Annotated in this window: 53 protein-coding genes (2 of these 53 cut by a window edge); 31 read left to right on the forward strand and 22 right to left on the reverse strand. The window is 67.6% G+C overall.

The window, feature by feature from the left end:
• The 4 genes from ACIBH2_RS21145 to ACIBH2_RS21160 all read right to left on the reverse strand — a co-directional run.
• Positions 1-345, reverse strand: the 5' portion of a protein-coding gene (locus tag ACIBH2_RS21145; protein ID WP_397119826.1) for a UbiX family flavin prenyltransferase. Its footprint begins 288 nt before the window's first position; only the first 345 of its 633 coding nucleotides appear in the window; the start codon lies at positions 343-345; its stop codon lies off the left edge, out of view.
• A 19-nt stretch (positions 346-364) separates the two neighbouring features.
• Positions 365-1,723, reverse strand: a complete 1,359-nt coding sequence (locus ACIBH2_RS21150; protein ID WP_397119828.1) for a nucleobase:cation symporter-2 family protein — start codon at positions 1,721-1,723, stop codon at positions 365-367.
• A 6-nt stretch (positions 1,724-1,729) separates the two neighbouring features.
• Positions 1,730-3,106: a nucleobase:cation symporter-2 family protein gene (locus ACIBH2_RS21155; protein ID WP_397119830.1), complete on the reverse strand. Its 1,377-nt coding sequence runs from the start codon at positions 3,104-3,106 to the stop codon at positions 1,730-1,732.
• 68 nt (positions 3,107-3,174) lie between these two features.
• Positions 3,175-4,581, reverse strand: coding sequence for an amidohydrolase family protein (locus ACIBH2_RS21160; protein ID WP_397119833.1), 1,407 nt, complete (start codon positions 4,579-4,581; stop codon positions 3,175-3,177).
• A 436-nt stretch (positions 4,582-5,017) separates the two neighbouring features.
• Here ACIBH2_RS21160 and ACIBH2_RS21165 point away from each other — a divergent pair, with 436 nt between their 5' ends.
• The gene (locus ACIBH2_RS21165; protein ID WP_397119835.1) at positions 5,018-6,013 is read left to right on the forward strand and encodes an amidohydrolase family protein; all 996 of its coding nucleotides are present in this window, start codon (positions 5,018-5,020) and stop codon (positions 6,011-6,013) included.
• 3 nt (positions 6,014-6,016) lie between these two features.
• Here the strand turns inward: ACIBH2_RS21165 and ACIBH2_RS21170 are convergent, their stop codons facing one another.
• Positions 6,017-6,790, reverse strand: coding sequence for a GntR family transcriptional regulator (locus ACIBH2_RS21170; protein ID WP_397119837.1), 774 nt, complete (start codon positions 6,788-6,790; stop codon positions 6,017-6,019).
• Positions 6,791-7,077: 287 nt separating this feature from the next.
• Here ACIBH2_RS21170 and pucD point away from each other — a divergent pair, with 287 nt between their 5' ends.
• The 11 genes from pucD to ACIBH2_RS21225 all read left to right on the forward strand — a co-directional run bounded on the left by pucD (position 7,078) and on the right by ACIBH2_RS21225 (position 23,541).
• On the forward strand, positions 7,078-9,396 hold the full coding sequence (gene pucD / locus ACIBH2_RS21175; protein WP_397119839.1) for a xanthine dehydrogenase subunit D: 2,319 nt from the start codon (positions 7,078-7,080) through the stop codon (positions 9,394-9,396).
• A gap of 56 nt (positions 9,397-9,452) precedes the next feature.
• Positions 9,453-10,172 carry a bleomycin resistance protein gene (locus tag ACIBH2_RS21180; protein ID WP_397119841.1) on the forward strand — a complete coding sequence of 240 codons (720 nt, stop codon included), beginning with the start codon at positions 9,453-9,455 and terminating at the stop codon, positions 10,170-10,172.
• A 106-nt stretch (positions 10,173-10,278) separates the two neighbouring features.
• Positions 10,279-10,914 (forward strand): hypothetical protein, encoded by a 636-nt coding sequence (locus tag ACIBH2_RS21185; protein ID WP_397119843.1) that lies wholly within the window; start codon positions 10,279-10,281, stop codon positions 10,912-10,914.
• Positions 10,915-11,008: 94 nt separating this feature from the next.
• On the forward strand, positions 11,009-13,111 hold the full coding sequence (gene betT, locus ACIBH2_RS21190) for a choline BCCT transporter BetT (protein ID WP_397119845.1): 2,103 nt from the start codon (positions 11,009-11,011) through the stop codon (positions 13,109-13,111).
• Positions 13,108-14,622 carry an aldehyde dehydrogenase family protein gene (locus ACIBH2_RS21195; RefSeq protein WP_397119846.1) on the forward strand — a complete coding sequence of 505 codons (1,515 nt, stop codon included), beginning with the start codon at positions 13,108-13,110 and terminating at the stop codon, positions 14,620-14,622. Before betT ends, ACIBH2_RS21195 begins: the two co-directional genes overlap by 4 nt.
• Complete coding sequence (locus tag ACIBH2_RS21200; protein WP_397119848.1) at positions 14,619-16,181, forward strand: GMC family oxidoreductase; 1,563 nt, start codon at positions 14,619-14,621, stop codon at positions 16,179-16,181. The genes ACIBH2_RS21195 and ACIBH2_RS21200 overlap by 4 nt, the downstream gene beginning before the upstream one ends.
• Before the next feature lie 241 nt (positions 16,182-16,422).
• Positions 16,423-16,926 carry a nucleoside deaminase gene (locus ACIBH2_RS21205; protein WP_397119850.1) on the forward strand — a complete coding sequence of 168 codons (504 nt, stop codon included), beginning with the start codon at positions 16,423-16,425 and terminating at the stop codon, positions 16,924-16,926.
• Between the two features lie 510 nt (positions 16,927-17,436).
• Entirely contained in the window at positions 17,437-18,936 is a 1,500-nt protein-coding gene (locus ACIBH2_RS21210) for a xanthine dehydrogenase small subunit (RefSeq protein ID WP_397119852.1), read from the forward strand.
• Positions 18,933-21,362 carry a xanthine dehydrogenase molybdopterin binding subunit gene (xdhB, locus tag ACIBH2_RS21215; RefSeq protein ID WP_397119854.1) on the forward strand — a complete coding sequence of 810 codons (2,430 nt, stop codon included), beginning with the start codon at positions 18,933-18,935 and terminating at the stop codon, positions 21,360-21,362. Before ACIBH2_RS21210 ends, xdhB begins: the two co-directional genes overlap by 4 nt.
• 1 nt (position 21,363) lies before the next feature.
• On the forward strand, positions 21,364-22,212 hold the full coding sequence (xdhC, locus tag ACIBH2_RS21220) for a xanthine dehydrogenase accessory protein XdhC (protein ID WP_397119856.1): 849 nt from the start codon (positions 21,364-21,366) through the stop codon (positions 22,210-22,212).
• A 153-nt stretch (positions 22,213-22,365) separates the two neighbouring features.
• Positions 22,366-23,541 (forward strand): lipase family protein, encoded by a 1,176-nt coding sequence (locus tag ACIBH2_RS21225; protein ID WP_397119858.1) that lies wholly within the window; start codon positions 22,366-22,368, stop codon positions 23,539-23,541.
• Positions 23,542-23,544: 3 nt separating this feature from the next.
• Here ACIBH2_RS21225 and ACIBH2_RS21230 read toward each other — a convergent pair whose 3' ends face one another.
• Positions 23,545-24,225 (reverse strand): response regulator, encoded by a 681-nt coding sequence (locus ACIBH2_RS21230; RefSeq protein WP_397119860.1) that lies wholly within the window; start codon positions 24,223-24,225, stop codon positions 23,545-23,547.
• Positions 24,226-24,412: 187 nt separating this feature from the next.
• Here ACIBH2_RS21230 and ACIBH2_RS21235 point away from each other — a divergent pair, with 187 nt between their 5' ends.
• The 6 genes from ACIBH2_RS21235 to ACIBH2_RS21260 are packed head-to-tail and all read left to right on the forward strand — an operon-like array spanning position 24,413 to position 30,156.
• Positions 24,413-25,324, forward strand: coding sequence for an ABC transporter ATP-binding protein (locus ACIBH2_RS21235; protein WP_397119862.1), 912 nt, complete (start codon positions 24,413-24,415; stop codon positions 25,322-25,324).
• Positions 25,321-26,127: an ABC transporter permease gene (locus tag ACIBH2_RS21240; RefSeq protein WP_397119864.1), complete on the forward strand. Its 807-nt coding sequence runs from the start codon at positions 25,321-25,323 to the stop codon at positions 26,125-26,127. Before ACIBH2_RS21235 ends, ACIBH2_RS21240 begins: the two co-directional genes overlap by 4 nt.
• A gap of 24 nt (positions 26,128-26,151) precedes the next feature.
• Positions 26,152-27,147 carry an LLM class F420-dependent oxidoreductase gene (locus ACIBH2_RS21245; RefSeq protein WP_397119866.1) on the forward strand — a complete coding sequence of 332 codons (996 nt, stop codon included), beginning with the start codon at positions 26,152-26,154 and terminating at the stop codon, positions 27,145-27,147.
• 12 nt (positions 27,148-27,159) lie between these two features.
• Positions 27,160-28,368: a sensor histidine kinase gene (locus tag ACIBH2_RS21250; RefSeq protein WP_397119869.1), complete on the forward strand. Its 1,209-nt coding sequence runs from the start codon at positions 27,160-27,162 to the stop codon at positions 28,366-28,368.
• A 4-nt stretch (positions 28,369-28,372) separates the two neighbouring features.
• The gene (locus ACIBH2_RS21255; protein WP_397119871.1) at positions 28,373-29,512 is read left to right on the forward strand and encodes a sensor histidine kinase; all 1,140 of its coding nucleotides are present in this window, start codon (positions 28,373-28,375) and stop codon (positions 29,510-29,512) included.
• Complete coding sequence (locus ACIBH2_RS21260) at positions 29,509-30,156, forward strand: response regulator (RefSeq protein ID WP_397119873.1); 648 nt, start codon at positions 29,509-29,511, stop codon at positions 30,154-30,156. The genes ACIBH2_RS21255 and ACIBH2_RS21260 overlap by 4 nt, the downstream gene beginning before the upstream one ends.
• A gap of 7 nt (positions 30,157-30,163) precedes the next feature.
• On the opposite strand, the gene ACIBH2_RS21265 is transcribed toward ACIBH2_RS21260, so the two are convergent.
• Positions 30,164-30,784: a TetR/AcrR family transcriptional regulator gene (locus ACIBH2_RS21265; RefSeq protein WP_397119875.1), complete on the reverse strand. Its 621-nt coding sequence runs from the start codon at positions 30,782-30,784 to the stop codon at positions 30,164-30,166.
• A 134-nt stretch (positions 30,785-30,918) separates the two neighbouring features.
• On the opposite strand from ACIBH2_RS21265, the gene ACIBH2_RS21270 reads away from it, so the two are divergent.
• The 4 genes from ACIBH2_RS21270 to ald all read left to right on the forward strand — a co-directional run bounded on the left by ACIBH2_RS21270 (position 30,919) and on the right by ald (position 34,909).
• Positions 30,919-31,899, forward strand: a complete 981-nt coding sequence (locus tag ACIBH2_RS21270; RefSeq protein WP_397119877.1) for a Rieske 2Fe-2S domain-containing protein — start codon at positions 30,919-30,921, stop codon at positions 31,897-31,899.
• An 18-nt stretch (positions 31,900-31,917) separates the two neighbouring features.
• The gene (locus tag ACIBH2_RS21275; protein ID WP_397119879.1) at positions 31,918-33,003 is read left to right on the forward strand and encodes a dihydrodipicolinate reductase; all 1,086 of its coding nucleotides are present in this window, start codon (positions 31,918-31,920) and stop codon (positions 33,001-33,003) included.
• 145 nt (positions 33,004-33,148) lie between these two features.
• Positions 33,149-33,667: a L,D-transpeptidase gene (locus tag ACIBH2_RS21280; protein WP_397119881.1), complete on the forward strand. Its 519-nt coding sequence runs from the start codon at positions 33,149-33,151 to the stop codon at positions 33,665-33,667.
• A gap of 135 nt (positions 33,668-33,802) precedes the next feature.
• A complete protein-coding gene (gene ald / locus ACIBH2_RS21285) occupies positions 33,803-34,909 on the forward strand; it encodes an alanine dehydrogenase (protein ID WP_397119883.1) in 1,107 nt (368 codons plus the stop codon).
• Positions 34,910-34,921: 12 nt separating this feature from the next.
• Here the strand turns inward: ald and ACIBH2_RS21290 are convergent, their stop codons facing one another.
• The 3 genes from ACIBH2_RS21290 to ACIBH2_RS21300 all read right to left on the reverse strand — a co-directional run bounded on the left by ACIBH2_RS21290 (position 34,922) and on the right by ACIBH2_RS21300 (position 38,364).
• Entirely contained in the window at positions 34,922-35,434 is a 513-nt protein-coding gene (locus ACIBH2_RS21290; protein WP_397120947.1) for an Lrp/AsnC family transcriptional regulator, read from the reverse strand.
• 27 nt (positions 35,435-35,461) lie between these two features.
• Complete coding sequence (locus tag ACIBH2_RS21295) at positions 35,462-36,199, reverse strand: helix-turn-helix domain-containing protein (RefSeq protein WP_397119885.1); 738 nt, start codon at positions 36,197-36,199, stop codon at positions 35,462-35,464.
• 785 nt (positions 36,200-36,984) lie between these two features.
• Complete coding sequence (locus ACIBH2_RS21300; protein ID WP_397119887.1) at positions 36,985-38,364, reverse strand: FAD-dependent oxidoreductase; 1,380 nt, start codon at positions 38,362-38,364, stop codon at positions 36,985-36,987.
• A gap of 89 nt (positions 38,365-38,453) precedes the next feature.
• Between ACIBH2_RS21300 and ACIBH2_RS21305 the strand changes: the two genes are divergently transcribed.
• Positions 38,454-39,323, forward strand: coding sequence for a lysophospholipid acyltransferase family protein (locus ACIBH2_RS21305; RefSeq protein WP_397119889.1), 870 nt, complete (start codon positions 38,454-38,456; stop codon positions 39,321-39,323).
• Here the strand turns inward: ACIBH2_RS21305 and ACIBH2_RS21310 are convergent.
• Positions 39,305-40,015 carry a class I SAM-dependent DNA methyltransferase gene (locus ACIBH2_RS21310; RefSeq protein ID WP_397119891.1) on the reverse strand — a complete coding sequence of 237 codons (711 nt, stop codon included), beginning with the start codon at positions 40,013-40,015 and terminating at the stop codon, positions 39,305-39,307. The genes ACIBH2_RS21305 and ACIBH2_RS21310 overlap by 19 nt on opposite strands.
• Positions 40,016-40,124: 109 nt before the next feature.
• On the opposite strand from ACIBH2_RS21310, the gene ACIBH2_RS21315 reads away from it, so the two are divergent.
• Positions 40,125-40,592, forward strand: coding sequence for a MarR family winged helix-turn-helix transcriptional regulator (locus ACIBH2_RS21315; protein WP_397119893.1), 468 nt, complete (start codon positions 40,125-40,127; stop codon positions 40,590-40,592).
• Complete coding sequence (locus ACIBH2_RS21320) at positions 40,589-40,966, forward strand: DUF5313 family protein (RefSeq protein WP_397119895.1); 378 nt, start codon at positions 40,589-40,591, stop codon at positions 40,964-40,966. The genes ACIBH2_RS21315 and ACIBH2_RS21320 overlap by 4 nt, the downstream gene beginning before the upstream one ends.
• Before the next feature lie 16 nt (positions 40,967-40,982).
• Here the strand turns inward: ACIBH2_RS21320 and ACIBH2_RS21325 are convergent, their stop codons facing one another.
• From ACIBH2_RS21325 to ACIBH2_RS21345, 5 genes are all read right to left on the reverse strand, one after another.
• Positions 40,983-41,765 (reverse strand): 3-oxoacyl-ACP reductase, encoded by a 783-nt coding sequence (locus ACIBH2_RS21325; RefSeq protein WP_397120949.1) that lies wholly within the window; start codon positions 41,763-41,765, stop codon positions 40,983-40,985.
• 15 nt (positions 41,766-41,780) lie between these two features.
• Complete coding sequence (locus tag ACIBH2_RS21330) at positions 41,781-43,139, reverse strand: aldehyde dehydrogenase family protein (protein WP_397119897.1); 1,359 nt, start codon at positions 43,137-43,139, stop codon at positions 41,781-41,783.
• Entirely contained in the window at positions 43,136-43,915 is a 780-nt protein-coding gene (locus ACIBH2_RS21335; protein ID WP_397119899.1) for a gamma-glutamyl-gamma-aminobutyrate hydrolase family protein, read from the reverse strand. The genes ACIBH2_RS21330 and ACIBH2_RS21335 overlap by 4 nt, the downstream gene beginning before the upstream one ends.
• Positions 43,866-45,239 (reverse strand): glutamine synthetase family protein, encoded by a 1,374-nt coding sequence (locus ACIBH2_RS21340; protein ID WP_397119901.1) that lies wholly within the window; start codon positions 45,237-45,239, stop codon positions 43,866-43,868. Before ACIBH2_RS21340 ends, ACIBH2_RS21335 begins: the two co-directional genes overlap by 50 nt.
• A 102-nt stretch (positions 45,240-45,341) precedes the next feature.
• Positions 45,342-45,584: a hypothetical protein gene (locus tag ACIBH2_RS21345; RefSeq protein ID WP_397119903.1), complete on the reverse strand. Its 243-nt coding sequence runs from the start codon at positions 45,582-45,584 to the stop codon at positions 45,342-45,344.
• Between the two features lie 111 nt (positions 45,585-45,695).
• On the opposite strand from ACIBH2_RS21345, the gene ACIBH2_RS21350 reads away from it, so the two are divergent.
• Complete coding sequence (locus ACIBH2_RS21350; RefSeq protein WP_397119905.1) at positions 45,696-46,304, forward strand: UdgX family uracil-DNA binding protein; 609 nt, start codon at positions 45,696-45,698, stop codon at positions 46,302-46,304.
• A gap of 188 nt (positions 46,305-46,492) precedes the next feature.
• Complete coding sequence (locus tag ACIBH2_RS21355) at positions 46,493-46,969, forward strand: NUDIX hydrolase (protein ID WP_397119907.1); 477 nt, start codon at positions 46,493-46,495, stop codon at positions 46,967-46,969.
• Positions 46,970-47,006: 37 nt separating this feature from the next.
• Here the strand turns inward: ACIBH2_RS21355 and ACIBH2_RS21360 are convergent, their stop codons facing one another.
• Together ACIBH2_RS21360 and ACIBH2_RS21365 are read right to left on the reverse strand one after the other, a co-directional pair.
• Positions 47,007-48,233: a cytochrome P450 gene (locus ACIBH2_RS21360; RefSeq protein ID WP_397119909.1), complete on the reverse strand. Its 1,227-nt coding sequence runs from the start codon at positions 48,231-48,233 to the stop codon at positions 47,007-47,009.
• A gap of 11 nt (positions 48,234-48,244) precedes the next feature.
• Positions 48,245-49,519: a cytochrome P450 gene (locus ACIBH2_RS21365; RefSeq protein ID WP_397119911.1), complete on the reverse strand. Its 1,275-nt coding sequence runs from the start codon at positions 49,517-49,519 to the stop codon at positions 48,245-48,247.
• Positions 49,520-50,011: 492 nt separating this feature from the next.
• Between ACIBH2_RS21365 and ACIBH2_RS21370 the strand changes: the two genes are divergently transcribed.
• Complete coding sequence (locus ACIBH2_RS21370) at positions 50,012-51,352, forward strand: MFS transporter (protein WP_397119913.1); 1,341 nt, start codon at positions 50,012-50,014, stop codon at positions 51,350-51,352.
• A gap of 60 nt (positions 51,353-51,412) precedes the next feature.
• Complete coding sequence (locus tag ACIBH2_RS21375; RefSeq protein ID WP_397119915.1) at positions 51,413-51,826, forward strand: nitroreductase family deazaflavin-dependent oxidoreductase; 414 nt, start codon at positions 51,413-51,415, stop codon at positions 51,824-51,826.
• A 381-nt stretch (positions 51,827-52,207) separates the two neighbouring features.
• Here ACIBH2_RS21375 and ACIBH2_RS21380 read toward each other — a convergent pair whose 3' ends face one another.
• Both ACIBH2_RS21380 and ACIBH2_RS21385 read right to left on the reverse strand, forming a co-directional pair.
• On the reverse strand, positions 52,208-53,005 hold the full coding sequence (locus ACIBH2_RS21380) for a hypothetical protein (RefSeq protein WP_397119917.1): 798 nt from the start codon (positions 53,003-53,005) through the stop codon (positions 52,208-52,210).
• A gap of 13 nt (positions 53,006-53,018) precedes the next feature.
• The gene (locus ACIBH2_RS21385) at positions 53,019-53,633 is read right to left on the reverse strand and encodes a TetR/AcrR family transcriptional regulator (protein ID WP_397119919.1); all 615 of its coding nucleotides are present in this window, start codon (positions 53,631-53,633) and stop codon (positions 53,019-53,021) included.
• Positions 53,634-53,710: 77 nt separating this feature from the next.
• On the opposite strand from ACIBH2_RS21385, the gene ACIBH2_RS21390 reads away from it, so the two are divergent.
• The gene (locus ACIBH2_RS21390) at positions 53,711-54,100 is read left to right on the forward strand and encodes a nuclear transport factor 2 family protein (RefSeq protein ID WP_397119921.1); all 390 of its coding nucleotides are present in this window, start codon (positions 53,711-53,713) and stop codon (positions 54,098-54,100) included.
• Between the two features lie 14 nt (positions 54,101-54,114).
• Positions 54,115-54,615, forward strand: coding sequence for an anthrone oxygenase family protein (locus ACIBH2_RS21395; RefSeq protein WP_397119923.1), 501 nt, complete (start codon positions 54,115-54,117; stop codon positions 54,613-54,615).
• A 71-nt stretch (positions 54,616-54,686) separates the two neighbouring features.
• Here ACIBH2_RS21395 and ACIBH2_RS21400 read toward each other — a convergent pair whose 3' ends face one another.
• Together ACIBH2_RS21400 and ACIBH2_RS21405 are read right to left on the reverse strand one after the other, a co-directional pair.
• The gene (locus ACIBH2_RS21400) at positions 54,687-55,556 is read right to left on the reverse strand and encodes a hypothetical protein (RefSeq protein ID WP_397119925.1); all 870 of its coding nucleotides are present in this window, start codon (positions 55,554-55,556) and stop codon (positions 54,687-54,689) included.
• Positions 55,557-55,666: 110 nt separating this feature from the next.
• Positions 55,667-57,203 carry the 3' portion of a M13 family metallopeptidase gene (locus ACIBH2_RS21405; protein ID WP_397119927.1) on the reverse strand. It continues 533 nt past the right edge of the window, so the window shows 1,537 of its 2,070 coding nt (coding positions 534-2,070); its start codon lies off the right edge, out of view — the gene reads right to left on this strand; it ends in the stop codon at positions 55,667-55,669.

Below are 57,203 nucleotides of genomic sequence, written 5' to 3' on the forward strand. Positions count from 1 at the left end.
GTCGTCGGAGTAGCCGTGCGCGATGGCGGCCAGGCTCTTCATCGAACACGGCACCACGACCATGCCCATGGTGAGGAACGACCCGGAGGCGATACTCGCCGCGATATCGCCGCGCTGGTGGTGCACGTCCGCGAGCGCGGCGAGGTCGTCAGGGCGCACCCCGGTCTCGAGTTCGAGGGTGCGATGTGCCGCGCGCGACACGATCAGGTGCGTCTCAACGATTTTCAGCCGATGCAGCGCGGTGAGCAGATGGATGGCGAGATGCGGTGCGCTGGCACCGGTGATGCCGACGACCAACCTGGGCCGTGCGGACGACCTCGCGTCGTCGATGAATTCGTATGGCATGACGGACTTTCTGACTGGATCAGGGCGCGGGGGCCGACGCGGTATCGGAGGCGGAGCGCCGCCGCGCGTGGAAGACGACATTGAGCACCAGCGCGAGTACGGTGCCGGTGGCCACGCCGCTCTTGAAGAACATCTCGGCGAACGCGGGCAGCTGGTGGTAGAAACGCGGCGCGTAGGCGGGCACCAAGCCCACACCCAGCGACAGCATGACGATCATCAGATTGCTGGACCGGCCCAGATCGACCCGCGCCAGAATCTGCATGCCCGCCACCGTCAATGCGCCGAAGGTGACGATCGCGGCCGCCCCGATGACGGGCTCGGGAATGGCGGCGGCGATCCGGCCGACCGGCTGCACCAGCCCGAGCACCAGCAGGATCACCCCGCCGATGGCCACCGGGAAGCGGCTGCGCACCCCGGTGAGCGCGATGAGCCCGATATTCTGCCCGAAGGTGGTGTAGACGAAGCCGTTGAAGACACCGCTCACCGCCGTCATCAGGCCGTCCACCCGTAGCAGCCGGGCAATCTCGGTGGGCCCCAGCGGCTTTCCCACCACCTCGCCGACGGCCAGGCCCTGGCCCGCACCCTCGACCATCAGCACGAAGACGATGACGAGGAACAGCAGGATCGAGGGGACGTGGAATTGCAAGGCCCCGAAGTGGAATGGACTCATCACCGTCACGATCGGACCGGACCCGATCTCGGTCAGGCTGCCGATGCCGGTCGCCCAGCCCACGATCGCGCCGACCACCAGCGCCGCGAGTATCGACAGCTGGCCCAACAGTCCGCGGAACAACCGCCGGAAGATCACCATCAACGCCATGGTCGCGGCGGCCAGCGCGATATGACTGAGCCGACCGTAATCCGCTGCGCTCGAATCGGATCCGGCGATGAGGCGTATCCCGACCGGAATCAGGGTGAGGCCGATCAGCGCGATGACAGTCCCCGTCACCACCGCGGGAAACAGCCGCAGCAGCATGCTGAAGTACGGTGCGACCACTATCCAGACCAGACCGGCGACCAGCAGCGAACCGTACACGGTTGCCAGGCCCTGACTTTGGCCGACCAACACCATCGGCACGATCCCGCTAGCCGCCGCGCCCACGACCAGCGGCATGCGAATACCGAACTTCCAGAACCCGAGAGCCTGCAGGAGCGTGCCGATACCGGCGAGGATGAGATCGATGCTGACCAGATTCGCCAGCTCCGTATCGGACAGTCCGATGGACGTGCCGACCACGATGGGCACCACGACCACACCGGCGTACATGACCAAGGTGTGCTGGAGGCCGAGCAGCAGCATGGCGAGGAAGGGTGGGCGCTCGTCCACATCGGCCGCACTGTTCGGCGGCGCGCTGCGATCGAATTCGTTGTCTACCATGATATTTCAGCTCGCAGGCCGCGGTTGCGCCGGATCGGCGGCGGGTGCTTCCGGCGCGGCGTCGCGTTCGACGCCATTGAGCAGCAGGTTGAGCAGGAAGGCCGCGATACCGCCCGCCGCGATCCCACTGGACAGCACGGTCTGCAGCGGCCCCGGCAGCTGCTCGTAGAAGTCGGGCGACCCGACCGGCATCAGCCCGAACCCGAACGCGATGGCCACGACCAGGTGATTGCGCGGATTGCCGAAATCGGCCGCCAACATCAATTTGATGCCGATCGCGCCCAACGTGCCGAACATGACCACGCTGATCCCGCCCAGTACCGGCCCCGGCAGCGAGGCGACCACGGCCCCGAGTTTGGGCATCAGGCCGATGATCACCAGGATCACGCCCGCGGTGGCCACCACGTACCGGCTCATCACCCGCGTGATACTGACGAGGCCGACATTGCCGCCGAAGGTGACGAAGGGAAAGCTGCTGAAGACACCGGCCAGCGCCGTGCCCGCACCGTCGGCGCGCAGGGCCCGGGCGATATCGCCGGACTCGACCTTGCGGCCCACCACCTGGCCGACGGCCACCGTATCGCCGGTCGACTCCACCATATTGACGATCTGCACGATGAGCATCGGCAGAATGGCGGAGAGCACGAAGGTCGGCGTGCCGAACGAAAACGGTTCCACCACACCGAAAATCGGGGCCGACTCGGTGGCGGAGAAGTCGGTCAGCCCGAGCGGCCACGCCACCACGGTCCCGACGACGAGTGCGATGAGAATGGCGAAGCGTCCGATGGCGGGCCGCATGAGGCGCTCCAACAGCACCACCAGCACGATGGTGCCGCCCGCCAGCAACAGCCGTTCGGGTGCGCCGTGATCGTCCGCCGAGGCGGAACCGGCGATCATGGTCGCCGTCTTGGGCAGTAGCGAGAAGCCGATGATCGCGATGGTCGTACCGGTCACGATGGGCGGGAAGTACCGGGTCAGCTGCGCGAACCACGGGGCGATCAGCCAGGTGATGAGCCCGACCACGATGGTCGCGCCGAAGACGGCGGGCAGCCCGGAATCCTTGCCCACGATGATGGCGGGGGTGATGCCGGTGAAGGTGGAGCCCATGACAATGGGCAGCCGCACACCGATATTGAAGAGGCCGAGCGTCTGGAGCAGGGTCGCCAGGCCGCTGACGAACACGTTCGCCGTGACCAAGGTCGTGATCTGCGCCGGGGACAACCCGATGCCCAGGCCGATGACCAGCGGCAGGGTGACCATGCCGGAGTAGGCCACGATCACATGCTGTAGACCGAGCGGAACCAGATGGCGCAGTGGCGGAACCGAATCGACGGCATCTCTGGGTGTCGCCGACCGGTTTCGGGGTCGGGTGAAGATTCTCATGGTGACTCCTGGGCCCACGGTGCGGTGGGTCGAGTGGTGAAGAAGGGCCGCGGCCCAGCGGAAACAGATCAGTGCGACCAGGGTTGGCGTAGCCCGTGCATGCCCGCGCGGGCGATGAGTAGTTCGGCGTGCCGCGCGGCCTGCGCCACCGCCGCGTCCTCGTCGATCAGCAGGCAGCGCCCGTCGCGATACACGATCTGCCCACCGACAATGGTGATTTCGACATCCGAGCCGCGCGCCGCGTAGACCAGTGAACTCACCGCGCGGTGCAGCGGCTGCACATGCGGCCGGTCCAGGTCGACGACGATGATGTCGGCCAGTCGCCCGGGTTCGAGCACACCGGCGCCGACACCGGCGTAGCGGGCGCCCTCGCGGGTCGCGAGTTCCAGCGCGTCCTCGGCCCGGCAGCTGGTCGGGTCCAGGGTGGCGAGCCGTTGGCTGAAGATCGACAGCTTCATGGCCTCGAACAGATCCTGGCGATGCCCGCAGCTCGGCCCGTCACTGCCCAAAGACACTGCCGCACCGGCCTTTCGGAGTTCGCGCAGCCGAATGGTGCCGGAGGCGAGGTAGGCGTTGGAGGCCGGATTGTGCGCTACCCCGGCCCCGGCCGCGCCGACCTGCGCGATCTCGTCGTCGTCGAGCCAGATGGCGTGGGCCAGGGTGGCGCGCTCGTCGAGCAACCCCTCCTTGGCCAGCCACTGCACCGGCCGCACCCCGTAGGCCTCGAGATAGCTCTCGGGATCCTTGCCGCCCTCACAGCAGTGGGTGTGCCAGCGGGTGTCGCACTCGGCCGCGAGTTCGACGCAGCCGCGCACCAGATCCTGATCGACATACGTGAGATTCAATGGGGCGGGCCATATCTCGACCTTCGAGCCGCGCGGACGGTGTCGCACGGCATCGCGCGTCATGGCGAGCTCGTCGGCGGCGCTGTAGCGGAACAGCCCCTCGGGTTGTCCGCGCCGGGCGGCGATCTCGGTGCGGGCGCCGATCATGCCGCGCGCGACGGCACCGCGCAGACCCGCCTCCTCGATGATGTCGGCCACCGCGAGCGTGGTGGCGAGATCACTTGGGGCGTAATGGTTGTCGATGATGGTGGTGACACCCGCCCGCAGTGCCTCGACCACGCCGAGGCGGGCGGCGGCGATGGCGTCGGCCCCGGTCATCGCGATCGAGTAGGGCCACATGAATTCGCACAGCCACGGCACGATCGACATGCCCTCGCCCAGTCCGCGCGCCAGGGCTTGGGCGAGATGATTGTGTCCGTCGACGAGTCCGGGCAGGACGGCCCGGCCGGTGCAGTCGATGACGGTGTCGGCTCGCCAGTGCGCGAGCTCGGCCTGCGTTCCGACCGCGACAATGCGGGAACCGGTGATCGCGACCGACCCGGGCCGGTGCACGGTGCGGGCGTCGTCGACCGTGACGACGGTGCCGCCGGTGAGGAGTAGATCGCAGTGTTGGGGGATTGGCTGTGCCATGGCCGCCGCTGCCTTCCCGGGCGGCCGAGCCGCCCCAAATCCGTTGGCGTAGCGGGAGTTTTCTCCCTGGCCAGGCCGAAGCCCGGCGAGTGCCGAACGGTTTAACCCAGAGAGCGGGAGGTCACCGGCAATGTGACCCAGCACACATGCCGTGGCCACGGGTACATGTAAACGGGCGGCCATCACGCTTGTCAACCCTCGATCGTGACGAGGTCTCACCTGCGACTCTGTCGACGCCATGCCTGACCTGTGGGTATCGGTATGCCAGGGGACTGGAAATTACATGCAATCCGTTGACACCCGGATCGAGCTGTGTTGAACTCGGTCCCATGGCGCCGGGCAGTCGGACCGGCCCGCCGCGGGAGGACTACCGCGGCCCGTAGGTGCGGTGATTCGCGGCCGGGGATCTGATCCCGACCTGATCAAGGAAAATCACATGATCATCGATACTCATGTCCACCCAACCAATCTCGTCGACGAGGCATGGCGGCACACCGGTGAGCCGTTCACCGGTGAACGCACTCTGGAAATGATGGACGGTCCCTTCTGGATCAATGGGAAACCGCGCCGGGTCGACGTCAGCTGCATCATGCCGCCGCCGGGCAATACCGCCTGGCGCGAGGGAAATCGCAGCGGCCGCGAGGGAATTCGCGACTACCAGGCCTATGTGACCTCACTGGTGCAGAAGTACCCGGACCGCTTCGTCGGGAACTTCATCTACAACCCGCGTTTCGGCCCGGAGAACGGGGCCGCCGAATTGGCGTTCCACGTGCAGGAATACGGCTACAAGATGATGAAGCTGCACGCCAATATGCACTCCTACCGCCCGGACCGGGCGCTGGACTGGCTGCGTCCCGCGCTGCGCGTCTGCGACGAGTTGGGTGTGACCGTGCTGATCCACACCGGTGACGGCCCGTACTCCATTCCCACGCAGTTCTATCCGATCATTCGGGAATTCCCCAATGTCAATTTCATTCTGGGGCACTTCGGCATTCAGACCGGCGGCGTCTACTGTTTCGAGGCGTTCTGGATGATCCAGGACTCGAACAATGTCATCGGCGAATCCGGCTGGCTGTTGCAGTCGCGCATCGTGGAGTTCGCCAAGGAGATGAAGAAGAGCAAGATGGTGTTCGGCACCGATTCCCCGCCGAACGAGCCGGGCATGTGGGCGCGGGAGCTGGAAGTGCTGTGCCACAAGCCGCCGCAGGGCCTGGACCTGTCCGAGGACGATCTCGAGGGCTACCTGGGCAACAATATGGCGAAACTGCTCGGCCTGGCCCCGACGCCGCCGCCGAAGGACGAGGCCGAAGCCCGGGCCTACCTGCGCGGTGATATTCCGCAGGCGTCGGCGACGAATTCGCACGCCGACCACTACAGCGGGTACACACCCTCGGCGTGGGCCGAGGAGGCCGCGCTCGATTCGGCGCGGTAGTCCTCAGCTCGGAAATTCCAGCGGCGCGCGATATTTCGCGCGCCGCTGGTCTTTCTTCGGCGCCTCGCTGCCGACCAACAGCGAGAAATCCCGGCGGCGCGGGCCGTCGCCGGTCATATCCGCCCGGGTGCTCGCCTGCGACAGCCGCACCCGCAGCCGTGAGATATGGCGCTGGGCAACGGTTTCGGCGTAGGCCGGGTCGCCCGCGGCCATCGCCTCGACGATCTGGACATGTTCATCGAGGGCGAATCGCGGCGCGTCGCCACTGCGCCACAGCGAATGCAGCGCGAGATGCGACCGCCCGGCTATGGGCTCCAAGGTCGCCGTGAGATGGGGATTCGCGGCGATTTCTCGGATCGTGCGATGGAATCGAATATCGAGCTCGACGTGCGCGGCATGGTCGGTGTCCTCGCCGAGGACGCGCTCGTGCTCGGCGAGAATCTCGCGCAGCGTGGTCAGGCCCGCCGCGTCCAGGCGTTCGGTGGCCAACCGCGCGGCGAGGCCCTCCAGCATTTCGCGCACCACATACAGTTCCCGCAGGTCGTCGATATCGACCTTGCTCACCTCCGCGCCGCGGTGCGAGACGTGATTGGCCAAGCCCTCGTAGATGAGCCGCTGCACCGCCTCGCGCACCGGGGTGCGACTGACCTCGAGCTGGCGGGCGAGCTCCGGCACGCTGAGCGCGGTGCCCGGGGGCAGATGATTGCTCAGAATCGCGGTCTTGAGCGCTTCGTAGGTGCGGTCGGTGAGAAGTTCGCCGGAAGAGATGCTCTTCACTCGGGGCGACTCTGGCATGGCGGCGCGCCTCCTTCAGCGTCAACGCCGCAATATTACATGCAATCTTCGTACAGACGCGGTCGCCCTGTGTAGACTCGGGCTCGGTTCCGGTCGGGGATGACCGACAGCCGCAGGGGGTGGCGGCGACCGGGTGGGAATGGACTGGCGACCTCGATGTGTCGTCGGCGTCGCGAAAACGCCGCAGTCCCAAGGAGTCAGCTCATGAGTAGAGCGCCCGCTACGTGCCGAGTCGGATCACTCGACAGTCGACCGATCCGGAGGTCGCGATGACAACCCTGGTGCGCGGCGCGCAGACGCGAGAGGGCAAAGGGGTCGGCAGCAGCGCGCTGCGCCCGGACGGCACCCTCAAGGTCACCGGCGAATTCGCCTACTCCTCGGATCTGTGGCTCGACGGCATGGTGTGGGCGACCACGGTGCGCAGTCCCCATGCGGCAGCGCGTATTCGGTCGATCGACACGAGTAATGCCCTGGCCCTCACCGGAGTTCACGCGGTCCTGACCCACGAGGACGTGCCCGGCGCGAAGACCTTCGGCATGAAGATCGCCGACCAGCCCGTCCTCGCCATCGACGAAGTCAGATACCAGGGGGAACCGGTCGCGCTGGTGGCGGCCGACGATCCCGAAACAGCCCGGCGTGCGGCCGATTTGGTGCTGATCGACTACGAGCCGCTGGATCCGGTCACCGATTCCGAACGCGCCCTCGACCCCGACACCCGGTGCCTGCACGAAGGCTCGAATCTGGTGCGGCACGTCAAGATTCGGCACGGCGATATGGAACAGGCCCGCGCGCGAGCCGAAGTCGTGGTCGTGGGCGACTACGAGGTGGGCATGCAGGATCCGGCGTTCCTCGGCCCCGAATCGGGCTTGGCAGTTCCCGCGCCCGATGGGGGAGTGGAGCTGTATGTCTCCTCGCAGTGGCTGCACAAGGATCTCGAGCAGCTCGCGCCGTGCCTGGCGCTGCCGCCGGACAAGGTGCGGCTGACCATGGCCGGGGTGGGCGGCGCGTTCGGCGGCCGCGAGGATCTCTCGGTGCACGTGCACGCCTGCATGCTGGCGCTGCGCCTCGGCAGGCCCGTGAAGATGATGTACAACCGCTACGAATCCTTCTTCGGGCACGTACATCGCCATCCCGCGAAAATGCGCTTCGAGCACGGGGCCACCCGCGACGGCCGACTCGTCTACGTCAAGGCTCGGCTGATCTTGGACGGCGGCGCCTACACCTCCACCTCACCCGTGGTGATCGCCAATGCCGCCTATTTCGTGGCCGGAGCCTACGAGGTCCAGCACGCCGAGATCGACGGCTACGCCGTGTACAGCAACAACCCGCCCTGCGGTGCCATGCGCGGATTCGGCGCGGTGCAATCGGCCTACGGCTGCGAATCCAATATGGACAAACTCGCGCGCGAACTCGGGATGGACCCCCTCGAACTGCGCATGAAGAACGCCATGACCACCGGGACTGTGCTGCCCACCGGACAGCCCGTGGACGGTCCCGCCCCCGTGCGGGAACTCCTCGAGGCGCTGCGCGCGCGGCCGCTGCCGACGACCGAGCACACCGGGGATCCGCGCACCCTGCCCGGCGGCGTCGGCAACACCACCCGCGGGGAAGGTATCCGCCGTGGCGTCGGATACGCGGTGGGCGTCAAGGCGATCGGCTACTCCGGCGGTGTCGACGACATCTCCACCGCGCGGGTGACGCTCTCCATCACCGCCGGTGAGCCGGTGGTGTCGATTCACACCGCGGCCGCGGAATGCGGGCAGGGCATCACGACCGTGCAATCGCAGATCGCCACCACCGAACTCGGTGTCACCCGGGTCGTCGTCTTGCCCGCCGACACCCAGGTCGGTGACGCCGGGTCCGCCTCGGCCTCGCGCATGACGTGGATGTCGAGCGGCGCGGTGCAGGGCGCATGCCGTCGCATCGCCAACGATGTGCTGCACCGGGCCGCGCGGGTGACCGGTCGCGACGCCGCCGCATTGGCCTTGCGCGACAACGCGATTGTCGACAGCGCCACCGGTGCGGTGGTGTCGTCGCTCGCCGAGGTGGTCGGCGCGGACACCGTGGAACACGTCTACGAGTACCACCACCGGCGCACCGAGGCGATCGATCCGGAACGCGGCCAGGGCAACGCGCACATCGCCTTCGCGTTCTGCGCGCACCGCGCCGTGGTCGATGTCGATGTCGAGCTCGGACTCGTGCGCGTGGTGGAACTCGCGGTCGCCCAGGACGTCGGCAAGGCGATGAATCCCCTCGCGGTGGAAGGTCAGATCGAGGGCGGCAGCGCCCAGGGCCTGGGCTTGGCGCTGATGGAGGAGATCCAGGTGGACGAGCGCGGACGGGTGCGCAATCCGTCCTTCACCGACTACCTCATTCCGACGATTCTCGATGTGCCGCCCATGCCGATCTCGCTGTTCGAGTTCCCGCATCCGGATTCGCCCTACGGCCTCAACGGCGTCGGCGAACCACCCACCCTCTCCTCGACCCCGGCTATTCTGAACGCATTGCGGGATGCCACCGGACTGGCTCTGCCCCGCTGTCCGGTGCGGCCCGACGATATCGCGTCGATGAGCGTGTCGGTGCACTGAATCGTCAGTCGCACAAGGGTTTTGGGGATTTCGCGGCGGGCATAGAATGGGTTGCTATGCAGGCTGAAACCGTGATCCCCATTCTTCCTTGCCGCGAATTGGATGACATTCTGCCCTTCTACTCCGCCCTCGGATTCGAGCAGACCTACCGTCAGGATCGACCCAACCCGTACGCGGCCCTGCGACGCGGCGGGATCGAGCTGCACTTCGGTGGCATCCCCGGCTTCGATCCCGCCGAATCGCTGGGCAGCGTGATCCTGGCGGTGCCCGACACCCGCGCGCTGTACGAGTCGTTCGCCGCCGGATTGCGCGCCGATTTCGGCAAGGTGCCGGTCTCCGGCATCCCGCGCATGACCCGCCCGCGTAAGAAGCAAGGGATGCAGACCGGATTCACCGTCGTCGATCCCGGCGGCAACTGGATCCGCATCACTCACAAGGGTGATCCGGGTGACGACCCGAAAGCCAAGGAGAGCCGACTGACCCGAGCCGTGAAAGCGGCGTCGCGCCAAGCGGATTCGCACGGCGACGTGAACGCCGGAATCCTCGTTCTGGAGAACGGGCTCACCCGGCACGCGGACGCGCCCGCCTCCGAGCGCCTGCCCGCCCTGGTCTATCTCGCCGAACTTCGCATCCGCACCGGCGACCGCGACCGCGCCGCCGCCCTGCTCGCCGAGGTCGCGGCCCTGGACCTCTCCGACGCCGACCGCGCGGCCGTCGCCGACGACCTGGCCGTCGCCGCGGAACTCGAAGCCGACCTGAGCCAGCCCGACAGCTGATCTCCCCGCGCCGTACAGCGGCCTGTTTGTGCTGCTTATGCGTATTTTCGCCCAGTTCGGGTACGTCGTCGGTGGACGAAGCTGCTTCGACGAATGGAGGCTTCCGATGAACACCGACAACGTATCGACGGACCGCGGTCCGGCGCTCAGGATCCCGCGCAGCCGGGGAGCGCTCGGTGGACTCGCGGTGTTCTTGTTGGGGATCTGGGGGGCACTGATTCCGTTTGTGGGGCCGTACTTCGATTTCGCCTTCACCCCGGACGACGCGTGGGTGTGGACGTCGGCCCGTGGCTGGCTCGAGGTACTGCCCGGTGTCGCCGCGATCATCGGCGGCCTGCTCATGGTGATGAGCCGCAATCGCCTCGTCGCCAGCTTCGGCGGCTGGCTGGCCGCGGCGGCCGGGCTCTGGTTCATCATCGGGCCGTTCCTGGCGGACACGCTGAGTATCGGCGCGGTCGGCGACCCCGTGGCGACCGGCGACCTGAAACGCGCGATCCTGCAACTGACCTTCTTCTACGGTCTCGGCGCGCTGATCCTGTTCTTCGCCGCGACCTCCCTGGGTCGGCTGTCGGTGCGCAGCGCCCGCGATATCGCCTTCGCACGCCGGGAGGTGGATGCCAGAACCGCACTTCCGGGCGGTGATCACACCGCCGTCGCCGATGCGCCCGGACCGGTGCAGACCGCTCCGCGGACCAGCGAAACACACCCGCGACTGCACAAGCCGGGGCTGGGCAGTGCGTGACACCCCGCCGATAAGCTGACAATTCGCTGGGGCACCTCCTGACACGAGTCGCGAGGTGCCCCGAACTTCGTCCGCTAGCGCTTAGGTTCTTTGGATGAGTGGTGTCAGCTTGCACCCCACGGCCGGACTCGGCTCCATCAACAAGCCGGTCTTCGGCATCGCCGCCGGAATCGTGCTCGCCTTCGCGGTCTGGGCACTCGCCTCGCCCGAGAGCGCCGAAACCGTCGTCGGCGAGGTCAAGACCTTCATTTCCACATGGTTCGGCTGGTGGTACTTCATCCTCGCGACGGGCATCGTCGGCGTGGTCGTGTTCATCGGCGCCAGCAGGTACGGCCGCTACCGGCTGGGACCCGAGGAATCGCGCCCGGAGTACAGCCTGTTCACCTGGACGGCAATGCTTTTCGCGGCGGGCATCGGCATCGATCTGATGTTCTTCTCCGTCGCCGAGCCGGTCTACAACTACCTGCACCCGCCCGTCGGCCCGGCCGCGACCAACGAGACGGCCCGGGAGGCGATCACCTGGACGATCTTCCACTACGGCATCACCGGGTGGGCGATGTACGCGTTGATGGGTGGCGCGCTGGGCTACTTCGCCTTCCGGCACAGCCTGCCGCTCACCATCCGGGCGGCGCTGTACCCCATCTTCGGCAAACGCGTGCACGGCCGGTGGGGCGACGCCATCGACGTCGCCGCGGTGCTCGGCACCATCTTCGGCATCGCCACCTCACTGGGCATCGGCATCGTGCAGCTCAATTACGGCCTGCACGAGATGTTCGGCGTGGCCGAGGGCAAGACCGCGCAGATCGGGCTCATCGTCTTGTCGGTGATCGTCGCGACCATCTCGGCGACCTCCGGTGTCGACAAGGGCATCCGGCGGCTGTCGGAGCTCAATGTCATCCTCGCGATCGTGCTGCTGGTCTACATCCTGGTGGCGGGCCGTTCGGCCTTCCTGCTCGACGGATTGACCCAGAACATCGGCGATTTCGCCTCCACCTACCTCGACCGGACCCTGGACACCTTCGCCTGGGACCGCAATCCGGAAACCGCCAACCAGCCGACCGCGTGGCTCGACATGTGGACGCTGTTCTTCTGGGCGTGGTGGGTGGCGTGGGCGCCGTTCGTCGGACTGTTCCTCGCCCGCATCTCGCGGGGCCGGACCTTGCGGCAGTTCGTCTTCGGGGTGCTGGTGGTGCCGTTCAGCTTCATCCTGTTGTGGATCTCGATCTTCGGCAACAGCGCGCTCGAACTCGCCCGCACCGACGCCGATTTCGCGGCGACGACGGCCGCGCGCGCCGAGGTCGGGTTCTACTCGCTGCTCGAGAAGTATCCCGGTGCGCCGCTGCTGCTCGGCATCGCGACCATCACCGGGCTGCTGTTCTATGTCACCAGTGCCGATTCGGGGTCGCTCGTCATGGGCAATTTCACCTCGCGACTCTCCGACCCGATGGCCGATTGCGCGCGCGGCACCCGCATCTTCTGGTCGCTCGCCATCGGCCTGCTCACCCTGTCGATGCTCTTCGCCGGTGCGGGCGGGTCCATCGCGACCCTGCAGAACGCCACCATCATCATGGGGCTGCCGTTCTCCTTCGTGCTCGCCCTCATCGGCATCTCCCTGCTGCGGGCGGTGCGCAACGAATCCTTCAAACTCGACAGCTACCGCACCGCGCTGCCGAAAGCCCTTGCGGTGGGGCGCGGCCCGACCGAGCACGGCAGTTGGCGGCGCAGGCTGCTCGCCACCATCAGCTACCCCGGGGCTACGGCGACGCGCAAATTCATCACGACCTCCGTCATTCCGGCGATGCGCGAGGTGGCCGCCGAATTCGAGCGCGCGGGCGTGACCGCGACCGTCGACGAGTCGGGTCGCAGTGAGGGGATGTCCGCCCCGCAGCTGCTCGTCGACCAGGCCAACGAGCCGCGATTCGCCTACAGCGTCTGGCCGGTATCGGCGCCGACGCCGACCTACGCGGTGCTCGCGCAGCGCTCCGACGACCGCTACTTCCGCTGCGAGGTGTACCTCGCGGAAGGTTCGCAGGGCTACTCACTCAACGGCTACACCCGAGAGCAAATAATCGGCGACATTCTGGACCAGTACGAACGCCACCTCGGCTACCTGCACCTGCGGCGCTCGGCGAGCGATCACCAGAAGCCGGAGCCCGACGTCACCGACAGCGATACCGAAGGGACACCGACCGCATGAGCGACACCCTGTACATCGACGGCCGCTGGCGTGCGGCCGCCTCCGGCGAGACTCGTGAAATCCGTTGTCCGGCGGACAATTCCGTGGTCGGGGTGGTGGCCGAGGCGGGTGCGGCCGACACCGAGGCCGCCATTGCCGCCGCCCGCACCGCCTTCGACAGCGGGCCGTGGCGGCGGACCTCCGCCGCGGAGCGCGGCGACCTGCTGCTGCGCGTCGCCGACACGATCGACGCCCGGCGCGACGAATTCGTGCGCGCCGAGACCCTCGACACCGGCAAACGGCCCTACGAATCGGATATCGACATGTCCGATATCGCGCACTGCTTCCGCTACTTCGGCAAGCTGGCCGCCGAGGACGCCGGGCGCGTGGTGGACGCGGGGTCACCGGATGTCGACTCCCGCATCGTCTACGAGCCCGTCGGGGTGTGCGGCCTCATCACGCCCTGGAACTATCCGCTGTTGCAGGCGGCGTGGAAGATCGCTCCCGCCCTTGCCGCTGGCAACACCTTCGTGCTCAAACCGTCGGAGCTGACACCGCATACGTCGATTCTCATGCTGTCGGTGCTGCACGATCTCGGCGTGCCGCCCGGCGTCGCCAATCTGGTGCTCGGCGCGGGCGCGACCGCCGGTGCGCCGCTGTCCGCGCATCCCGATGTCGACCTGGTCTCGTTCACCGGCGGCCTGGCCACCGGCAAGGTCATTGCCCGCGAGGCGGCCGCGACCGTCAAGAAGGTGGCGCTCGAACTCGGCGGCAAGAATCCGAACGTCGTCTTCGCCGATGCCTGCGACACCCCGGAGCGGTTGGCCGCGGCCGTCGACAACGCGCTCAACGCGGCCTTCCTGCACTCCGGTCAGGTCTGCTCGGCCGGGGCGCGGCTCATCGTCGAGGCGTCGGCGCACGACCGCTTCGTCGACGAACTGGTGCGGCGGGCCGAGCGGATTCGCCTCGGACTGCCCTTCGCCGAGGGCACCGAGACCGGTCCGCTCATCTCCGAGGCGCACCGAAACAAGGTGCACGCCTACGTGGAACAGGCCCGGGCCGAGGGGGCGGTCATCCGTACCGGCGGCGCGTTCGCCACCGGTGACCAGGGCTCCGGCTCACTCGACGACGGGTGGTTCTACCTGCCCACGGTGATCGACGGCGCGACCCGCGAGATGGCGTGCGTCCACGACGAGGCCTTCGGGCCGACCGTCACCGTCGAAACCTTCGAGACCGAGGACGAGGCCGTCGCGATCGGCAACGACACCGAATACGGGCTGGCCGGGGCGGTGTGGTCGGCAGACGCGGCCCGAGCGCGCCGCATCGCCGCCCGGCTGCGGCACGGCACCGTGTGGGTGAACGATTTCGGACCCTATCTGCCGCAGGCCGAATGGGGTGGCTTCGGGCACTCCGGTGTGGGTCGCGAACTCGGGCCCTCGGGTCTGCACGAGTACCGCGAGGCCAAACACGTCTACGAGAACCTCCGGCCGGGAGTCACCGGCTGGTTCGCCGACCGACGGGAGCAGGAGTGAATCGACCGGACGCACAGCGCTACGACTACGTGGTCGTCGGCGGCGGCTCGGGCGGCGCGGTCGTCGCCGCCCGGCTCTCGGAGAACCCGTCGGTGACGGTGTGCCTGCTCGAGGCGGGACCGTCCGATCTCGGTGACGACGCCATCCTGCGGCTGGACCGATGGATGGAACTGCTCGAATCGGGCTACGACTGGGATTACCCCATCGAGCCGCAGGAGAACGGCAATTCGTTCATGCGCCATGCCCGCGCGAAGGTGCTCGGCGGTTGCTCGTCGCACAACAGCTGTATCGCCTTCTGGGCGCCCCGCGAGGATCTCGACGCCTGGGAGCGCGACCACGGATGCGACGGCTGGGGCGCGGATTCGGTGTATCGCCTGTACGCGGCGATCGAGACGAACGACGCCGCGGGCGAGCACCACGGCCGCAGCGGACCCGTGACCATCATGACCGTGCCGCCCAACGATCCGTGCGGCGTGGCCCTGCTCGACGCTTGCGAGGCGGTGGGAATCCCACGCGCCGTATTCAATTCGGGGCGCACGGTCGTCAATGGCGCCAACTTCTTTCAGATCAACCGCCGTCCCGACGGCACCCGGGCGTCCTCGTCGGTCAGCTACCTGCACCCGAATCTGGACCGACCCAATCTGACCGTCCACACCGGGGCGTGGGCGAAGCGGATCGCCGTCGAGGGCGGCCGGGCCATCGGTGTCGACATCACCGACAATGCCTTCGGCCGCACCACCCGGATCACGGCCGAGCGCGAGGTCATCGTCGCCGCCGGTGCCATCGATTCGCCGAAGCTGCTCATGCTCTCGGGTATCGGCCCCGCGGATCACCTGCGCGAGAACGGGATCGACGTGCTCGTCGACTCGCCCGGCGTCGGCGCACACCTCCAGGATCACCCCGAGGGCGTCATCGGATTCGAGACGACCCGGCCGATGGTGCGCGAATCCACGCAGTGGTGGGAGGCCGGAATCTTCACCCCCACCGTCGACGGACTCGACCGGCCGGACCTGATGATGCACTACGGCAGCGTCCCCTTCGATATGCACACCGTGCGTCAGGGCTATCCGACCTGCGAGAACACCTTCTGCCTCACGCCCAATGTCACCCAGGCCCGCTCCCGGGGCACTGTTCGCCTGCGCTCCAGGGACTTCCGCGACAAGCCTCGGGTCGACCCGCGCTACTTCACCGACCCCGAGGGCCACGATCTGCGCGTCATGATCGCGGGTCTGCGCAAGGCTCGCGAAATCGCTTCGACCGCACCACTGTCCGACTGGGTGGCGCGCGAACTCTATCCCGGGCCCGATACCCGGTCCGACGCCGAGCTGGCCGACTACATCCGACGCACCCACAACACCGTCTACCACCCCGTGGGGACGGTCCGCATGGGTGCTCCCGACGATCCGATGAGCCCCCTCGATCCGCAGCTGCGGGTCAAGGGAATCGACGGCCTCCGGGTCGCCGACGCCTCGGTGTTCCCCGCCCACACCACGGTGAATCCCAACCTCACCGTGATGCTCGTCGGTGAACGCTGCGCCGAACTGATCGCTGCCGGGTAGCCCGGGGCCGCGCGTCGTTCTCGGTGTCATCGACTGGACTTCCGGCGGAAACCGCTTGTAGAAGTCTACGAAGTGCTGGTCTCAGCCCGGAGGGGTCTTCATGGCTTCCACCCCTAGCTGACAGCACGCGATTGGCTGTGTACTCCTCACACACGTTGCAACACAGCAAGGGATGAGTGCCGTGGGTGTCCCGCAAGGGCAGAGCATCCGGGGAGTTCCCACCGTACGAAGAGGAGTGACCGTGACCGCGCACACCGGAGAAGCGAGCATCCACGAGCTCGAACGCGCCTGGATGGACGAGGCGATCAAACTGGCCACCGACAGCGTGTCCAAGGGCGGCGGGCCGTTCGGCGCGCTGATCGCCAAGGACGGTGAGATCGTCGCGATCGGCCACAACCGGGTCACCTCGACCCTGGACCCGACGGCGCACGGCGAGGTGAGCGCCATGCGCGCCGCCTGCCAGCAGTTGGGCACCTTCTCGCTGGAGGGCTGCGTGCTCATCACCTCGTGCGAGCCGTGCCCGATGTGCCTGTCCTCGGCGCTGTGGGCGCGCGTCGATCGGATCGTCTACGCCGCCGACCGCAATGACGCCGCCGTCGCCGGATTCGACGACCGCAAGTTCTACGACCTGTTCGAGAAGAAGCCCGAATCGATGTGGCCGACGCGGATCGTGCGATTGGATCTGCCCAACCGCAACGCCCCCTTCGACGCGTGGCTGGCGAAGTCCGACCGGATCGACTACTGATATCGGCGGGGCCGCGCTGGACGTGGCCCCTCGTCGAGCAATATCGCGTTCACCGCGAGAAACACCGCGGACATATTCTTTTGTTCGATGACCCGAGAGATTCGACGCTTGGACATCGGTTTGTCGGAGAATCCTCCAAACTGTTCCCGACCGGCGCGGCCCGGCTTGACCGCGAGGTCCGCGACACCGTAATTTCGACCACATCGAGTAATTTCGAACACACCGACCCGTGAGGCGCTGGAAGGAGGCGAAGCCGGATGTCCACCATCTCCGATCTGCGTCGCCTCGCCCATCGCACCGTCTGGGTTCCGGGTCGGGTGGCGCACGGCTGCTGAACAGCCGCTTCCGGTGTGGCCCCCGTGCGGCCCCGGCACTTTTCGATCTCCGCCCGCGGCACGTCCTCGCGTGCTGATTCGCGCGCCGATTCCCGGGCCGCGCAGCGAAAGAGAAAGCTTCTGAAATGGCGACTAGAATTGTCATGTCGACCGCGCACCGAAATGAGGATGTGCCATGGTAGACGCGCGGATCACGGTGAATGGCAAGGCCACACCGATTTCCCCGGCCGCACCGCATACAACGGTTCTGGATTTCCTGCGTGAGCGCGGGTTCACCGGGAGCAAGGAAGGCTGCGCCGAGGGCGAATGCGGCGCCTGTTCGATCATGGTGGCGCGGCCGGGCGTGGAACAGCCCACCGACTGGGTGGCCATCAATGCCTGCCTGGTGCCCGTCGCCGCCCTCGACGGCCAGGAGATCGTCACGGCGGAGGGCCTCGGCACCCTCGACGCCACGGGCGCGCCCACCGAGCTGCACCCGGTGCAGCGGGAGATGGCGGTGCGCGGCGGCTCGCAATGCGGTTACTGCACACCCGGATTCATTTGCAGCATGGCCTCCGAGTACTACCGGCCCGGCCGCTGCGGGGGCGGGGAATCGGCTGCGGCTGCAGCGACCGAATCGACTGCCGCCGAAGCGCATTCGCACGACGGCGAGCACGGCCCCAATGGCTTCGACCTGCATTCGCTGAGCGGGAACCTGTGCCGCTGCACCGGATATCGCCCGATTCGCGATGCCGCGTTCGCGCTCGGCGCGCCCAGCACCGACGATCCGTTCGCGCAGCGCCGCGAACAGGCCGCGCCCGCGCCGGTGGCCACCGAGTACAGCCAGGACGGGCGGACCTTCCGTCGGCCGCAGGACCTCGCCGAAGCGGTGCGGCTGCTGCGCGAGCGACCCGACGCCGTGCTCGTCGCCGGTTCCACCGACTGGGGCGTCGAGGTGAACATCCGCGCCCGGCGCGCCGACTACGCCATCGCCATCGACCGTCTCCCCGAATTGCGGGAGCTGCGGGTGGAATCCGATCACATCGAGATCGGCGCGGCCATGTCGCTCACCGAGATCGAACGCCGCCTGGACGGCAGCGTGCCGCTGCTCGCGCAGCTGTTCCCGCAGTTCGCGTCGCGGCTCATACGCAACAACGCCACCCTCGGCGGAAATCTGGGCACCGGTTCCCCGATCGGTGACGCGCCGCCCGCGCTGCTCGCACTCGGCGCCTCGGTGGTGCTCGCCTCCGAAGACGGGGAGCGCGAGATCGACTTGGCCGATTACTTCACCGGATATCGGCAGAGCGTGCGCCGCGCCGATGAACTCATACGGGCAGTGCGCATCCCGCTGCCGCTCGCGCCGGTGACGGCCTTCCACAAGATCGCCAAGCGGCGGTTCGACGATATCTCCAGTGTCGCGGTCGCTTTCGCGCTCGACATCGAGGACGGGATCGTCCGCAAGGCTCGGATCGGCCTGGGCGGCGTGGCCGCCACCCCGATTCGCGCCCGCGACACCGAGGCGGCCCTCGACGGCCAGCCCTGGAACACGGCGACCGTCGAGGCCGCCGCCCGGGTGCTGCGCTCGGAGGGCACGCCGATGAGCGATCACCGCGCCAGCTCCGAGTACCGAGCCGCCATGCTCGGCCAGAGCCTGCTGAAGCTGTACGCGCAAACCACCGAGGCGGTGCTGTCATGAGCCATCTGTCCGAGATCCCGGAGCGCCCCGTGGTCGGCGTGCCGCTGCCGCACGAGAGCGCCTCGCTGCACGTCACCGGCACCGCGCTCTACACCGACGACCTGGTGTACCGCACCAAGGACTGCCTGCACGCCTACCCCGTGCAGGTCATGAAGGCGCACGGGCGGATCACCGCGCTGCGCACCGAACCCGCGTTGGCGGTACCCGGTGTGGTGCGGGTGCTCACCATCGCCGACGTGCCCGGCGTCAACGACGCCGGGATGAAGCACGACGAACCGCTCTTCCCCGAAGAGGTCATGTTCTACGGCCACGCGGTGGCCTGGGTGCTCGGCGAGACCCTGGAGGCGGCGCGGCTGGGCGCGGCGGCCGTCGAGGTGGAGCTCGACGAACTGCCCGCCATCGTCTCGGTGCGCGAGGCCATCGAGGCCGAAAGCTTCCACGGCGCGCGGCCCACCATGATTCGCGGCGATATCGAGGAGGGCTTCGCCAACTCGGCGCACGTCTTCACCGGCGAGTTCGAATTCAGCGGCCAGGAACACTTCTATCTGGAGACGCACTGCGCGCTGGCGCTGGTCGACGAGGCCGGGCAGGTGTTCATCCAGAGCAGCACCCAGCACCCCTCCGAAACCCAGGAGATCGTCGCGCACGTGCTCGGACTGCACAGCCACGAGGTGACCGTGCAGTGCCTGCGCATGGGCGGCGGCTTCGGCGGCAAGGAGATGCAGCCGCACGGCTTCGCGGCCATCGCCGCGCTCGGCGCGAAGCTGACGGGTCGCCCGGTTCGCCTGCGGCTCAACCGGACTCAGGACCTGACCATGTCGGGTAAGCGACACGGTTTCCACGCCGGATGGAAGATCGGCTTCGATGCCGAGGGCCGCATTCAGGCCCTGGACGCGACGCTGACCGCGGACGGCGGCTGGAGCCTGGACCTGTCCGAGCCGGTGCTGGCCCGCGCCCTGTGCCATATCGACAACACGTACTGGATCCCGCACGCGCATGTCGCCGGGCGCATCGCCAAGTCGAATACGGTCTCCAACACCGCTTTCCGCGGGTTCGGCGGTCCGCAGGGCATGTTGGTCATCGAGGACATCCTGGGCCGGTGCGCGCCGCTGCTGGGTATGGATCCGGCCGAATTGCGCGAGCGCAACTTCTACCAGCCGGGCCAGACCACCCCGTACGGTCAGCCGGTGGGCCAGACCGACCGGATCGGCAAGATCTGGCACGAGGTTCAGGACGGGGCCGACTGGGCGCAGCGGCAGCGCGAGATCGCGGCGTTCAATGCCGCGCACCCGAACACCAAGCGCGCCTTGGCGATCACCAATATCAAGTTCGGCATCTCGTTCAACCTCACCGCCTTCAACCAGGGCGGCTCGCTGGTGCTGATCTACAAGGACGGCTCGGTCCTGATCAACCACGGCGGCACCGAGATGGGCCAGGGCCTGCACACCAAGATGATGCAGGTGGCCGCGACCACGCTCGGCATCCCGCTGCACAAGGTGCGCTTGGCTCCGACGCGAACCGACAAGGTGCCCAACACCTCCGCCACCGCCGCCAGCTCCGGAGCCGACCTCAACGGCGGCGCGATCAAGAACGCCTGCGAGCAGCTGCGCGGGCGGCTCGAACAGGTCGCCGCGTCACAGCTCGGGGTGAACGCCTCGGATGTGCGCATTGTCGGGGGCGTGGCGCGGGCGCTGGGCAGTGACAAGGAGCTGGACTGGGACACGCTGGTGCGCACCGCGTACATGCAGCGAGTTCAGTTGTCCGCCTCCGGTTTCTACCGGACCGAGGGACTGCACTGGGACGCGAAGATCTTCCAGGGCTCGCCGTTCAAGTACTTCGCCTACGGCGCCGCCGCGACCGAGGTGGAGGTGGACGGCTTCACCGGCGCGTACCGCATCCGCCGCGTGGATATCGTGCACGATGTCGGCGACAGCCTCTCGCCGCTCATCGACATCGGACAGGTGGAAGGCGGATTCGTGCAGGGCGCGGGTTGGCTCACCCTCGAGGATCTGCGCTGGGACACCAGCGACGGTCCCGGGCGCGGACGGCTGCTGACCCAGGCGGCCAGCACCTACAAACTGCCCAGCTTCTCGGAGATGCCCGAGGAGTTCAATGTCCGGCTGTTGGAGAACGCCACCGAAGAGGGCGCGGTGTACGGGTCCAAGGCGGTCGGCGAACCGCCGCTCATGTTGGCGTTCTCGGTGCGCGAAGCGCTGCGGCAGGCCGCCGCGGCCTTCGGGCCCAGCGGTGTGAGCGTCGATCTGGCCTCGCCCGCGACCCCGGAGGCGGTGTACTGGGCCATTCAGGCCGCGCGCCAAGGCGATCCGTCTCGCAATGGGCACGCCAGCAATGGCGGGGCCGCCGTCGACGGACACGCCGGTAATGGCCGAATCCGCACCGACGCAAGCGCATTGAGCAGTGCCTGACATGACCTGGGTGGCCGCGGTCGCGCGGTTGCGAGCCCGCCGGGAGCCCGGCGTGCTGGTGACCGTCGCGACCGTGCGCGGCCACGCACCCCGCAAGGCCGGTGCCAAACTCGTTGTGGGGCAGAGCCAGACGTGGGGTTCGATCGGCGGCGGCAATATCGAGGCCGTCGCGATCGATCGGGCCCGCGAACTCATCGGCACCCCGGACGCGGAGACCGAACTGATGGATTTCGCCCTCAACGACAAGGTCACCAACCGCCACGGCGTGCAGTGCTGCGGCGGCACCGTCTCGGTCCTACTCGAACCGCTGCCGGTGGTGCCCGCCGTGGCCATCTTCGGCGTCGGCCACGTCGGCTGGGAGTTGGCCCGCATTCTGGCCCGCCACAACCTCGACCTGCATCTCATCGACACCCGACCCGAACAGCTCGCCGACGATCGCCTGAGCGTTCTCGCGGATTCGGTGGCGCAGGTCCACGTGCACCACACCCCGCTGCTGCCGGAGGAGGTGCTCGCGGAACTGCCACCCGGCACCCACATCCTGATCATGACCCACGACCACGCCGAGGACGCGGCCCTGTGCGACACCGCCTTGCGCACAACCGGTCTCGGCTCGATCGGCCTGATCGGCTCCTCCGCCAAATGGGCCCGCTTCCGGCACCGCCTGGCCACCGAGGGCGGCCACGACGCCGCCACCATCGACCGCATCAAGACCCCGATCGGGCTGTCCGAGATCACCGGGAAGGAACCGGCCACCATCGCGGTGAGCGTCGCGGCGGATCTGCTGCGCGCCTTCGAACAGGAGCGCCCGGCGCCCGTCGCCGACTCGGAGATCGCGCGAACGCGAGGCTGACCCGCCGGGAATCCTGCCGGGCCGACCGCCTGGGCTGCTGTACGTTTGCTGATCATGACATGGCGTACTCGTTCGTTCGCTGCTGCCCGGATTGGAAAGGTGCTCGGCGCAAAGGGTTTGCGTGGTACTCACGTGCTGGCGGCGGTGTGTGCCGTGGCGGCTGCGGTGTCGGTCGCTCCGGCGGCGCAGGCCGAGGATCTGTTGCCACCGAGTAGCGACTCCTTCTTCGGATATGACGCGAGCCTCGTCGACCTCGAGCCGGGAGCCGTTTTGAAGGAGCGGGCGGTCCAGGTGCCGATCGGGGCGGGCGTGGTCGGGGCGACGCAGCTGCTGTTTCGCACGACCGGGCAGACGGGCGCTCCGTTGCTCGGGGTGACCACCGTCATGCGGCCTGCCAATGCCGGTGAACTCACGAAAATCGTTGCGTTCCAGAACTTCTACGATGCGCTCGGCGCGCAGTGCAATCCGTCCTACACCCTGCGCGGCGGCGGCAATCCCGGGGACTACGGCCGGTACGTCGACCAAGCCGTGATCGGGCGGTACCTTGATGCCGGATACACCGTTGTCGCAACCGATTACGAGGGAATCGACCTGGCCTTCGGGGCGGGGCGGCAGTCCGGACAGGTCACGCTCGATGGTATTCGCGCCGCGCAGCGGCGCTTCGGGGCCGATCCGGGGCGCAGCCCGGTGGTCATGGTCGGGTACTCGGGCGGGTCCATCGCGACCGAATTCGCCACCGAGGCCGCCGCCAACGGGTATGCGCCGGAACTGAATATCGTGGGCGTCGCGGAGGGCGGCTTCCCGGTCGACTACCGCCATTCGATCGAGTACGTGAACGGCACCCAGATCTGGTCCCGGGTGATCCCGCTGATTCTCGGCGGGCTCGCGCGCGGCTACGGCATCGACCTGGATCCCTACCTCTCCGAACGCGGCAAACAGGTGATGGCGGATGTGCAGGGCCGCTGCCTGACCGACGAGCAGTTCACCGGCACCATCGAGGAGCTGCTGCGGCCGGAATACCAGGCCTACACCGAGGTTCCGGAGCTCGCGCGCATGCTGACCGACACCCGCATGCGCGTGGTCGGGAACCCGACCGCGCCCATGTACGCGATGATCGGCAATTCGGACGGCCGCGGTGACGGCGTCATGGTCGCCGCCGACGAACGCGCGCTGCTGCGCGACTACTGCGCCGAGGGCGTGCCCGTGCAGTTCCGCGAGGTGGCCAGCGACCACGTCACCACCGGTCTGGCCTTCATGGCGGCGGTCGCGCCGTTCGTCGACGAGCGGTTCAACGGTGCTCCGGCCGTGAACGACTGCGCGGCGATCTGAGGCTCAGCGCGGGCTCACCAGACGGGTCTCGTAGGCGTAGATGGCGGCCTGGGTGCGGTCGCGCAGCTGGAGTTTGTCGAGGAACCGACCGACATGGGTCTTGACGGTCTGCTCGGAAATCACCATCTCCCTGGCGATTTCGGCATTGGACAGGCCGCGCGCGATATGGACGAGCACCTCCGTCTCGCGCGCGGTCAGGTCCGCCGGTTTCGCACCCGACCGAGTGGGTTGGCCCTGGCGCGCGAACTCCGCGAGCAGCCTGCGCGTCACCGACGGTGCGAGCAGGGCGTCCCCGGCGGCGACCACCCGCACCGCGTCGCCCAACGACCGAGCGGAGGACTCCTTCAGCAGGAAGCCCGACGCACCGGCGCGCAGCGCGGCATAGACGTAGGAGTCCAGATCGAAGGTGGTCAGGACGATCACCTTGGTCGGTCCGGCCGCGGTGATGGCGCGAGTGGCCTCGATACCGTCGCAGACCGGCATACGCACATCCATCAGCACCACATCCGGCGCCAGCCGCTCGGTTTCGCGAATGGCCTGCTGCCCGTCGGCGGCCTGACCGACGACGGCGATATCGGCCTGGGTGTCCAGCAGCACGGCCAGACCCTCGCGCACCAGCTCCTGATCGTCGGCGATCAGGACGCGAATACCCGCCCCGGGACCGCCGGATTCGTGCTCCGACACTGCGATCGAGCCCCTCCCGCTCGGACGAAGCAGCCACCCGCGTCGCCACGATTCGTATCACCCTGCGACACAGCGTAATCGCGAGCGCGCGGCGACACCGGTCCGGCGTGTCACTCTCGAGAGCTACCCGCGAACTTGGCTCGGAGGAGGGATGTGGCGAGACGGGCCGAAAAATACGCTCGGACGCATGATCGAAGCACGTAGTTTGACCAAACGCTACGGTAGGACTCGCGCCATCGAGGATCTGACCTTCACGGTCGAACCCGGCCGGGTCACCGGGTTTCTCGGGCCGAACGGCTCGGGCAAATCGACCACCATGCGACTGATGCTCGGCCTGGACAGCCCCACCTCGGGCGAGGTCACCGTGGTCGGTCGTCGCTACAGCGACCTCACCTATCCGCTGCACACCGTCGGCGCGCTGCTCGACGCCGGTGACGTGCTCGGCTCCCGCACCGCCGCCAACCACCTGGCCTTTCTCGCGGCGAGCAACGGCATTGCGCGTCGGCGCGTCGGCGCGGTGCTCGATCGCGTCGGGCTCGCCGATGTCGCCGATATGCGCGTGAAGGGCTTCTCCCTCGGTATGCGACAGCGGCTCGGCATCGCCGCGGCACTACTCGGCGACCCTGCGGTGCTGATTCTGGACGAGCCCGTCAACGGCCTGGACACCGAGGGCATTCGCTGGATTCGGCAAACGCTGCGCGCCATGGCCGACGAGGGCCGCACCGTGCTGCTGTCGAGCCACATGATGAGCGAGACCGAGTTGGTCGCCGATCATCTGCTCGTGATCAGCCGCGGCACCATCATCGCCGACGAGCCCACCGCCGATTTCGTGGCCCGCAATACCGAACCCAGCGTGCGCGTGCGCAGCGCGGATCTGGCGACATTGGCGCGAATCCTGGGCGACCGCATAGCGATTCAGGGCGATACCGGCACCGTGCGCGGCGTCGCGTCGCGTCAGATCGGGCAGGTCGCGGCCGCACATGGCGTGGTGCTCGACGAACTGACACCGATCCAGGCTTCGGTCGAAGACGTATTCACCCAGCTGGTCTCCGGTCAGCACACCTTCCACGACGGCGACGTACTCCAGGAGTCGGCATGATCACCACGACCGCCATCCCCCCGACGACCGCACCGAGCACCCCGATACCACGCTGGGAGGTGGTGCGCAGCCAAGTGCGCTCCGAGGTGATCAAGATCCGTTCGGCGCGGGCGCTATGGCTGTTGCCGGTGCTGGCCTTGCTCATCGGACCGGTCACGGCTCTGATCGTCGGCCTGTCCGACAGCCTGGAGTCGGCCGATACCGTCCTGGGCGGGGCCTTCACCGCCATGACCCTGCCCATCGCTTTGATCGGCGCGTGGGGCGCGCTGGTCATGACCACCGAGTACTCGTCGGGCACGATCCGGTCGGTGCTGGCGGCGACCCCGCAGCGCGACGCGGTGTTCGCGGCCAAGGTGCTCACTGTCGCCGCGGTCAGCACGACCCTGGGCGTCGCGGCCACGGCATCGACCTACCTGGTCGGCGTGCTCGCCATCGACGGCTCGAAATACGCGGCGGGACAACCACTTCCGGGACTGCTCGGCATCGTCTGCGTCTTTCCCGCAGTGGCGCTGTTCGGGCTCGCGCTCGGCATGCTCATCCGCAGTTCGGCCGGTGCGGTGGCCGCCGCGAGCGCCCACGTGGTGCTGCCGGAGGCGGCCTCGGCCACGGCCTTCGGCGAACTGCACAAGCTGGCGACCATTCAGGCGCCCAGCGCGGTGGTGGGCAAACTCTCGCAAAGTGCCGACGCCGCACCGGAACTCATCGGTTCCCTGGGCGGCTGGCCGCGATTGGCGATCGTCGTCGCCGTCACCTTCGGCGTCTCGGTGCTGGCGCGCCGATCGCTGAACCGCAAGGACGTCTGAGCTTCGTACGACAGGGGAGTACCCATGACAACGCACACCGGACGAGCCCTCGTCCGTCTCGGATACCAGATGCCCGACTTCAATTTCGGCGCCACGGTCGACAAGCTCTTTCCGGCTGTCATCGCCCAGGCGCAGGCGGCCGAAAGGGCCGGATTCGACACCGTATTCCTGACCGATCACTTCTATCAGCGCTTCGGCCCGCCGAACGGGCCGACCCTCGAGGCGTACACCGCGCTCGGCGGGCTCGCCACCGTCACCGACACCATCCAGCTCTCCACGCTGGTCACCGGCAACACCTACCGCAATCCGGCCCTGCTCGCCAAGATCGTCACCACCTTGGACGTCATCAGCCAAGGCCGGGCCATGCTCGGCCTCGGCGCGGGCTGGTTCGAACTCGAACACACCTCCTACGGCTACGAATTCGGTTCCTTCACAGACCGTTTCGAAAAGCTCGACGAGGCGTTGCACATCATCACCGGGATGCTGCGCGGCGAGCGCCCGAGCTTCGACGGCACCTGGTACCGAGTCGACAACGCCATCAACGAGCCGCGCATTCGCGACGATCTGCCCGTCATGCTCGGCGGCGCGGGGGAGAAGAAGACCTTCGCCCTCGCCGCCCGCTACGCCGACCACCTCAGCATCGGCTGCGAAGCCACGGAGCTGCCCGCCAAACTCGCAGCGCTGCGACGGCGTTGCGACGAGGTCGGACGCGACCGCGACACCCTCGACGTCAGCTATCTGGCCTTCGTCGCCATGGACGAGGACTCCGATCGCGCGCACCGAGCGATCGACGACATGTTCGCCGCCCGGGTGGGCGATCCGGCCAAGGTCGACCGGGTGCGCGCGTCCATGGAGGGCAAGCTGTTCATCGGGACACCCGATGATGTCGCCCGGCAGCTCTCCGACCGGGTACTCGCGCACGGCGTCGAGGGTCTCGTCATCAATATGGTCGCCAACGGTCATCAGCCCGGCATACTCGAGCTGGCCGGAGAAGCCTTGGGGGCCTTGGTGCGACGGTGAGGGGGATGAATCATGCCGAGCATCGCGGCGCGCGTGCTGGACGCCTGGCCGGTTCGGCTCGGGACGTGGACGAGGATCCTGTTGACGACCGCGGGTGCCGTGGCGGCCGCGGCGGTGGTCTTGGTGACCGTGCTCGCGGCGACCGAACTCTCCGCGCCGCAGGCGCTCGGACTCGCGGCGGTGCAGGGTGTGGCGGTGTTGGTCGCGACGCGGTGGCCGTATCCGGGGTGGGCGATCTCGCTGGCGGCGGTGGCTGCCGCCTCGGTGCTCGCGGATGTGGAGCTGTGGGTGGATCCCCTGCTCAACAGCCATCTGCTCGTGCTCGGAATCGGCGCGGTTCGCGCCGGTGCGCGGGCCGCCGCCGCGGCTTGGAGTGCGACGGTGGCGACCGGTGTGGCCCTCGCCCTCTTCCTGCGTCCCCCGGACTGGCCGGTGAATCTCATTGCCGCGGCCCTGGTCTCCGGCCTCGTGCTCTCCACCGTCGTCGCCGTCCGCGCCCTGGTCGCGACCAGCACCACCCTGCGCACCGAACGCGATGCCGCCGACCGGCAACGCCAGCAGACCGCGCTGTGGGAGGAACGCGCCCGCATCGCCCGCGAACTCCACGACGTCGTCGCCCACCACATGACGGTCATCGCCATCCAGGCCGAAGCCGCCCAGCACCGCGACCCCGACATGGCCCCCGACACCGTCACCCGCCTGACGACCATCCGCACCAGCGCCACCGTCGCCCTCGGCGAAATGCGCTACATCCTCGGCGTTCTCCGCACCGGCGACACCACCCTCCTCCCACAACCCACCCTCGCCGAAATCACCGACCTCATAGACACCCTCCGCGCGGGCGGCACCCCCATAGACCTCACCTTCACCGGCGCGGACACCGAAGTCCCCGCCAGCGTGGGCCTCTCGTCCTACCGCATAGTCCAAGAAGCCCTCAGCAACGCCATCCGCCACGCCCCCGGCACCCCCGTAACCATCCACATAGCCGTCACCCCCGACCAAGTCCACCTCCACATCACCAACCCCCACACCCGCACCACCACACCCGGTTCCGGCCACGGCCTCCTCGGCATGCGAGAACGCGCCACGATGCTCGGCGGCACCCTCACGGCCGGAACCAACGGAAACGGCAAATACACTGTGGCAGCGACACTCCCGACCCACGGCGAGCCCGCCGCCGCGACCGTACCCGTCCCTTCCGGTGAATATCCGAGATCGTGAACACATGGTGGATCTGACGCCTATCCACTCCCGATGGGAACAGGCGGCGACGGCCGCCCTGATGGCGTTCGCGGTGGCGGTCTTCGCGATCGTGCTGCACACCTTGCAGTCGGATACGGGGCTGTCGGAGCGACAGGCCATCGGGTTGGCGTTGGTGCAGGCGCTCGCGCTCGTCGTCGCGCCCCGTCTCCCGGCACCGGCTTGGGCGTGTTCGGCGGCCGCCGTCGTGGCGGCGTCGCTGTGGGTGGGTGCGGGACTCTGGGTCGACGCGATGGTCAACAGCTACCTGATCGTGTTGGGCGTCTTGGCATTGACCGGGCGGGCGCGCACGGCCGTGCTGTACTGGGTCGGAACCCTCACTGTCGGAGTCTTTCTGGTGTTGGCGCGGCGGCCGCCGGACTGGTTGTGGGACCTGCTGGAGGTCGCGGTGTTGGCGGCTCTCGTCCTGGTGGCCGGGACCGCGCTGCGCGGACTGGCGGCGGCCCGCCGCGGACTTCGCGATCAGCAGGCGGCGGCCGATCGGCAGCGTCAACGAAACACCCTGTTGGAGGAGCGAACTCGCATCGCGCGGGAACTGCACGATGTGGTGGCGCACCATATGTCGGTGATCGCCATCCAGGCCGAGGCCGCCCGATACCGGGAACTCGACACCGCGCCGGAGACTTTCGCGGCCATCCACGACAGCGCCCGCACCGCGCTGGGGGAGATGAGGCGAATCCTCGACGTACTGCGCTCCGGCGACACCGGCTCCGCACCCCAACCCACTCTCAACGATCTGCCCGGCCTGGTCGATTCGGTGCGCGCCACCGGAACTCGCGTCGACCTCGCCACGAGCGGTGATCTCGCGACGGTCTCCGCGAGCATTGGGCTCTCGGCCTACCGCATCGTCCAAGAAGCCCTGAGCAATGCCGTCCGACACGCACCCGGAGCGCCGGTGGAGGTGCGAATCCGCTTGGCAGACCGCCACATTCGCATCGAGGTGGACAATCCGCTGCGGGCACACCCCAGCGCAGGCATCGGAGCGGGGCACGGCCTCATCGGAATGCGCGAGCGCACCACGGCCTTCGGCGGCACGCTCACCGCGGCACCCGTCGACGGTCACTTCCGTGTCCGTGCCGTACTGCCGATTCAGGACGCCTCATGACACCCATCCGAGTGCTCGTCGCCGACGATCAGCAACTCGTACGCGAGGGGTTGGCCTTCCTGCTCGCCGCCCAACCCGGCATCGAGGTCATCGGCCAGGCGGCCGATGGTTCCGAAGCGGTCGCGGCTACCGCGCGCCTGCACCCCGATATCGTCCTGATGGACGTGCGTATGCCTGGAATCGACGGTCTGGAAGCCACCCGCCGCATCACCGCCGCCCACGCCGCCAAAATCATCGTCCTGACCACGTTCGACCTCGACGAGTACGTCTATACCGCGTTGCGGGCCGGGGCCAGCGGATTTCTCCTCAAGGACGCCTCCGCGCACGCTCTCGGCGAGGCGGTACACGCGGTAGCCCGTGGCGAAGCCATGCTCGCTCCGTCGGTGACCCGCCGCCTGGTCGAGCGCTATGCCCGACATGCCCCCGCGCCAGCGATCATCCCCACCGAACTCACCACCCGCGAAACCCAGGTATTGACCTGTATCGCGCGCGGCCTCTCCAATGCCGAAATCGCCCACGCCCTGGTGATTTCCGAACAGACGGTCAAGACCCACGTCGCCCGCATCCTCGACAAACTGCGTCTGCGCGACCGTACCCAGGCCGCCATCTACGCCTATGAAACCCGCCTCGTGCACCCCGAATAGGGTGTCGCTAAGCCGGTTCCAGGTAGGCGACGATGGCGTTGATCAGGCCTCGGCGGGCTTCGGTGAGGTCGGCGTAGGTGCCCAGTTGTTTTTCGGAGACCAGGCCGCGGAGGGCGCCGGGGAGGAGGGTGGCTATTTCTCGGATGCGGGTGGGGTTGAGGGAGAGGTCGGCGAAGGCTTGTTGGCAGGCGTTGTGCCAGAGGGGTTTCCAGGAGGCGAGTTCGGCGGCGGTGCGGGGGTAGAGGCGTTCGAGTTCGGTGTGGTCTCGGGGGAGGGCGGCGCGGAGGGTTTCGATGGCGCGGGAGTCGGGGGAGTCGAGGCCGGTGTACATGAGTTCGACTATGTCGGTGACTCGTTCGCGCAAGGTGGCGGTGGGGGTGATGCGGACGGGGAGGTTGCCGCGGCGTTCGGCGGTGCGGTGCAGGACCGCGGCCCAGAGGCCGTCGATATCGCCGAACTGGTATTTGATCGCGCCCCACGTCGCGCCGATCTCCTTGGCGATGCGGTTGCCCGAGGCCGCGGCGGGATCGCCCGTGGCCAGGACGGCGAGCGCCGCCTCGAGCATGTTCTCGCGTGTGGCGAGGCCGCGCTTGTTGCTGCGCCTGCCCGCGGTACCGGCCTCGGTCATCGTTCGCATCCTAGACATCGGTCGAAATCTCGTGGGATACGACCCTTTCCAGTTTCACAGAACCCTCTTGCATAGTTTCACAGAGGTTTCTACCATAAGGTCCTCCGCCCGGTTCGGATGACAGGAACGCCGCGATGGCCATACCGCCCCTCTCGATGAAGCCGACGGGCTGGTTCCAGGTCGCGTGGTCGGCCGAGGTGGGAATCGGTGCGGTGCACCGGATGAAGTATTTCGGCCGCGAGTTGATCGCCTGGCGGTCGGCGGACGGGCGGATCGCCGTCATGGACGCCTACTGCGAACATCTGGGGGCGCACCTCGGATACGGCGGGCACGTCGAGGGGGATCGGATCGTCTGCCCGTTCCACGGGTGGGAATGGAACCGCGACGGCCGAAACGTCTGTGTCCCTTACGAAAACCATCCCAACAAGGGCAGGCGGATACGCAGCTATCCGGTGGTGGAGCGCAACGAGTCGATCTGGATGTGGCACGACATCGATGGGCGCGCACCGTATTTCGACGTGCCGGACGTGTTCACCGGATTCGACGACGGTAGGAGTGCCGCCGACTACTACCCGGCCTACCCGGACTCCACCATCCACCGCGAACGGCTGGAACTGCATCCGCAGTACATCATGGAGAACGGCGTGGATTTCGCGCACTTCAAGTACGTCCACCAGGTGCCGATCACGCCGGTCTTTACCCGTCAGGACTTCGACGAGCCGGTCTCCTACGTGGATTTCACCATCGCCTTCGACGACACCGCCGCCGGTGAGATCAACAGCGGTGTCCAGGCCGTCAATGCCGGACTCGGGGTGGCGGTCACCAAGAGCTGGGGCATGATCGACAACCGCACGCTCTCCGCCGTCACCCCCGTCGACGACGAAACCTCCGATGTGCGCTTCTCGGTGTGGATCGGCCGCCCCGCCGACGAACGCCCCACCTCGGAAGCCAAGGCGCGACAGCTGGCCCAGGCCGTCATCGCGCAATTCGAGGCCGATATCCACATCTGGGCGCATCAGCGCTACTCCGACCCACCCGGCCTGTCGCAGAAGGAATTCGAGGGCTTCAAGGCCCTGCGGCACTGGGCGGCCCAGTTCTATCCCACCGCCCCATGACGGAAGGCCCTGCCCCCCATGAACTCTCGACCGCCCATCCGCGTATTCCAGGTCGCCACCGGCAATGTCGGCACCGAAATGATCAAACGCCTCGGCAATCACCCGGATCTCGAACTCGTCGGCCTGCACTGCTACACCCCGGAGAAGATCGGCCGCGACGCCGGTGAGATCGCGGGCCTGCCGCCGATCGGCGTGAAGGCCACCGGTTCGGTGGACGACATCATCGCCGCCAAACCCGATGTGGTCACCTTTCACGGCGTCTTCCCCGACGAAGCTCTCTACGAGCGCGTCCTCGAAGCCGGTATCGATATCGTCACCACCGCCGACTGGATCACCGGCCACCACCGCGACCGCAATCACCCGCACCCCTCCGGCAAGAAGGTCACCGAGGTGCTGCGCGCGGCCTGTGAGCGCGGCGGCTCCACCTTCTACGGGACCGGCATGAATCCGGGCCTCGCCCAGATCCTCGGCATCGCGCACTCCTGCGATGTCGCCGATATCGAGAACGTCACGGTCATCGAATCCGTCGACGTCTCCTGCCACCACTCGATCGAGACCTGGAAAGAGGTCGGCTACGGCCGCCCGGTCGACGACCCCACGATCCCGGGCTCCCTGGAGAAGTTCACCAGCGTCTTCGCCGACGCGGTGTACCTGATGGCCGACTGCTTCGACCTCGCCCTCGACGAGGTGCGCTTCAGCTACGAACTCGGTGCGTGCACCCGCGAGGTCGACCTCGGCTGGTACGTGCTGCCCGAGGGCTCCCTGGGCGCGAACTACATCAAGTACCAGGGCATGGTCGACGGCGAACCGCGCATCGAAACCCACCTCGAATGGCAGATGACCCCGCACACCGACCCGAAATGGGAGATCAAGGGCTGCTACATCACCCAGATCACCGGTGACCCGAGCATCTACAGCAAGCACATGATCTTCCCGAAACCCGGCGTGGACCTGTCGAATCCCGAGTCCTTCGCCTCGATCGGCATGACCGTCACGGGTCTGCCCGCCCTCAACGCCATCCGCTCGGTGGTCGCCGCGCCACCGGGAATCCTCACCAGCGCCGACCTCCCGCTGCGCGGATTGGCCGGGCGCTTCCGGCGCTAGTACCAGCTGTCATACCGAAAACGCCTGTTGGACAGTATGCTCGGAAGTCTGCCGGACTTTCGCGAAAACCGACGGTTCCCTTCGAAACAGGTGACAGGCAGCTCGGACCTCCGCTGCCCTGTCGATGCGAAAGGCTGGACTCGTCATGGGTGGTAAGCGTTCACGTCATGCGGCACGGCTGGCGGTCGTCGCCGGTATCGCGGCGGCGGGATTCGGAATCGCGGCACCGGCGCAAGCCGAACCGCTCTGGCCCGGCGGCCCGGATATACCGGGCGTTGCGCCGATCATTCCGCCCGCCCCGGCCCCCTTCGTCTCCGCGCCCTGCGATGCCGCCGGAGCGCGCATGTGCATGCGGCTGACGACCAATGAGGCGTGGCTGATGGAGAACGGTCGCGTCACCTACGGCCCCACGCCGATCTCGCATGGCAGGCCCGGCTACGAGACCAATGTGGGCGTCTTCGACGTCGACTTCAAGCGCGAGGACCACTGGAGCACGCTGCACCACGTACCGATGAAGTGGGCGGTCTTCTTCGACGGGGATATCGCGACTCATATCGGGCCGATCGAGGAGCAGTCGCACGGCTGCATCCGCATGCTGCCCGAGGGTGCGGAGGCGACCTTCCATCACCTGAACCCGGGCGACATCGTGCAGGTGGTGTGGTAGCCGCAGCACCGAAGATGATTCGGCCGTGGCCTGGCTCACACTGATCATTCGAATATTCGATTTGAGAATGCGTCGATTAGAGAATTAAATTCAGTGATCTGGTGATCTTTCGGTGGAATATTCATACTCGCTGATATGAGGATTGGAATTCCCCGCGAGGTCAAGAACCACGAGTACCGCGTCGCCTGCACCCCCGCCGGAGTGCACGAACTGGTGTCGCGCGGCCACGAGGTCTACATCGAGACCGGCGCCGGACTGGGCTCCACCTTCGAGGACGCCGCCTACGGCTACGCCGGGGCCCGCGTGCTGGACACCGCCGACGAGGTGTGGGGCACCGCCGATCTGGTGCTCAAGGTGAAAGAGCCGGTGGCGGAGGAGTATTCGCGCCTGCGCGCGGGCCAGACGCTGTTCACCTACCTGCATCTGGCCGCCTCCAAGGAGTGCACCGACGCGCTGCTGACCTCCGGTATCACCGCCATCGCCTACGAGACCGTCACCGCCCGGGACGGCTCGCTGCCGCTGCTGGCCCCCATGAGCGAGGTCGCCGGACGCCTTGCGCCACAGGCGGGTTCGTACCACCTCATGCGCAGCGGCGGCGGCCGCGGCGTGCTCATGGGCGGTGTGCCGGGCGTGCGGCCCGCCAAGGTCGTGGTGATCGGCGCGGGCGTGTCGGGCCGCAATGCCATTGCCGTCGCACACGGCATGCACGCCGATGTCACCGTGTTGGACCTGAATATCGCGCGCCTGCGCGAGATCGACGACCTGTACCACGGCCAGGTGCGCACCATCATGTCCAATCGACTGGAGGTGGAGAACCTCGTGCGCGAGGCGGACCTGGTGATCGGCGCGGTGCTGGTGCCGGGCGCCAAGGCCCCGACACTGGTGTCGAACGACCTTGTGGCGCAGATGAAGCCGGGTTCGGTCCTGGTCGATATCGCGATCGATCAGGGCGGCTGCTTCGCCGATTCCCGCCCCACCACGCACGCCGACCCGACCTACCGGGTGCACGATTCGGTGTTCTACTGCGTGGCGAACATGCCCGGCGCGGTACCGCACACCTCCACCGTCGCGCTCACCAATGCCACACTGCCGTATGTGATTTCGCTGGCCGACCAGGGTTGGCGGGCGGCGACGGCCGCCGATGCCGGGCTCGCCGCGGGTTTGAGCACCCATGACGGAGTGCTGCTGTCGGAATCGGTCGCGGCGGCACACGGCTACGCCGCACGCAGCCTCGCCGCCTGATCGCGCCGTCGGTCAGGCGGTCGCGCCCCGCCCCGGGCGTACGTGTTCGAAGATGAGGATCGTCTCGGTGGAGGCCACCGCCGGATGGGCGCTCAGGTTCTCCAGGACGAACCGGCGCAGCGCCTCGGAGTTCGCGGTCGCGGTATGGATGAAGTAGTCGTCGGCCCCCGCGATGAAGTACACGTTCTCCACCTCCGGCAGCGCCGCCATCTGCGCCCCGAATTCGGCCAGATGGCTGCGCGCCGCGGCGTGCACCCGCACGGCGATCATGGCCTGGAGATCGCGGCCCAACGCCGCCGGATCGATATCGGCGTGGAAACCGCGAATCACACCCCGCTCGACCAGGGCACGCACCCGGCCCAGACAGGTGGACGGCGCGATCCCGGCTGCCGCGGCGAGCGCGTTGTTGGTGATGCGGCCATCGCGCGCGAGCTCGTCCAGCAGGATGCGGTCGATCTCGTCGATCGGGGCGTGCTGACGGGGCGAGGGCGTCGCGACCGAAGGAACCTTCTTCACGGTCGCAATCTACCGAAGATCCTTCGGCGGAACGCCTCAGTCCTGGGCTTCGTCGCGGATCGGCACCAGCGAGTACACCCACCAGCCCCGCTGCGGCAGCTCGCACCGGAGCAGCTGCACATGCATGGGCATCCACTCCCCGCCCTCGAGCGGGCGAATGCGGACCGGCCGCCAGGGGATATCGGCCGGTGGGATATCGGTGGACCAGAACCGCTGCCAGTCGGGGGACTGCTCGCAGATACGGGTGATCTCCGCGATGCGCTCGGGTTCGGTGATCCCCGGGGCCATGTGCCGGAAGGACTGCACGATCAGGTGCGTTTCCCGCTCCCAGCCCTCGATCACCTGGCGGGCGCGCGGGTCCAGCAGCATCCACGCGATGATATTGACGCCGGGCACCAGACCCGGGAACGCGCGGGTGTAGGCCTCGTTCGCGGCGACCAGATCCAGCGCGGGAACGGTCTGGTAGCAGGCCGGATTCGGCAGGCTGTTGAGAAAATCCAATTCGACCTGGCTCGGCACGAGACCGGAATTGGCGGTCGTGGCCAGCTCGGGCTGCAGGACGATGGCGGCGTACTCGCGATAGGTCGACGGCACATCGAGGGCCTCGAAGAGCGCGCCGAGCGCGGCGGCGGTGGGCGCGCGGGTGCCCTGTTCCAACTTCTGGATGAGGGCCTCGGAGACCCCGGCCTTGCGGGCCAGTTCGGCGCGGGTCAGGCGGGCGGCCTCACGGCGTTCCCGCAGGTAACCAGCTATGGCCTCACGTGGCTCCACCACCGCGTGCACCTCCCGAACCGACTTCCGTGACACCACCGACTTGCCCGATAAACCTACCGTCCGGCATGTATCTCATCGGACGCTGCCCGGCGAAGGGCGGCGGCGGAACCGGGCGACTGGGACAAATTGGGACAGGACCTCGGCTTGACCCCCAGCGTATCCACTCGGGATGCTCTCAGGGCCGTTCAACGCCGAACGGCCACTGCGGATGCCAGGGAGGGGACGGCATGAGCGCGGTCGCAGCAGGGAGTATGCGCACCGCGTAGCGTGCCGCTGGGGTGTGCGCGGGCGGCTCGTCTTTCGACATGCCGTGAGCAGACCGACGCCGCGGGTGGTGCACAGGAGTGCGCACCACCCGCGGCGATCGGTTTTTCACAGCGTCGGATTTTTCTACAGGGTCGGGCAGAAGATTCCCGCACCGGGACCACCGGGGCTCGCGGGAACCACTTTCTCGGGGGCGGGGACAGGCCTTTCGGGAATGGCTCCGGCCGGATTACCGGGTCCGGAGGCTCCAGGGGCTCCGGGGGTACCGGCTGCGGGCCCCGAGGGACCCACATCGCCCGAAGCCCAGGCGGCGGCTGATGGGGACAATGCGACTACGGCGGCGCAGACGAACGCACCGACGGTTCGGCCGATGTGCTTCTTCTCCGTCATTTTTTCGACGGTACAACCAGCTCAATGGAATTCGCGGTAAGCACGCCGCGCTCCGCATGTCGCGCATGGGAATTCAATTGTGAAATCGTATCGTTCGGATTACGACACGGCGGACATTCCATCGAATTCCGTTATGTCCGGCCGTCGCGCCGGACCGCGGTCACCGCTTTGCGAGCGGCCACCAGAATCGGATCCCACACGGGCGAGAACGGCGGGGCGTAACCGAGGTCCAGGGCGATCATCTGTTCGACCGTCATGCGGGCGGTCAAGGCCACGGCGGCGATATCGATGCGCTTGCCCGCGCCCTCGCGACCGACGATCTGGACGCCGAGCAGGCGGCCGGTGCGGCGCTCGGCGAGCATTTTCACCGTCATCGGAGCGGTGCCGGGGAAATAGCCCGAGCGACTGGTGGATTCGATGATCACGGAGACGAATTGCAGCCCGGCGGCGCGAGCGTCCTTCTCACGCAGGCCGGTTCGGGCCACCTCGAGATCGCACACCTTGCTGACGGCGGTCCCCACCACGCCGGGGAAGGTGGCGTAGTCGCCGCCCACACCGGAGCCGATGATCTGGCCGTGCTTGTTGGCGTGGGTGCCCAGCGGGATATGGCGTTCGGAACCGGAGACCAGATCGAGCACTTCGACGCAATCGCCTCCGGCCCAGATGTTCTCGTGTCCGCGCACCCGCATGGCGAGATCGGTGAGCAGGCCGCCGGACGCGCCGAGCGGGAGCCCGGCGGCGCGGGCGAGCGCGGTGGCCGGGCGGACGCCGATGCCGAGCACCACCACATCGGCCGGATACTCGGCATCGGCGGTGGCGACGGCCCGGACGCGGCCGTCGGAACCGGTGCGGATACCGGTCACCTCGGCATTGTCGATGACACGAATGCCCATGCCCTGCATGGCCTTCCGAATCAGCACACCCATATCCGGGTCGAGCGTGGACATGGGTTCGGGGCCGCGATTGACCAGCGTGACCTGGTAGCCGCGATTGATGAACGCCTCGGCCATCTCGACGCCGATGTAGCCCGCGCCCACCACGACCGCATGGCGGCCCCGCGTCGATTCGAGGGTGTCGATGAGCCCCTGTCCGTCGTCGAGGGTCTGCACCCCGTGCACACCCTCGGCGTCGATTCCGGGCAGCGGCGGGCGGATCGGGGTCGCGCCGGTCGCGAGGACGAGTTTGTCGTAGTCCCAACAGGTTTCGTCGCCGGTCTCGAGATCGCGGGCGCGGATCCGGCGGCCGTCCACATCGAGTTCGACCACCTCGGTGCGCAGGCGCAGGTCGATATCGCGGGCCCGGTGCTCCTCGGGGGTGCGCGCGATGAGCTGGTCGCGGTCGTCGACGTCGCCGCCCACCCAGTAGGGAATGCCGCAGGCCGAGTACGAGGTGAAATGTCCGCGCTCGAACACCACGATCTCGAGCTCGTCGGGCTTGCGCAATCGGCGCGCCTGTGAGGCCGCCGCCATTCCGGTCGCATCCCCGCCGATGACCACCACGCGTTCGCTCATACCGGCTACGTTACGAGACGCGGCCGGGTGTGACGGGACGTGTGCGGGGTATGGCGGTGGGAGACAGGACGAACGCTCGGAGTGCTCCCATGAAGTTGTTACCCACGCTGCCGGTGGACGAGGTCGTCGACTGGGTCGGTCGGCACGTTCGGGAGTTGGTGCCCGAGGCGGATATGAAGCGCCGCGATCCGGACTACATCGCGCGGGTGGTCGGTCCGGCGTGGCAGGCGGCGCGGCTGTATTTCCGGGCCGAGGTGCGCGGACTCGAACGAATTCCGGAGCAGGGGCCGATTTTGTTGGTGGGCAATCATTCCGGTGGCAATGTGTCGCCCGAGGTATTGGTGACCACGCTGGCCTTCGCCCGACACTTCGGCCCCGAGCGGCCGTTCTATCAGCTCGCCCACAATCTGGTGGTGGCGATTCCGCTGATCGGTGAATCCCTCGCGAAATTCGGCACCATCGCGGCGGATCCGGAGAATGCCCGCGCCGCATTGCGCAGTGGCGCGGCGGTATTGGTGTACCCGGGCGGCGATTGGGAGGTGCATCGCCCGGCATGGGAGCAGGACCGCATAGATTTCGCGGGCCGCACCGGATTTCTGCGATTAGCGTGGCAGGAACGGGTGCCGATCGTGCCCATGGTCAATTACGGTGCGCACGAGAACCACTTCATCCTCACCCGCGGCGACCGATTGGCGCGGCTGCTGCGCCTGGATCGCATGTTGCGGCTCAAGGTCTTTCCGATCTCCTTCGCGCTGCCGTGGGGCGTGAACATCAGCGATCTCGCCGGGCATATTCCGCTGCCCACCAAGGTGACCATCGAATTCCTGGACCCGATCGACCTGCGCGCCACCTTCGCCGACGATCCGGACGTGGACCGCGCCTACGACTACGTCACCGGCACCATGCAGCGCGCGCTCTCGCGGCTCGCCGAGGAGCACAGCTATCCGGTGCTGGGCTGAGTCGCCCATACCGACGCCATGGTGAACGGATGCCCGCGCAGGGCCGCCCATTTGGGTTTGACGGTGATCCAGGCGTCGTCGATGAGAGCCTCGCGCAATTCGGCGAGCTGCCATCCGGCCGCCAGCCCAGCGGTGACGTGATCGCTCACGCTGTGCAGGTGGGTGCTGATGGCGAGGGGTTCCCCGGAGGCATCGGTGTAATGGGTCGGCATTCCGGACACCATCATGAACTGCGGGTGATAGCTGACCAGCACGAAAACGCCCGCGCTGGCCGTGAGCCGCCGCGCCTCGGCGTAGAGCGGCGCGAGGTCGGGCAGGTGTTCGTCGATGAGCGAGGCGATGACCAGATCGTATGTGCCGCCGGGTAATCCGGTGTCGCGCACATCGCCCTGGGTGAGGCTCGTGTGGCCGCCGCGCTCCCGGGCGCGCGCCAGCATGCCCGCGCTGAGGTCCACGCCGTCGATGTGGTCGATGCCGTGGCGGCGCAGCCACGCGGCGGTGCGGCCGGTGCCGCAGCCCAGATCCGCGGCGCGGCGCACCTCGTGCCAGCGGGGCCGCCGCAGCCGGTCGAGCAGCGCGAGATCCATCTCGTCCATGACGGTCTGTTCGTAGGTGGGGGCCCAGCCGTCGTATCCGGTGGCGACATCGACGGTGCGGTACTGGCGACGGTCGAATTCGGCGAAGGTCGGCATGGTCCACATCCTGCGTGCCGCGGGTCGTACCGGGCAATGTATTTCCCCGGGGGCGAGGGGCGGCGCTGATAGTTTGTGTATGAACTATTTGGACGCTAAGCTTCCGCGCATGGCAGAGAGCAAGGCGGTGGACGATCCGCTGCGGCTGGACCGGCAGGTGTGCTTCGCCCTGGCGATCGCCAATCGCTCGGTGCTCGCGGTGTATCGGCCGCTGTTGGAGCCGCTCGGGCTGACGCATCCGCAATATCTCGTCATGTTGGCGCTGTGGGGCGAGTCGCCCATGTCGGTCAAGGCCATCGCCGAGGCCATCGAATTGGATTCACCGACGCTGTCGCCGCTGTTGAAGCGGCTCGAGGCGGCCGGATTCATCACCCGCCGCCGGGATCGGCGTGACGAGCGCACACTGCTGATCGAACTCACCGAGGAAGGGCGGGCGCTGCGGCGACAGGCCGAGCGGATTCCGCCCGCGGTGGTGGAGCGGCTCGGGGTGAGCATGGCCGAGCTGGAGGAATTGCGCGATGTCCTCACGCGCGTGAACAGGGCAGCCCGGGCCGCCTCGGACAAGGAGAACAGATGAGTGGTTCGACGCCGAATCTCTGGCAGCGCGTGCGCTATATCGGCGGGGCGACGCTGCCGCCGAGCATGCGCGACTGGGTGCTGAACGACCTGACCGGACCGGGTGCGGCGCGGCGCTATCTGATGCGCTTCCTGATCCCCATGATTCCGGTGCTGTGCCTGTTCCTGCTCATACCGGGACCGCTGTGGATCGGGCTGTCCATGATGGCGCTGCTGTATCTGCCGCTCATCTACTTCACCATCGCGCTCATGTACGTCTACCGCCGCCACCGGCTCATCAAGCACGGCCTGGACCCCGCGCTCGCCGATATTCGCGAACGCGAGCGCGGGGCCGCCGAACGCGCCGCCTACGAGCAGCGCCACGGACGCGGCTGAGCGCCGAGGAGTCCGGTCAGAGCGGGGTCACGTACGCGCCGGAGATGCCGCCGTCGACCAGGAATTGCGAGGCGGTGATGAAGGAGGCGTCGTCGCTGGCCAAGAAGGCCACGGCGGCGGCGATCTCCTCCGGTTCGGCGAAGCGGCCCGTCGGAATGTGCACCAGGCGGCGGGCGGCGCGTTCGGGATCCTTGGCGAACAGCTCCTGGAGCAGCGGGGTGTTCACCGGTCCGGGGCACAGGGCGTTGACGCGAATACCCTGGCGCGCGAACTGGACTCCGAGCTCCCGGCTCATGGACAGCACGCCGCCCTTGGAGGCGGTGTAGGAGATCTGCGAGGTGGCCGCGCCCATGACGGCCACGAACGACGCGGTATTGATGATCGAGCCCTTGCCGCGCTCGAGCATGTGCTCGATGGCGTACTTGCTGCACAGGTACACCGAGGTCAGGTTGACCTCCTGGACGCGCCGCCAGGCGTCGAGACCGGTGGTGAGGATCGAATCGTCCTCGGGCGGTGAGATTCCCGCGTTGTTGAAGGCGATGTCCAGCCCGCCGTAGGTGTCCACGATGGTCTGGAACATCGACCGCACCTGGGTCTCGTCGGTGACATCGACCTTCAGGTACAGGCCGTCCACCGCACCGGCCGCCGCCTCGCCCGCGGCGGCGTCGATATCGGCGACAACGACTTTCGCGCCCTCCTGGGCGAAGCGGCGGACCGTGGCCAAGCCGATGCCACTACCGCCGCCGGTGACGACCGCGACTCGATCCTGTAAGCGCTGCAACACATCTCCTCTGTTGATGGGTGGGGCGAGGCGTCAATGGGCGATGAAGACGTTCTTGGTCTCGGTGAAGGCGCGCGCGGCGTCGGGGCCGAGCTCGCGGCCGAGGCCGGATTGTTTGAAACCGCCGAACGGGGTCCAATACCGCACGGAGGAGTGCGAATTCACCGAGAGGTTTCCGGCCTCCACCGCGCGGGAGACGCGCAGCGCGCGGCCCACGTTCGAGGTCCAGATCGAGCCGGAGAGGCCGAATTCGGTGTCGTTGGCGATGCGGATGGCATCGGCCTCGTCCTCGAAGGGCAGCACGGCGACCACCGGGCCGAACACCTCCTCGGTGAGCACCCGGTCGGTGGGCGCGGTGGGCAGCACCACCGTTGGAGGGAACCAGAATCCGGGGCCGTCGGGGCGGGTACCGGTGAACGCGACCGTGGTCGAGGGCTCCAGATATCCGGCGACACGGTCGCGGTGCGCGGCGGAGATGAGCGGACCCATCTCGGTGGCCTCGTCGGCGGGGTCACCGACGCGCACACCCCGCACCGCCGGTTCGAGGAGTTCCAGGAAGCGGTCGAAGACGTCGCGCTGCACCAGGATTCGGGAGCGGGCGCAGCAGTCCTGTCCGGCATTGTCGAAGACGGCGTAGGGGGCGGTGGCGGCGGCGCGCTCCAGATCGGCGTCGGCGAAGACGATATTCGCGCTCTTACCGCCCAATTCGAGGGTCACCCGCTTCACCTGGTCGGCGCAGCCAGCCATGATCTGCTTGCCCACCTCGGTGGAGCCGGTGAACACCACCTTGCGCACGGCGGGATGGGTGACGAAGCGTTGGCCGACCACCGAACCCTTGCCCGGGATCACCTGGAAGACGTCGTCGGGCAGACCGGCCTCGAGCGCGAGTTCGCCGAGGCGGATGGCGGTCAGGGGAGTGAGCTCGGCCGGTTTGAGGACCACCGTGTTCCCGGCGGCCAACGCCGGGCCGAAACCCCAGGCGGCAATGGGCATCGGGAAATTCCAGGGCACGATGACGCCGACGACGCCGAGGGGTTCGTGGAAGGTGATGTCCACGCCGCCCGCCACCGGAATCTGGCTGCCCAGCAGGCGTTCGGGCAGTCCCGCGCTGTAGTGCAGCACATCGCGGACATTGCCCGCCTCCCAGCGGGCGTTGCCGAGCGTGTGGCCCGCATTGGCCACCTCGAGCTGGGCGAGGTGCTCCAGGTCGGCCTCGACCGCCTCGGCGAAGCGGCGCAGCAGACGGGCACGGTCGCCCGGCGCCACTTCGCGCCAGGTCGCGAAGGCGCGCTGGGCCCGTGCGATGGCGGCGTCGGTGGCCGCCTCGTCGGCGGCGTCGACGGTGGCCACGACCTGTTCGGTCGCGGGATTGAGCACCTGGGATTTCGTCATCGACCACGCTCCTGTCCGTATGTCGTCGCCGCCGCCACCAGCGCCAGCATGAGTCGGTGATCGGTGGCATCGGCTTCCGGATGCCATTGCACACCAATCAGGAAGGAATCGCCGCGCGACTCGACCGCCTCGACGGTGCCATCGGCGGCATGCGCCGACGCGACGAGATCGGGGGCGAGAATATCGATGGCCTGGTGATGATGGCAGTGCGCCTTCACCTCGGGGCCGATAATGCCCGCCACGCGGCTGCCCGGGACCGTGCGGACGCGGGTGACGCCGAAACTGCCGGGATTGGGGGAGTGGTCGGTGTGCGCGACGGTGTCCGGAAGGTGTTGCAGCAGTGTGCCGCCCAGTGCGGCGTTGACCAGTTGCAGGCCCCGGCAGATCGCCAGTACCGGAATGCCCTGGCCGCGCGCCAGTTCGAACAGCCCGAACTCGAATTCGTCACGGTCGGGCCGGATTCCGCCGGTCGCGGGGTGCGGTGCCGCCCCGTAGCGGGCCGGGTCGAGATCGGCCCCGCCACTGAGCACGATGCCGTCCAGCCGGGCCACCAGTTCCGGCCGCGCGGGCGGCCTGGGCGGCAGCAGCACCGGAATGCCACCGGCGTGCTCGACCAGATCGACGTAGGAGCGTGGCAGAACCACGCTCTCCTGGTTCCAAGGACCGTAGCGGGCGGGCTCGGAGTAGGTGGACAGGCCGATCACCGGCCTGGCGGGGGTTGGCGGTTCAGAGGCGTTCGAAACCACGGATCCGCTCCCAATCGGTGACCGCGGCATCGAAGGCGTCGAGCTCGACCTGAGCCGCGTTGCGGTAGTGGCGAACGACGTCCTCGCCGAAAGCCGTACGGGCGGCTTTGCTCTCGCCGAAGAGCTGGGCGGCCTCGCGCAGGGTGCGCGGGACCCGGGGGCGCTGGGAGCGGTAGGCATTGCCTCGGAATTCCGGCTCCAGCGGGAGGCGGTGCTCGATGCCGTGCAGTCCGGCGGCGATGGTCGCCGCGACAGCCAGGTAGGGGTTCACATCGCCGCCGGGGACGCGGTTCTCGAAACGCAGCGACGGGCCATGGCCGACCACGCGCAGCGCGCAGGTGCGATTGTCGCGGCCCCAGGCGATGGCGGTCGGGGCGAAACTGCCGGGCTGGAACCGCTTGTAGGAGTTGATATTCGGGGCGAGCAGATAGGTGAACTCGCGCAGGCAGTCCAACTGCCCGGCGAGGAAGTGGCGCATGAGCGCCGATTCGCCGCCCGCGCCGTCCCCGGCGAATACCGGGTCGCCGGACTCGTTGCGCAGGCTCAGGTGGATATGGCACGAACTGCCCTCACGCTCATTGTATTTCGCCATGAACGTGATGCTGCGCCCCTCCTGCGCGGCGATCTCCTTGGCGCCGGTCTTGTAGATGCTGTGGTTGTCGCAGGTCACCAGCGCCTCGTCGTAGCGGAAGGCGATCTCGTGCTGTCCGGGATTGCACTCGCCCTTGGCCGACTCGACATACATTCCCGCGCCGGACATCTCATTGCGAATGCGGCGCAGCAGCGGCTCGATCCGGGCGGTGCCCAGCATCGAGTAATCCACGTTGTACTGGTTGGCGGGCGTCAGATCGCGATAGCCGCCGCGGTGCGCCGCCTCGTAACTGTCGTCGAAGACCAGGAATTCGAGTTCGGTGCCGACATAGGCGCGCAAACCGTGTTCGGCCAGTCGATCCAGTTGGGCGCGCAGCACCTGCCGCGGCGAGGCCGTCACCGCGGCGCCGGGCGCGCCGCTGGGCTCCACCTGCTCCACATCGCAGAGCACCATGGCGGTCCCGGGCCACCACGGCACCAGCCGCAGCGTGTCGAGGTCGGGCCGCAGCACGAAATCGCCGTAACCGGTATCCCACGACGACATCTCGTAGCCGTCGACCGTGGTCATCTCGACATCCACGGCCAACAGGTAGTTACAGGCCTCCGTGGCGTGCGGCAGCACCTCGTCCACGAAATACCGTGCCGAACAACGCTTTCCCTGCAATCGCCCCTGCATGTCGGTCATCGCGACCAACACCGTGTCCAGCATCCCCGCCTCGACCTGCTGTTTCAGATCGGCGACACTGAGCATCCCGGTTCGCATCCAGACCCCTCTCGGCAGCAACGTTGCACACGCTAAGCGACGAGGGGTCCGGGTGTATCGAAATCCGGTCAGTCCACGCAGAGAACGATCTTGTCGGACTGGTCAGACGCTGGAGCTGGCCAAGCGGGCGGCGAGCAACTCCTTACCCATGCGGCCGCCCTTGCGGCTGTCGCTCTGGGCCTTGCGGAAGAATTCGGCGAGTTCGGCGTCACCGGCGCGCTCGGCATCCTGAATGTAGGTCTCCAGCCGCAGGGCATTGTCCAACGAGGCCTGGATGTACCAGAGCAGGTTGTAATCCTTGTCCTTGGTGCCGGTGACGGTTCCCGTCTCCTGGGACTGCGTCATCTCTGAACTCCTTGTCTAGCAGCGTTCCTTACGTTGTCCGCCCTACCCCGGGTGCGCGGGGCCAAACGAATTCGACCGTGCGAGCGCGCGGGGAATGGGTATCGCCCGGATATGAGCGCGGCGGATTTCGTACCGGAGCGGGCGGATCTCGACGAACTGCGACAGGCGGCTTGTGGCTGTCGGGGGTGTGAGCTGTACCGGAACGCCACCCAGACCGTCTTCGGCGAGGGGCCGCCGGATGCGCGGGTGGTGATGATCGGGGAACAGCCGGGCGACCATGAGGACCTGGAGGGCCATCCCTTCGTCGGGCCCGCGGGACGGCTGCTCGACCGGGCGCTCGAGGAGGCCGGTATCGATCGGGACACCGTCTATCTGACCAATGCGGTCAAGCACTTCAAATTCACCGAGCGGGGTAAGCGGCGCATTCACAAGACGCCGGGGCGTACCGAGATCGTGGCGTGTGGGCCGTGGCTCACCGCCGAACTCGCGCGGGTACGGCCGGAGATGGTCGTGTGTCTCGGAGCGGTGGCGGCCAAGGCGGTCCTGGGGGCGGACTTCCGGGTCACGGCCATGCGCGGGCAGGTGCTGGAGTTGCCCGAATTTCGCGCGGTCGCGACCATGCATCCGTCCTCGGTACTGCGCGATCCCGACCGGGAACGGGCCTACCGGGATTTCCTCGCGGATCTGGCGGTCGCGAGCCGAGAACTGAAGTCCGCATAGCTGTTTCGCGTGTCGTGACCCGATCGTTGTCACTGGAATCGGTTCGCCCACGCAAGATTGCGAAAGTTTCCTGGCGACCCGTCACTCGGGCGAAGAACCGCCGAAACCTGCCCGTAACCCTGCCGCCCGAGGCCATTGGCCCGGTAGCGTTGATGCACAGGCCGGTCGCGGATGGTCGGCGGGACGAGATGTGGTGCGCAGTGTGGGGTTTCGAGGTGCTGCCCAAGCAGTCGATCGGTGAATCTGTCCTGGCCCAGATACAGCAGCGGGCCGACGCGGAAGGCGTGGCGCTGAGAGTGGGCGTCGTCGTGGAGCACGACGGGGCGGTGCTCCTACTCGAGCGGGCCGAACGCGTCCCGGGACGCCGCCCGCTGAACCTACCCGGCACCATCGTGCGCCACGGCGAACCCCTGGCCGCCGCGGTCGCCCGCGCCGTGCTCGAGGAGACCGGGCTCAGCGTGGTCGACATCATTCGCCACGTCGGCAACTTCGACTATCTGTCCAGTGCCGGAAAACCGGTGCGGCGTGAGCATTTCGCGGTCCAAGTGGCCAGTGTCGCGCCGATCCAGCTCTCCAACTACGCGCGGTACCGGTGGGTTCCCCTGGACGGCGAACTGCCGGTCACCTCGTCGGTGCGCGGCATTCTCACGGCCTACCGGGCCTGAGCGAGGTGGGGCGGGCCGGGCGGCCCGCCCGCTCGAGTTACTCGGTGCCCAGGCGCACCGGCAGCTTCGCGTGACCGTTGGAGATGAAGCTCACCACCGGGGCCAGGGTCGCCGGATCCTGCGCCAGGGACAGGTTCGGGAAGCGATCGAACAGCGCCGGAAGGGCGATCGTCGCCTCCAGGCGGGCCAGGGGCGCGCCGATGCAGTGGTGTGCGCCGTGGCCGAAGGCCAGGTGCTTGTCCTTGGTGGTGCGGTGCGGGTCGAACTCGTCGGCATTGGGGCCGTGGATCTTCGGGTCGCGGTTCGCACCGGCGTAGGAGGCCAGAATCGCCTCGCCCTTGGGGATGCGGAAGCCCTCGATATCGATGTCCTCCACGGCGTAGCGCAGCGGCAGGTGCGCGACGGGAGCCTCCAGGCGCAGCGTCTCCTCGACCACATCGGTCCACGCGAGGGCGCCCGCGCGCACCTCGGCGAGCCGCTCCGGATGCGTCAGCAGCGTGAAGATCGCCTGGTCGAGCAGGTTGACCGTGGTCTCGTGGCCCGCGTTGATGACCAGCATCAGGGTGTCCACGAGCTCCTTCTCGGTCAGCCGTGAGCCGTCGTCGTCGCGGGTGGCGATGAGCACGCTGATGATGTCGTCGCCCGGCGTCTCGCGCTTGAGCGCCACGATCTCGCTGACCAGGCCGTACATCTCCACGTAGTTGGCCTGGGCCTCCTCCGGGCTCAGCGAGCCGTCGAAGAAGCCGTCCACGCATTTGCGCAGCCGAGGATTGCGGTCCTCGGGGACGCCCATGAGTTCGCTGATGACCTGGATCGGCACCGGATAGCAGTAGCCCTCGCGCAGATCGACGGCCGTACCCGCGGGCGTCGCCGCGAGCTTGTCGAGCAGTTCGGCGGTGATGGCCTCGACGCGCTCGCGCATGGCGACGGTGCGGCGGTGCGTGAACGCCGGGGCCACCAGTTTGCGCAGGCGACGGTGATCGGCGCCGTAGGCGGTGAACATATTGTCCACGGCCACCCACGGCAGCAGCGGCCACTCCTCGGTGACCTCACCGTTCATGAAGGCCGTCCAGTGCTGGCGCGGATCCTTCGAGACGCGCGGATCGGCCAGCAGGCTCTGCAGCACCGTGTAGTCGGTCACCGACCAGGCGCGCACGCCGCCGGGCAACTCCACCAGGGCGACCGCGCCACGTTCGCGGATCCGGGCGGACTCGCCCTGGATATCTGTACCCATGGGGTCCAGGACAATTGGTTGCAGGTCCATCGCGATCTCCTTTAAAACACCGGCAACGGTGGGGTTTTGGGGAAGACGACGGGCAGCGCCGCCATCGCCCGGTGAAAAGGCCCTGGCCGCCAGGTGATCTCGTCGGCGCTCACGCCCATCCGCAGTTCGGGGAGTGCGTCCAGCAGCTGGTCGATGGCGTTCTGCGCGACCAGGTAGGCGACCGAATTCGCCGGGCAGGCATGGGCTCCGGCGCTCCACGCCAGATGAGACCGGTTGCCGGTGTGGTCGCCGCTGCGAATCGTCGGATCGTTGTTGCAGGCGCTGAGGCTGATGATCACCGGCTGGTGCGCCGGTAGCCAGGTGTCGCCCACCAGGATCGGCTGACGCGGGTAGGTGATGGAGAAGTTCGCCATCGGCGGGTCGTTGAAGAGCACGTCGTCGAGTGCGTCGCGGGTGGACAGCACGCCGCCGAGGATATCGCCGCCGAACCGGTCGTCGGTGAGCATGAGCAGCAGGGTGTTCGCGATCAGATTCTGCATGGGCTCGAGGCCCGCGCCGTAGAAGCTGATCAGGTTGTAGAGCATCTCGGTGTCGTCGAGATTGGCCGGATGGTGTGCGAGACGGGAGGTTACGTCGTCACCCGGTTCGGCGCGGCGCATGGTGATGAGTTCCATGAGCGCCTCGCTCAGGTGCTGCATACCCCAGGCGGCGTTCACCGTGTCGAACAGCGCGGCCATACCGGTGGCGACCCGCTGGCCCAATTCGGCCGAGCAGCCCACCATTTGGTTGAGCACCTCGAAGACCAGCGGAAAGGCGTACTGGGACACCAGGTCCGCCGAACCGTCCTGGCAGAAGGTGTTGATCAGCGGGGTGGCGACGCGTTCGATGGTGGTGTTGAGCGCGTGCAGGTCGATGCCGTCGATGGCCGCGACGTAGGCGGCGCGGTAGCGGGCGTGAATGGTTCCGCTGTTGCGCAACGCATTCGGGTACCACTGCATCATCGGCTTGACGGGGGAGTCGTCGGGGATGCTCTGCTGCCAGAAGCGCGGATCGGCCGGAAAGCGGTCGGAATCGTGCAGGATCCACAGCGCGATGCGGTAGTCGATCACCAAGGTGGCGGGCACATCCGGGGCCAGCTCGACGGGCACCAGCGGGCCGTACGCGCCACGCATATGGCTGTACGCGCCGTGCGGGTCGGCGGCGAACTCCGGACTGTGCAGCAGTACTCGCGGGCCGTCGCTGTCGATCGGCGATCCGTGCTGGACGGGGCAGGCTCCGGGTCCGACGGCAGTGGCTGCGGACGCCGGATGGCGTGGGTTGGTCAAAAGCGTGGCTCCAGACATAGTCCTTGCAGGACAGGCGATTTCGGCCATCGCTGTCCTGGAGTGGAGCAGTCCGTACCCACCGCCTGCCGTCGCGGCGATTGCTCACGTTAGCAGCTTCGCAGCGAACTATCTCCCAATGGTGCAACGCCGCAGCTCAATCGGGCGCGGGTGAGGGGTGGCGCAAACGCCTTGGGCGGCTGACGATTCCGGGGCCTCGCGGGGCGGGTGCCGGACGACGGGACCGGAGTCGACTCGGGAGGGTGCCCGGGTCGATCGTGACCGCCCGGTCGAGCCCTCGTCGTACCGGATCGGTCGAGGGCGGATTCGGCTGCGGAGTGCGTCGGTGGCGACGTGGGTGCACACCTCCCGTGCTGGTCGGCACGGTTCGGCTACTACGGCGTGTCAGCGGGGCGTCGCGGCACGGTGCCCAGGTAGATTCGGTTCATTTGCTGAACGTTCGCTGCTTTGGTTGGGGTGTGGCGAGGAGGCCAGTTGACTACCACCGTCATCGACGACGCTCCCTTCACCGGATTCCACAAGCGGTTGGCCATCGCGTGTTCGGGCGGGCCGCTGTTGGACGGCTACATTCTCAGCATCGTCGGCACCGCGCTGATCGGGATGACCGACGAACTCCAGCTCAGCACCACCGATATCAGTCTGATCGGCGCATCCGCGCTGATCGGCATGTTCATCGGCGGCACGCTGTTCGGGGTGCTCACCGACAAGATCGGGCGCGAGGTCATGTACACCGCCGACCTGGTCGTGATGGCGGCGTGCTCGATCTTCTCGTTCTGGGCCGAATCCGTGTGGCTGATCGTCATTCTGCGGTTCATCCTCGGTATGGCGGTGGCCGCCGACTATCCGATCGCCACGTCGTTGCTGGGGGAGTGGTTGCCGCGCAAGCAGCGGGGGACGCTGCTCGGCTTCCAGATTGTGGCGTGGTACGCGGGCGCGGTGCTCGCCTATGTGGTCGGCTACATCTGCCTGACCTTCTTCGGCCCGGGCAGCTGGCGCTGGCAACTGGCCAGCAGTGCGCTGCTGTGCGCCTTCTTCCTGATCATCCGGCAGAGCACCGCGCCGGAGTCGCCGCGCTGGCTGGCCCAGCACGGGCGGGCGGACGAGGCCGCGCGCATGGTGAAGAAGTTCCTGCACGTGAACATCTCGCCCGCGGAGTTGGTGGAGTCGGGGGAGGAGTCGCATCCGGCGCAATCCTCGCTACGGGAGATCTTCCGGCCGAAATACCGTAAGCGCACGGCTTTCTGCTGCGGGTTCTTCCTCTGCCAGGTCGCGGTCCTGTTCGCCATGCTGACCTTCGGTCCGACCATTCTGGAGAGTTTCGGCATGCCCGCGGGCACCTGGATGGACACCCTCGGCGTGGCGTTGATCAGCATGGTGTTCCTGGTCGGCTGCCTGCCCGCCATGCGGTTGATCGACACCGTGGGTCGCCGCCCCACCATCGTGTGGTGCTTCGGGCTCATGGTGATTCCGGTGCTGTGCATCGGGTTGTGGCCGACCATGCCGACGGTGCTGGCCTTCCTCATGCTCTGCCTGTACGCGTTCTTCTGCGGCGGCCCGAACGTACTCGACTGGACCTACCCGAACGAGCTGTTCCCCACCCACATTCGCGCGACCGCCGTGGGTTTCGCCACCTCCATCAGCCGTGTCGGTGCGGCCTTCGGCACCTACCTGCTGCCGTGGTCCCTCGACCATCTCGGCATGGGCGCGACCTTCCTGTACGCCGCGGGCCTGACCGCCATCGGCTTCCTCATCTGCGTCTGGGGCGCACCCGAGACCAAGGGCCGTGACCTGGCCACGGCCTCGGCGCAGAGCTGACCGGAATTTCACGCCGCCGGGTCGGGTTGCTGCCGAAGACCCTTCGACAGGACAGGTGAGATGAACGCATTCAACGACAATGTCATCGCGGAGTTCCGCGCCAATGGCGGCAAGGTCGGCGGCCCCTTCGAGGGCCGCGACAATATGGTCCTGATCACCACCACCGGCGCGAAATCCGGCCGCCGAGTAACCAACCCCCTCGTCTACGTCCCCGACGGCGACCGCATCATCCTCATCGCCTCCAACGGCGGCGCCGACAAACACCCCGCCTGGTACCACAACCTCCGCGCGAACCCCGAACTACAGGTCGAACTCGGCACCGAAACCTACATCGCCAAAGCCGAATTCCTCACCGGCCCCGAAGCCGACAGCCTCTACCAACGCATGGTCGACCGCATGCCCCAATTCGCCGACTACCGAGCCAAAACCACCCGCCAAATCCCCGTGATAGCGGTCCACCGCCAACCGGCGTAATCAACGCCTCCCTACGGCGCCCCGCTGAGCCTTCCGCTCCCGCACCCGCTCGACAACCGCGCTGACAAACGGCCAAGGCGAATACAGCGTCAACAACCCCACCGAAACAAACAACATGATCACCGGCCCATCACTCCCCACCCGCTCCCAATACCCACAGGGCCCCACACTGTCCGGAATCCAAGCACACTCCGGATGAGCCCCCGCCCACCACACAATCCCCAACATCAGGAAGAACGCCAAACCCACGGCTATCGCAATGGCTTTGGCGACCCGTAAGAGAACGCTCATCCGCTCAACGTTGGCCTGGCCGGTCGAAATCCGCAACAACACGCCACTTTTCGCCCCCTGACCCCGATTTTCGACCGCTCAGGCCAACCCTCACGCACCTGACCCCCTATCGCCCACAGGTGCCTGCCTCCAACTAGCAACGAAATGACCTAACCCTTGGCAGGCGGACTCCAAAAGAGTTGCGTGGAAGCGCTGTTCCCCGGCGGCACCGGCCAGAACCTGCCAGGCCGCTCGGCCGGTGGCGTTGAAGCCTCGGGATTCGCGAGGGGTGAGCTGGCCGAGGGTCGTGGTGTCGGCCTCGGCCAAGGCTTGGGCGATCTTGGCGTCGAAAGTAGCTGCGGCGCTGTCCGGGTGTGGGCGGGTTGTCACGCCGCGGACCGCTGAGCCTTCGCCGAGGACGAGCATCGCTACATTGTCGGTGCGCCCAGCCAAGTCTTTGCCCAGCGCGAGGCATTCCTCGGGGGTGGCGTCGTAGGAGATGGCTTGGAAGACGATGTCTATCAGGATCATTCCAGGCGGGGTGCCGGTGATGAGGAGCCAATAGCCGAGAGAAAGGGTCAGCGGCAGGGGTTGGGGTTCGCCGCTGCCTTCCCAGCCGAATTGCCAGTCGATGCCAGCCTGTCGGAGGCTGGCGTATGCGCCGGAGGAGTCGAAAGTTCTTGTTGTCTCGTCACCTCCGACGACGACGAGAAGATCGGGTGTGGGCTCGTCGTGGGTCGCGGGGACAGCCCTGCCGTTCGCGTCGACGCCCAATTGCGGGATGTTCAGTCGCCGAACGGATTCCAAGCAGGCGGTGCGCGAACGGTCCCATTCGGCGGCGGCTGGACCGGCGACGGCGGGTATCAGACCCGGCGGATGGGGGCATATGGCGGCCGAGGTCAGAGGCACCGGTTCTCCTAGGTCAGGTTCTCTTCACCTTCGCATCGGGAGGGGGCGGTTCGTTGTTCGGGTTGCCGACTATGCGGAGGATGGTGGTGCGGAGGGTTTCTCGGGCTTCGGGGAGGGTGAGGGTGTTGTTGCGGACTTGGTCGCCTGCGGTGTGGCTTATGGCGATTATGGCGGCTACGAGCCATTGGGGGGATTGGGTGGGGGTGAATTCGCCTGCGTGTTGGCCGCGTTGGATGAGGCGGAGGAGGCGGGGGTGGATGGGGATGTGGCGGTCTTCGTCTCGTTGGGCGGCGAAGGCGCCCAGGTGTTGGGGGGTGGGGGATTTCTTGAAGAATTGCCAGCCTACGTCGAGCATGCGCAGGAGGGCCTCGGTGGCGGTGCCGCTGTCGAGTTCGGCGGCGTCCAGGGCGGCGACGGCTCGGGCGGTGGTGTGGTCGAGGACGGCGTGTAGGAGGTCTTCGCGAGAGGTGAAGTGCGCGTAGACCGTTTGGCGGGTGACGCCCGCTTCGGCGGCTATGGCGGCCATGCCGACATCGGGGCGGTCGGCCAGGAGGCGGGTGGCGGCCTCGAGGATGTCGGCCCGACTGCGTTCCGCGTCCGCGCGACGCTTCGACCGCGCTTCGGTCAAAATCTTACATCCTTGTCAAAGTTAGTGGTGGTGTCCTAGCCTTTACAGCGTTGTAAGAATTCTACGGCTGGAGTGCCATGACCGTCTCGTCGACCCCGGTGACCGCGCAGTTCATCACCGACTTCTTCACCGCCTACACCGCCGCCGCCCTGGACCCGGACCTGCCCGCCGAGGAGGTGATCGACCGCTTCCACACCCCGGATATCGTGCAGGTCTCCGACGGCATCACGCTCGATCGCGACCGTCTGGTCGCGCATATCCGCCCGGTGCGAAAGAACCTGCGCGACTACCGATTCGAGGTGCACGAGGCGCTCGCCGACGGCCCGCGCTTCGCCGTCCGCATGACGATTCACGCCCAGATGCGCAAGGAGGCCATCGACACCGAGGTCTTCATGTTCGGCGAGTTCACCCCCGACGGCCGATTGCGGCGGGCCAACGGCCACTCGCGAACCCTTCCGACCGCCTGACCCAGGAGACCACCGTGCGTGTCCGTATCGTCCAAGCCCTCGCCCTCCTCGCCACCGGTCTGCTCGCAGGCGCATTCGGTTACGGCGCGGCCAATCTCGCCCCGACCTTCCGTCGCGTCCCGTTGCAGATGCGCTTGGAATTCCACACCGACCTCATGCGCAACAACAGCGTCAGCATGCAGCTGACCATGGCGATCGCGGCCCTGAGCTGCCTCACGCTGGCCGCCCTGCGCCGCGGCCGACCCCGCGCCGTCGCCGCCGCCGCGGGCGCGCTGGTGGTGGCGTCGTTCGGCATCACCCGTCTGGGCAATGTGCCGATCAACCACCAGATCAACCGATGGGCGGTGGAAGGCGCACCGGCGGACCACCTTTCGATCCTCACGCGCTGGGACTACTTCCACTACCTGCGCACCGGTACCGCGCTCATCGCCTTCGCCCTGCTCATCGCCCTCACCCTGTGGTCGACTTCGGAGCGCGTCACGCCGGAGCGGTCACTGGCCGCCGCGTCGGCTTGACCGTCGCGAACCAGGCCGGTGCACCACTGTCCTACTCGTGGGCCTCCGGTCTGGTTCCACCGCCGTCCGGTCTAGCTCTCCATTCCGGCCAACCGATTGCGCCGCACGACCTCCTCGTGGAGTGCGGCGACGGGTCCGGGCAGATCCCCGGGCGTGCGCAGGGTCGGACGGGGCATGGGCTCGACGTCCGAGTCGATCATCGTCACGCGAATCACCGCGCCCGGGCGGTCCAAGGCCCACGCGTGCGTATGTCCCGGCCGCGGATAGGTTTTCGCTTCGGAGCCGTACACGAACCGGGAGTCGTCGGCCACGAGTTTGAACCGTCCCGCCACCGAGTCGCCGTCACCCTTGTTACCGGGATCCAGCAGCGACAAGGCGTCCTGCACCGCGCGCAGCAGCTTGTCGCGGTCGGGAGTCTGCATGGCGGGAATCCGTGGCGCGCAGTCGGGTTCGACCGCGGCGATGCGCTCGGACTGGTCCTCGAACCGCGCCGGGAACGGCAGCGTGAAGCACACGTCGATGTGCACGGGCGCGTCGATGGGCTGCCACCGAATTCCCACCTGCCGCAACGCATCCGCGGCAATGGTGTCGCGCCACCCGTACATCTGCTTGTCCGCCGCCCGCAACTGCCCGGGAGCCACCGCGACCATGGATCCCTGGGTCTTCGGCACACCGTGCGACACCAGCCACAGCGTGCGATCCGGCACCGACGCCATCCCGCCGAGCCCGAGTTCGGTCACCACCGCGTCACCGGTCGCTGCCTCGAACCGGTTCGCCCGCTTGCGAGTTCCGGTGCGCGGCGCACGGCGGGCGGTCGCCCCCTCGGCGTTGTGCCCACAGCGCGGGCACTGCGGCGTACTCGTACCCACCAGAAACCCGCAGCCAGCGCAGATACGGCGATGACCGGCATCGATGAGAGCTTGCGCGTCGAATGCGGGCACGCGGCCTAAGCCCCCGTCCCGGGGTGCGGTGGGTGGCTGATCATCGGCGATCCTTTCGACGGCGGGGCCTGCGGACCGATTGTCCCTCACGACCCCGCCCGCCCCGCGGATCACATGGCCACGCGCCCCGCTTCCGGCAGGAACATGCGGTCGGATTCCTGTACTCCGAAGGCGCTGTAGAACTCCGGCATATTGCGAACCACCTGGTTGACGCGGAATTCGGCGGGGGAGTGCGAATCGAGACCGAGCATCATGGCCCGATATTCCGGACTCGCGGCATGTCGCCACATACGGCCGTAGGCCTGGAACAGCGGCCGATAGTCCGGATTCGACACGCCGCGTCTCTGTTCGGCGAGACGGAACGCGGCCAGCGCGGTGGTGAGCCCGCGCAGATCCGCCAGATTCTCGGTGACGGTGAGCGCGCCGTCGACATGCTGGTCGGGCCGCAACCCTTCGGGCACGAGCGAGTTGTACTGCGCGACGACTACTTGCGCCTTGGCGTCGAACGCGGCCGCGTCCTGCGGGGTCCACCAGTCGCGCAGGGTGCCGTCCGGATCGTATTTGGATCCGCTGGTATCGAAGCCGTGGCCCATTTCGTGGGCGATGATCATGCCGATCCCGCCGTAGTTGACCGCGGCGTCGGCGTCCGGATCGAAGAACGGCGGTTGCAGAATCGCCGCGGGCAGGGCGATCTGATTGAGTTCCCAACTGTAGCTGGCGTTCACGTCGGCGGCGCACAACATACCCCACTCGCCGCGGTCGACCGGACGTTCCAGTTTCGCCAGGCGCGCGCCGTACGCGAAGGCGTCGGCCGCCCGCAACGCGGCGATGAGATCGCCCTGTGGAATGGTCAATCCGGTGTAGTCGCGCCCACTGCGCGGTGCGCCGACCATGGCGATCACCTTGTCCACCTTGACGACCGCGGTCTGCCGCGTCGGCTCCGACATCCACGGCGTCGCGGCGAGCGCTGTCCGATAGGCGCTCAGGAGATCGCCGACCATCTCCTCGGCGAGTTTGCGCGCCGTCTCCGGGAAGTGGTGTTCGACGTAGGCGCGCCCGAGCGCGTCGCCCAGCCGCTCTCGCACCACCCTGACCGCCGAGCGCCACGGCTCCGGCGGCTGCTGGGTGCCTTGCAGTGCCCGGTCGGCCCAGTCGAAGTGCGCCCGCGTGAACGGCGTGGACAGGGTTGGCGCGTAGCGCGCCAAGACGTTGAGCCGCAGATACTCTCGCCATACGGCGATATCGGTGCGCTCCCACAGCCGCGCCGCCACCGGGAAGTATCCGGGTTGGTCCACGAGCACCGTCGCGAAACCCGCGGGCTTGTCGGTGAGCCCGGCGAGCCAGGCCTCCCAGTCGAAACCCGGTGCCATCTCCCGCAATTGGCTCCACGAGTACGGGTTGTAGGATGTCAGGTCCGCGATGACCTGGGTCAGGCTCACATGCGCCTCGGCGAGCGCGGACTCCACTTCGTAGACGCGGGTGGCGATCTCCGCCGAGCCGGTCATTCCGGCCGCGCTCGCGATGCGGTCGAGATAGGTGCGGTAGGCGACCCGTTGGTCGGCGAATTGCGGGTCGCGATAGTACGAGCCGTCCGGCATCCCGAGCCCCGACTGTACGAGGTAGGCGCGATGCGCGGTCGTGTTCTTG

The sequence above is a fragment of the Nocardia sp. NPDC050406 genome (assembly GCF_044459025.1).
GTDB lineage: Bacteria > Actinomycetota > Actinomycetes > Mycobacteriales > Mycobacteriaceae > Nocardia.

Excerpts from the sequence above, each read along its gene's own strand:
- ACIBH2_RS21150 (WP_397119828.1), bottom strand. The coding sequence starts at position 1,723 with ATGGTAGACAACGAATTCGATCGCAGCGCGCCGCCGAACAGTGCGGCC.
- ACIBH2_RS21155 (WP_397119830.1), bottom strand. The coding sequence starts at position 3,106 with ATGAGAATCTTCACCCGACCCCGAAACCGGTCGGCGACACCCAGAGAT.
- ACIBH2_RS21160 (WP_397119833.1), bottom strand. The coding sequence starts at position 4,581 with ATGGCACAGCCAATCCCCCAACACTGCGATCTACTCCTCACCGGCGGC.
- ACIBH2_RS21165 (WP_397119835.1), top strand. The coding sequence starts at position 5,018 with ATGATCATCGATACTCATGTCCACCCAACCAATCTCGTCGACGAGGCA.
- pucD (WP_397119839.1), top strand. The coding sequence starts at position 7,078 with ATGACAACCCTGGTGCGCGGCGCGCAGACGCGAGAGGGCAAAGGGGTC.
- ACIBH2_RS21180 (WP_397119841.1), top strand. The coding sequence starts at position 9,453 with ATGCAGGCTGAAACCGTGATCCCCATTCTTCCTTGCCGCGAATTGGAT.
- ACIBH2_RS21185 (WP_397119843.1), top strand. The coding sequence starts at position 10,279 with ATGAACACCGACAACGTATCGACGGACCGCGGTCCGGCGCTCAGGATC.
- betT (WP_397119845.1), top strand. The coding sequence starts at position 11,009 with ATGAGTGGTGTCAGCTTGCACCCCACGGCCGGACTCGGCTCCATCAAC.
- ACIBH2_RS21195 (WP_397119846.1), top strand. The coding sequence starts at position 13,108 with ATGAGCGACACCCTGTACATCGACGGCCGCTGGCGTGCGGCCGCCTCC.
- ACIBH2_RS21210 (WP_397119852.1), top strand. The coding sequence starts at position 17,437 with ATGGTAGACGCGCGGATCACGGTGAATGGCAAGGCCACACCGATTTCC.
- xdhB (WP_397119854.1), top strand. The coding sequence starts at position 18,933 with ATGAGCCATCTGTCCGAGATCCCGGAGCGCCCCGTGGTCGGCGTGCCG.
- xdhC (WP_397119856.1), top strand. The coding sequence starts at position 21,364 with ATGACCTGGGTGGCCGCGGTCGCGCGGTTGCGAGCCCGCCGGGAGCCC.
- ACIBH2_RS21235 (WP_397119862.1), top strand. The coding sequence starts at position 24,413 with ATGATCGAAGCACGTAGTTTGACCAAACGCTACGGTAGGACTCGCGCC.
- ACIBH2_RS21240 (WP_397119864.1), top strand. The coding sequence starts at position 25,321 with ATGATCACCACGACCGCCATCCCCCCGACGACCGCACCGAGCACCCCG.
- ACIBH2_RS21245 (WP_397119866.1), top strand. The coding sequence starts at position 26,152 with ATGACAACGCACACCGGACGAGCCCTCGTCCGTCTCGGATACCAGATG.
- ACIBH2_RS21250 (WP_397119869.1), top strand. The coding sequence starts at position 27,160 with ATGCCGAGCATCGCGGCGCGCGTGCTGGACGCCTGGCCGGTTCGGCTC.
- ACIBH2_RS21255 (WP_397119871.1), top strand. The coding sequence starts at position 28,373 with ATGGTGGATCTGACGCCTATCCACTCCCGATGGGAACAGGCGGCGACG.
- ACIBH2_RS21260 (WP_397119873.1), top strand. The coding sequence starts at position 29,509 with ATGACACCCATCCGAGTGCTCGTCGCCGACGATCAGCAACTCGTACGC.
- ACIBH2_RS21265 (WP_397119875.1), bottom strand. The coding sequence starts at position 30,784 with ATGACCGAGGCCGGTACCGCGGGCAGGCGCAGCAACAAGCGCGGCCTC.
- ACIBH2_RS21270 (WP_397119877.1), top strand. The coding sequence starts at position 30,919 with ATGGCCATACCGCCCCTCTCGATGAAGCCGACGGGCTGGTTCCAGGTC.
- ACIBH2_RS21275 (WP_397119879.1), top strand. The coding sequence starts at position 31,918 with ATGAACTCTCGACCGCCCATCCGCGTATTCCAGGTCGCCACCGGCAAT.
- ACIBH2_RS21280 (WP_397119881.1), top strand. The coding sequence starts at position 33,149 with ATGGGTGGTAAGCGTTCACGTCATGCGGCACGGCTGGCGGTCGTCGCC.
- ald (WP_397119883.1), top strand. The coding sequence starts at position 33,803 with ATGAGGATTGGAATTCCCCGCGAGGTCAAGAACCACGAGTACCGCGTC.
- ACIBH2_RS21300 (WP_397119887.1), bottom strand. The coding sequence starts at position 38,364 with ATGAGCGAACGCGTGGTGGTCATCGGCGGGGATGCGACCGGAATGGCG.
- ACIBH2_RS21305 (WP_397119889.1), top strand. The coding sequence starts at position 38,454 with ATGAAGTTGTTACCCACGCTGCCGGTGGACGAGGTCGTCGACTGGGTC.
- ACIBH2_RS21310 (WP_397119891.1), bottom strand. The coding sequence starts at position 40,015 with ATGCCGACCTTCGCCGAATTCGACCGTCGCCAGTACCGCACCGTCGAT.
- ACIBH2_RS21315 (WP_397119893.1), top strand. The coding sequence starts at position 40,125 with ATGGCAGAGAGCAAGGCGGTGGACGATCCGCTGCGGCTGGACCGGCAG.
- ACIBH2_RS21320 (WP_397119895.1), top strand. The coding sequence starts at position 40,589 with ATGAGTGGTTCGACGCCGAATCTCTGGCAGCGCGTGCGCTATATCGGC.
- ACIBH2_RS21330 (WP_397119897.1), bottom strand. The coding sequence starts at position 43,139 with ATGACGAAATCCCAGGTGCTCAATCCCGCGACCGAACAGGTCGTGGCC.
- ACIBH2_RS21335 (WP_397119899.1), bottom strand. The coding sequence starts at position 43,915 with ATGCCGCGGTCACCGATTGGGAGCGGATCCGTGGTTTCGAACGCCTCT.
- ACIBH2_RS21340 (WP_397119901.1), bottom strand. The coding sequence starts at position 45,239 with ATGCGAACCGGGATGCTCAGTGTCGCCGATCTGAAACAGCAGGTCGAG.
- ACIBH2_RS21345 (WP_397119903.1), bottom strand. The coding sequence starts at position 45,584 with ATGACGCAGTCCCAGGAGACGGGAACCGTCACCGGCACCAAGGACAAG.
- ACIBH2_RS21350 (WP_397119905.1), top strand. The coding sequence starts at position 45,696 with ATGAGCGCGGCGGATTTCGTACCGGAGCGGGCGGATCTCGACGAACTG.
- ACIBH2_RS21355 (WP_397119907.1), top strand. The coding sequence starts at position 46,493 with ATGTGGTGCGCAGTGTGGGGTTTCGAGGTGCTGCCCAAGCAGTCGATC.
- ACIBH2_RS21360 (WP_397119909.1), bottom strand. The coding sequence starts at position 48,233 with ATGGACCTGCAACCAATTGTCCTGGACCCCATGGGTACAGATATCCAG.
- ACIBH2_RS21375 (WP_397119915.1), top strand. The coding sequence starts at position 51,413 with ATGAACGCATTCAACGACAATGTCATCGCGGAGTTCCGCGCCAATGGC.
- ACIBH2_RS21390 (WP_397119921.1), top strand. The coding sequence starts at position 53,711 with ATGACCGTCTCGTCGACCCCGGTGACCGCGCAGTTCATCACCGACTTC.